At 58.6% G+C, this 57004-nt stretch carries 52 protein-coding genes and 1 pseudogene (1 of these 53 cut by a window edge); 14 read left to right on the forward strand and 39 right to left on the reverse strand.

All coding sequences use genetic code 11. The annotated features are described in order from the left end of the window. Positions 1-32 precede the first annotated feature (32 nt). From nhaB to U862_RS0106055, 3 genes are all read right to left on the reverse strand, one after another. On the reverse strand, positions 33-1535 hold the full coding sequence (nhaB, locus tag U862_RS0106045) for a sodium/proton antiporter NhaB (protein WP_025109542.1): 1503 nt from the start codon (positions 1533-1535) through the stop codon (positions 33-35). Positions 1536-1602: 67 nt separating this feature from the next. Further along, the gene (locus U862_RS0106050) at positions 1603-2892 is read right to left on the reverse strand and encodes a hypothetical protein (protein WP_025109543.1); all 1290 of its coding nucleotides are present in this window, start codon (positions 2890-2892) and stop codon (positions 1603-1605) included. 279 nt (positions 2893-3171) lie between these two features. Next, complete coding sequence (locus U862_RS0106055; protein ID WP_025109544.1) at positions 3172-3438, reverse strand: hypothetical protein; 267 nt, start codon at positions 3436-3438, stop codon at positions 3172-3174. A gap of 344 nt (positions 3439-3782) precedes the next feature. Between U862_RS0106055 and U862_RS0106060 the strand changes: the two genes are divergently transcribed. After that, the gene (locus U862_RS0106060) at positions 3783-5108 is read left to right on the forward strand and encodes a sigma-54 dependent transcriptional regulator (protein ID WP_025109545.1); all 1326 of its coding nucleotides are present in this window, start codon (positions 3783-3785) and stop codon (positions 5106-5108) included. Between the two features lie 102 nt (positions 5109-5210). Here U862_RS0106060 and U862_RS0106065 read toward each other — a convergent pair whose 3' ends face one another. From U862_RS0106065 to U862_RS0106105, 9 genes are all read right to left on the reverse strand, one after another. Continuing rightward, on the reverse strand, positions 5211-6533 hold the full coding sequence (locus U862_RS0106065; RefSeq protein WP_025109546.1) for a hypothetical protein: 1323 nt from the start codon (positions 6531-6533) through the stop codon (positions 5211-5213). A gap of 45 nt (positions 6534-6578) precedes the next feature. Continuing rightward, entirely contained in the window at positions 6579-7325 is a 747-nt protein-coding gene (locus tag U862_RS0106070; protein ID WP_025109547.1) for a hypothetical protein, read from the reverse strand. Between the two features lie 44 nt (positions 7326-7369). Then, positions 7370-8050: a C39 family peptidase gene (locus U862_RS0106075; RefSeq protein WP_025109548.1), complete on the reverse strand. Its 681-nt coding sequence runs from the start codon at positions 8048-8050 to the stop codon at positions 7370-7372. Positions 8051-8113: 63 nt separating this feature from the next. Continuing rightward, entirely contained in the window at positions 8114-9112 is a 999-nt protein-coding gene (locus U862_RS0106080) for a hypothetical protein (protein ID WP_025109549.1), read from the reverse strand. A 71-nt stretch (positions 9113-9183) separates the two neighbouring features. Then, on the reverse strand, positions 9184-9756 hold the full coding sequence (locus tag U862_RS0106085) for a hypothetical protein (RefSeq protein ID WP_025109550.1): 573 nt from the start codon (positions 9754-9756) through the stop codon (positions 9184-9186). Between the two features lies 1 nt (position 9757). Next, positions 9758-10207 carry a hypothetical protein gene (locus U862_RS0106090; protein WP_025109551.1) on the reverse strand — a complete coding sequence of 150 codons (450 nt, stop codon included), beginning with the start codon at positions 10205-10207 and terminating at the stop codon, positions 9758-9760. 335 nt (positions 10208-10542) lie between these two features. Next, positions 10543-11067, reverse strand: coding sequence for an AAA family ATPase (locus U862_RS0106095; protein ID WP_025109552.1), 525 nt, complete (start codon positions 11065-11067; stop codon positions 10543-10545). After that, positions 11064-11627 (reverse strand): nicotinamide riboside transporter PnuC, encoded by a 564-nt coding sequence (pnuC, locus tag U862_RS0106100; protein ID WP_025109553.1) that lies wholly within the window; start codon positions 11625-11627, stop codon positions 11064-11066. Before pnuC ends, U862_RS0106095 begins: the two co-directional genes overlap by 4 nt. 192 nt (positions 11628-11819) lie before the next feature. Next, complete coding sequence (locus U862_RS0106105; protein WP_025109554.1) at positions 11820-13454, reverse strand: methyl-accepting chemotaxis protein; 1635 nt, start codon at positions 13452-13454, stop codon at positions 11820-11822. A gap of 305 nt (positions 13455-13759) precedes the next feature. Between U862_RS0106105 and U862_RS0106110 the strand changes: the two genes are divergently transcribed. Next, positions 13760-14590 (forward strand): undecaprenyl-diphosphate phosphatase, encoded by an 831-nt coding sequence (locus tag U862_RS0106110; protein WP_025109555.1) that lies wholly within the window; start codon positions 13760-13762, stop codon positions 14588-14590. Beyond that, positions 14587-15015 carry a DUF1294 domain-containing protein gene (locus U862_RS0106115; protein WP_025109556.1) on the forward strand — a complete coding sequence of 143 codons (429 nt, stop codon included), beginning with the start codon at positions 14587-14589 and terminating at the stop codon, positions 15013-15015. Before U862_RS0106110 ends, U862_RS0106115 begins: the two co-directional genes overlap by 4 nt. Positions 15016-15129: 114 nt before the next feature. Here U862_RS0106115 and U862_RS0106120 read toward each other — a convergent pair whose 3' ends face one another. Continuing rightward, positions 15130-15489, reverse strand: a complete 360-nt coding sequence (locus U862_RS0106120) for an MmcQ/YjbR family DNA-binding protein (protein ID WP_025109557.1) — start codon at positions 15487-15489, stop codon at positions 15130-15132. Then, complete coding sequence (locus tag U862_RS0106125) at positions 15486-16394, reverse strand: LysR substrate-binding domain-containing protein (RefSeq protein WP_025109558.1); 909 nt, start codon at positions 16392-16394, stop codon at positions 15486-15488. Before U862_RS0106125 ends, U862_RS0106120 begins: the two co-directional genes overlap by 4 nt. 125 nt (positions 16395-16519) lie before the next feature. Here U862_RS0106125 and U862_RS0106130 point away from each other — a divergent pair, with 125 nt between their 5' ends. Both U862_RS0106130 and U862_RS0106135 read left to right on the forward strand, forming a co-directional pair. Continuing rightward, the gene (locus U862_RS0106130) at positions 16520-17131 is read left to right on the forward strand and encodes an FMN-dependent NADH-azoreductase (protein ID WP_025109559.1); all 612 of its coding nucleotides are present in this window, start codon (positions 16520-16522) and stop codon (positions 17129-17131) included. A 236-nt stretch (positions 17132-17367) separates the two neighbouring features. Next, on the forward strand, positions 17368-18405 hold the full coding sequence (locus tag U862_RS0106135; protein WP_025109560.1) for a dienelactone hydrolase: 1038 nt from the start codon (positions 17368-17370) through the stop codon (positions 18403-18405). A 121-nt stretch (positions 18406-18526) separates the two neighbouring features. Here the strand turns inward: U862_RS0106135 and U862_RS0106140 are convergent, their stop codons facing one another. Beyond that, complete coding sequence (locus U862_RS0106140; protein WP_025109561.1) at positions 18527-19720, reverse strand: MFS transporter; 1194 nt, start codon at positions 19718-19720, stop codon at positions 18527-18529. Positions 19721-20041: 321 nt separating this feature from the next. Beyond that, positions 20042-21628: an ABC-F family ATPase gene (locus tag U862_RS0106145; protein ID WP_025109562.1), complete on the reverse strand. Its 1587-nt coding sequence runs from the start codon at positions 21626-21628 to the stop codon at positions 20042-20044. A gap of 391 nt (positions 21629-22019) precedes the next feature. On the opposite strand from U862_RS0106145, the gene lpxO reads away from it, so the two are divergent. Beyond that, positions 22020-22919 (forward strand): lipid A hydroxylase LpxO, encoded by a 900-nt coding sequence (lpxO, locus tag U862_RS0106150; RefSeq protein ID WP_025109563.1) that lies wholly within the window; start codon positions 22020-22022, stop codon positions 22917-22919. A gap of 154 nt (positions 22920-23073) precedes the next feature. On the opposite strand, the gene U862_RS0106155 is transcribed toward lpxO, so the two are convergent. Then, positions 23074-23946, reverse strand: coding sequence for a Ku protein (locus tag U862_RS0106155; protein ID WP_025109564.1), 873 nt, complete (start codon positions 23944-23946; stop codon positions 23074-23076). 189 nt (positions 23947-24135) lie between these two features. Here U862_RS0106155 and U862_RS0106160 point away from each other — a divergent pair, with 189 nt between their 5' ends. Both U862_RS0106160 and U862_RS0106165 read left to right on the forward strand, forming a co-directional pair. Next, positions 24136-24477 (forward strand): hypothetical protein, encoded by a 342-nt coding sequence (locus tag U862_RS0106160; protein ID WP_025109565.1) that lies wholly within the window; start codon positions 24136-24138, stop codon positions 24475-24477. 52 nt (positions 24478-24529) lie between these two features. After that, complete coding sequence (locus tag U862_RS0106165) at positions 24530-25675, forward strand: PQQ-dependent sugar dehydrogenase (RefSeq protein ID WP_025109566.1); 1146 nt, start codon at positions 24530-24532, stop codon at positions 25673-25675. A 140-nt stretch (positions 25676-25815) separates the two neighbouring features. On the opposite strand, the gene rimI is transcribed toward U862_RS0106165, so the two are convergent. Further along, positions 25816-26910: a ribosomal protein S18-alanine N-acetyltransferase gene (gene rimI / locus U862_RS0106170; RefSeq protein WP_025109567.1), complete on the reverse strand. Its 1095-nt coding sequence runs from the start codon at positions 26908-26910 to the stop codon at positions 25816-25818. 92 nt (positions 26911-27002) lie between these two features. Here rimI and U862_RS0106175 point away from each other — a divergent pair, with 92 nt between their 5' ends. Beyond that, positions 27003-28577: a RimK family protein gene (locus U862_RS0106175; protein ID WP_025109568.1), complete on the forward strand. Its 1575-nt coding sequence runs from the start codon at positions 27003-27005 to the stop codon at positions 28575-28577. Positions 28578-28584: 7 nt separating this feature from the next. Then, a complete protein-coding gene (locus tag U862_RS0106180; RefSeq protein ID WP_025109569.1) occupies positions 28585-29508 on the forward strand; it encodes a magnesium transporter CorA family protein in 924 nt (307 codons plus the stop codon). Between the two features lie 128 nt (positions 29509-29636). Here U862_RS0106180 and U862_RS0106185 read toward each other — a convergent pair whose 3' ends face one another. Beyond that, on the reverse strand, positions 29637-29972 hold the full coding sequence (locus tag U862_RS0106185; protein WP_025109570.1) for a DUF2834 domain-containing protein: 336 nt from the start codon (positions 29970-29972) through the stop codon (positions 29637-29639). A gap of 252 nt (positions 29973-30224) precedes the next feature. Between U862_RS0106185 and ilvA the strand changes: the two are divergent. Then, a pseudogene (ilvA, locus tag U862_RS0106190) lies at positions 30225-31214 on the forward strand (threonine ammonia-lyase, biosynthetic); the annotation flags it as partial. Positions 31215-31244: 30 nt separating this feature from the next. Here the strand turns inward: ilvA and U862_RS0106195 are convergent. Both U862_RS0106195 and eco read right to left on the reverse strand, forming a co-directional pair. Then, complete coding sequence (locus U862_RS0106195) at positions 31245-31550, reverse strand: NIPSNAP family protein (protein WP_025109572.1); 306 nt, start codon at positions 31548-31550, stop codon at positions 31245-31247. Positions 31551-31571: 21 nt separating this feature from the next. Then, complete coding sequence (gene eco / locus U862_RS0106200; protein WP_025109573.1) at positions 31572-32057, reverse strand: serine protease inhibitor ecotin; 486 nt, start codon at positions 32055-32057, stop codon at positions 31572-31574. Positions 32058-32427: 370 nt separating this feature from the next. On the opposite strand from eco, the gene U862_RS0106205 reads away from it, so the two are divergent. Continuing rightward, positions 32428-32697 carry a DUF1652 domain-containing protein gene (locus tag U862_RS0106205; protein ID WP_025109574.1) on the forward strand — a complete coding sequence of 90 codons (270 nt, stop codon included), beginning with the start codon at positions 32428-32430 and terminating at the stop codon, positions 32695-32697. Here the strand turns inward: U862_RS0106205 and U862_RS0106210 are convergent. Both U862_RS0106210 and U862_RS0106215 read right to left on the reverse strand, forming a co-directional pair. Then, positions 32694-33092 (reverse strand): hypothetical protein, encoded by a 399-nt coding sequence (locus U862_RS0106210; RefSeq protein WP_025109575.1) that lies wholly within the window; start codon positions 33090-33092, stop codon positions 32694-32696. The genes U862_RS0106205 and U862_RS0106210 overlap by 4 nt on opposite strands. A gap of 89 nt (positions 33093-33181) precedes the next feature. After that, a complete protein-coding gene (locus U862_RS0106215; protein ID WP_025109576.1) occupies positions 33182-33451 on the reverse strand; it encodes a DUF2790 domain-containing protein in 270 nt (89 codons plus the stop codon). Positions 33452-33943: 492 nt separating this feature from the next. Here U862_RS0106215 and U862_RS0106225 point away from each other — a divergent pair, with 492 nt between their 5' ends. Then, a complete protein-coding gene (locus U862_RS0106225) occupies positions 33944-34240 on the forward strand; it encodes a hypothetical protein (RefSeq protein ID WP_025109577.1) in 297 nt (98 codons plus the stop codon). A 98-nt stretch (positions 34241-34338) separates the two neighbouring features. Here the strand turns inward: U862_RS0106225 and U862_RS0106230 are convergent, their stop codons facing one another. The 5 genes from U862_RS0106230 to U862_RS0106250 are packed head-to-tail and all read right to left on the reverse strand — an operon-like array spanning position 34339 to position 42785. Continuing rightward, a complete protein-coding gene (locus U862_RS0106230) occupies positions 34339-35310 on the reverse strand; it encodes a tetratricopeptide repeat protein (RefSeq protein ID WP_256214624.1) in 972 nt (323 codons plus the stop codon). Positions 35311-35315: 5 nt separating this feature from the next. After that, entirely contained in the window at positions 35316-36332 is a 1017-nt protein-coding gene (locus U862_RS0106235) for a tetratricopeptide repeat protein (RefSeq protein ID WP_256214625.1), read from the reverse strand. Next, positions 36332-39859: a LysM domain-containing protein gene (locus tag U862_RS0106240; RefSeq protein WP_025109580.1), complete on the reverse strand. Its 3528-nt coding sequence runs from the start codon at positions 39857-39859 to the stop codon at positions 36332-36334. Before U862_RS0106240 ends, U862_RS0106235 begins: the two co-directional genes overlap by 1 nt. A gap of 29 nt (positions 39860-39888) precedes the next feature. Continuing rightward, the gene (locus U862_RS0106245) at positions 39889-40746 is read right to left on the reverse strand and encodes a DUF4123 domain-containing protein (RefSeq protein ID WP_025109581.1); all 858 of its coding nucleotides are present in this window, start codon (positions 40744-40746) and stop codon (positions 39889-39891) included. Beyond that, entirely contained in the window at positions 40737-42785 is a 2049-nt protein-coding gene (locus U862_RS0106250; protein ID WP_025109582.1) for a type VI secretion system tip protein VgrG, read from the reverse strand. The genes U862_RS0106245 and U862_RS0106250 overlap by 10 nt, the downstream gene beginning before the upstream one ends. Before the next feature lie 375 nt (positions 42786-43160). On the opposite strand from U862_RS0106250, the gene U862_RS0106255 reads away from it, so the two are divergent. Then, entirely contained in the window at positions 43161-44462 is a 1302-nt protein-coding gene (locus U862_RS0106255; protein ID WP_025109583.1) for an OprD family porin, read from the forward strand. 145 nt (positions 44463-44607) lie between these two features. Here the strand turns inward: U862_RS0106255 and U862_RS0106260 are convergent, their stop codons facing one another. From U862_RS0106260 to U862_RS0106310, 11 genes are all read right to left on the reverse strand, one after another. Further along, the gene (locus tag U862_RS0106260; RefSeq protein ID WP_025109584.1) at positions 44608-45228 is read right to left on the reverse strand and encodes a hypothetical protein; all 621 of its coding nucleotides are present in this window, start codon (positions 45226-45228) and stop codon (positions 44608-44610) included. Positions 45229-45271: 43 nt separating this feature from the next. Beyond that, a complete protein-coding gene (locus U862_RS0106265; RefSeq protein ID WP_025109585.1) occupies positions 45272-46210 on the reverse strand; it encodes a carbohydrate kinase in 939 nt (312 codons plus the stop codon). A 13-nt stretch (positions 46211-46223) separates the two neighbouring features. Next, positions 46224-47720 (reverse strand): xylulokinase, encoded by a 1497-nt coding sequence (gene xylB / locus U862_RS0106270; protein ID WP_025109586.1) that lies wholly within the window; start codon positions 47718-47720, stop codon positions 46224-46226. 135 nt (positions 47721-47855) lie between these two features. After that, on the reverse strand, positions 47856-49328 hold the full coding sequence (locus tag U862_RS0106275; RefSeq protein ID WP_025109587.1) for a mannitol dehydrogenase family protein: 1473 nt from the start codon (positions 49326-49328) through the stop codon (positions 47856-47858). Between the two features lie 17 nt (positions 49329-49345). Further along, on the reverse strand, positions 49346-50449 hold the full coding sequence (locus U862_RS0106280) for an ABC transporter ATP-binding protein (RefSeq protein WP_025109588.1): 1104 nt from the start codon (positions 50447-50449) through the stop codon (positions 49346-49348). A gap of 161 nt (positions 50450-50610) precedes the next feature. Beyond that, entirely contained in the window at positions 50611-51441 is an 831-nt protein-coding gene (locus U862_RS0106285; RefSeq protein ID WP_025109589.1) for a carbohydrate ABC transporter permease, read from the reverse strand. Between the two features lie 8 nt (positions 51442-51449). Beyond that, entirely contained in the window at positions 51450-52376 is a 927-nt protein-coding gene (locus tag U862_RS0106290; protein ID WP_025109590.1) for a carbohydrate ABC transporter permease, read from the reverse strand. Positions 52377-52529: 153 nt separating this feature from the next. Further along, positions 52530-53840: a sugar ABC transporter substrate-binding protein gene (locus U862_RS0106295; protein WP_025109591.1), complete on the reverse strand. Its 1311-nt coding sequence runs from the start codon at positions 53838-53840 to the stop codon at positions 52530-52532. A 334-nt stretch (positions 53841-54174) separates the two neighbouring features. Continuing rightward, on the reverse strand, positions 54175-55080 hold the full coding sequence (locus tag U862_RS0106300; protein ID WP_025109592.1) for an AraC family transcriptional regulator: 906 nt from the start codon (positions 55078-55080) through the stop codon (positions 54175-54177). A gap of 67 nt (positions 55081-55147) precedes the next feature. Then, entirely contained in the window at positions 55148-56017 is an 870-nt protein-coding gene (locus U862_RS0106305) for a phospholipase (protein ID WP_025109593.1), read from the reverse strand. 147 nt (positions 56018-56164) lie between these two features. Beyond that, a protein-coding gene (locus tag U862_RS0106310; RefSeq protein ID WP_025109594.1) for a glycosyltransferase crosses the window boundary here: on the reverse strand, positions 56165-57004 show its 3' portion. It continues 453 nt past the right edge of the window; 840 of the gene's 1293 nt are visible here — the last part of the coding sequence; its start codon lies off the right edge, out of view; the stop codon is at positions 56165-56167.

Genomic DNA, 57004 nt, shown 5'->3' on the forward strand with positions numbered 1-57004 from the left:
CAGGCTCACTCCTACAGTTTAAGCGGGTGTTGTCAGAGCCAGTAGCTCACCGCGTACCAGCCCAGCAGCCCCATCACCACGGTGTATGGCAACGCCATCCACACCATCCGGCCGTATGACAGGCGCACCAGCGGCGCAATCGCCGAGGTCAGCAGGAACAGGAACGCCGCCTGACCATTCGGGGTCGCCACGCTTGGCAGGTTGGTGCCGGTGTTGATCGCGATCGCCAGAGTTTCGAAATGCTCGCGGCTCATGTGTCCGGAGAGGAAGGCCTGTTTCACTTCGGTGATGTAGATCGTGGCGACGAACACGTTGTCGCTGATTGCCGAGAGCAGGCCGTTGGCAATGAACAGCATGCCCGGTTGTTGATCCGCTGGCAGCGCGAGCACCCACTGGATCAGCGGGGCAAACAGTTGTTGATCGTGAATCACCGCGACCACGGCAAAAAACACCACCAGCAACGCAGTGAACGGCATGGCGTCGCGAAACGCATTGCCCAGGCGGTGTTCGTCGGTAATGCCGGTGAAGGCAGTGATCAACACGATCACCATCAGGCCGATCAAGCCCACTTCAGCAACGTGAAACGCCAGACAGCCAATCAGAATCAACGCCGCAGCACCTTGCACCAGCAGGGCGGCACGTTGACGCGGTGTGCGTTCGGCATTGTCTTCAGCGGCGAAGTTGGCCAGCACGGCGCGCACGTTGTCCGGCAGCAGAGTGCCGTAGCCAAACCAGCGCAGTTTTTCCAGCAACACGCAGGTCACCAGACCCGCTACCAGCACCGGCAGCGAGACCGGCGCGACTTTCTGGAAGAACTCGCCGAAGTGCCAGCCCATTTCATGGCCGATCAACAGGTTCTGCGGCTCGCCCACCAGGGTGCAAACCCCGCCAAGTGCGGTGCCGACTGCGCCGTGCATCAGCAAGCTGCGCAGGAAAGCACGAAACTGTTCCAGATCATCATGGTGCAGGGCCGGCAGGTGCTGGTCGTCGCTGAACTCGCTGTCCTGACGCGGATCGTTGCCCGAGGCCACCCGGTGGTAGACCGAATAGAAGCCGACGGCCGCGCTGATGATCACCGCCGTCACGGTCAAGGCATCGAGAAACGCCGACAGAAATGCCGACAGAAAGCAGAACATCAGCGCCAGAATCGCCTTGGAGCGCACGCCCAGCAAGAGCCGTGAGAACAGAAACAGCAGCAGGTCCTTCATGAAGTAGATGCCCGCGACCATGAACATCAGCAGCAGGATCACCGGGAAGTTGTGCACCAGCTCATCGTAGAGGGCTTGCGGGGTGGTCATCTTCAGCAGCAGGGCTTCGATCAACAACAAGCCACCGGGCATCAACGGATAGCACTTGAGGGCCATCGCCAAGGTGAAAATGAATTCGATCACCAGCAGCCAGCCGGCGGCGACCGGGCCAACCGTGAACAGCACCACGGCATTGAGGATCAGGAACCCGACGAGGCACGCCTTGTACCAGCGGGGCGAGTGCCCGAGGAAATTGTGCGCGAACGCCTGGGCCAGTGAACCGGACATCGGTTGCTCCTTGTATTAAGAAGCGCGCAAGTTGCCGCAAGTGCCAGGCAAGTTCAAGTCTTGGGTATTACTGATTCAGATAACGCGCGACCATGGCCCGGTAGTTGCCGTCCAGTGAATAGCCGCCGACCAGAATATGTCCGTCCGCCTGCAACGCCAATGAGTTGGCGGTATCCAGGCTACGTCCCAGGCGCGTGCGCAGCCAACCGTGGCCGTTGCCGAACTGTGCGTCGAGTTGCCCGTCGGGCAAATAGCGCGCCACGATGAAATCCGCCTCGATACCGCCAATCGTCGCGCCCACTGCGATAATCCGTCCGTCGGCCATGCACTGTGCAGCGCTCCACTGGCAGCCACTGGGGCCGATTTCCAGCAGATGCGGGTGGCCCGCGTTGTTGCGCAGTTCCGGGCGCCCGTTGGGGTGCAGGCTCAACGCCAGGCAGCGGATCGGATCGCGACTGCTGCCAAAGCAGTGCAGATGCTCCATTGATTCGATGATCTGGCTGACCATCGCGCTTTGCCCGTGAGCCTTGAAGGCGAGGAAACCGTCTACCGCAAAGCGCTCGTCCAGGCGCCCGTCAGGCAGATAGCGCGCAACCAGGCCCTCCTGAGGGAAATCAATGGAGCCGGCGACAACGACGCGCCCATCCTTCTGCAGCAGAAGGCTGCTGAGCCAGGTATTGAGCAACAGATGGCGAATCATCACAAAGCCGCGACCATTGAAGCTTGCGTCGAGCGCGCCGTTGGGCGTAAGGCGGATCAGCATGCCGGCATGGTCGGCCAGTTCGAAGTGGTGATTGGCGATCAGCAGAATGTGCCCGTCGTCCTGAACGGCAATGTCGCAGGCTTCTGCACCGGATATACCGGGCGGTAGCCAGATATCGCGCGAACCGATGGACAAATCGCCCGGCAGGCGCACGACTTGTCGGCCGTTGTCGCCAAACGAAGTGTCAGGTGAACCGTCAGTGTTGAACAGGGCGAGGGCGGGCAAGGTGCGATGAGCATTTTCATAGTGCAAGCCGGCCAGCAGGATTCGCCCGTCCGCCAGTACCTGCACTTTTGCGCCCATGGCTTCGAAACCGGGAGCGAATTCGCCGATCACGCTGCCTTGAACACCGAAGCCCAGGTCGGCAGAACCGTCGGCAAGCATCCGCGCGAGCCCGAAACGGCTGCCATCGGCAGTGCCGACCTTGGCGGCCACCAGCACCCGACCTTGCGGGTCCACGGCCAAACCCTGGGTCATGCTGGATACGCTGTCAGCGAAATACACTTGAGCAATGCCGGAGTGGGCAAAATGTCTGTCGAGTTGCCCGGCGTCATTCAGTGGTGTCGGGAGCGCAAAGGCGTTCTCGGTGGTCATGCATGCCTCTCCTTGCGAGTTGACCAGGCCCGATAGGGCGGGTAACTGCATGAGCGAAACATTCAATCCCTGAATACATCGAAGTACAACTGACATAACTAACAGGTGGAGGGTCGCACTGTGCCAGAACAGTGTCTTTTTGAACCAAATGAAAGCGTGACAAGCAATGGCGCCTGACGCTTTAAAAGAAGTTGTACAAAAGTACCGAAGATAAAAAGTAACGGATAACTAAAGATGCAGAGGGCGGATGACGCCAACGTCATCCGCATTGCCCTCTTGTCAGTCAGGCATCGACCACGATTGCAGCAGGTAACCTTCTTCGCTCAGTTCGGCGCGTGCCTGTTGCAGCAGTTGCTCCAGTTGCGCCGGATCGGAGTAGGCGCTGCTCGGAATCTGCTTGCGGCCGATGTGCGAGTTGGTACGGTCGATGACGGTCAGGTTCAGTTCGCCGTTGCCGTCTTGTGGGGCCCAGGCCACGCACTGGAAGGGTTTAAATGCGTGGTTGGCAATCAAAAGAGCTTCGTTGATACGGAGCGGGGCGGTCATGGGGTCTTCTCTCTGTCGTGCCCAATCAAGTGATGTGCCGTCGGTTGGGCTGACCGTTCGGCTGGTTACTTGTACTGATGCACGCAACCCCGTGGCAGGTCACACATGACACAAAGAAATTTCAACTTTATTGCTTATGCTCAGGCAGCAGCCCGTTTTTGAAAGCTGATTGAAAGATTCAACTCGATAGCTGACTAATAAACTTGCTTCTTATAACTCGTTAGCTTGTACATCTATAAGCAATCGATACAAGGCCCTGTCAATTTCTTGCTAATGTTACAGTCGGGTCTGCCAAATGACTGTTTTTACAATAATTTCCTTAAATTTGGCGCCAAGGAACAGTCATGATCGAAGTGCCAGCGTTACGACGTTTATTGGTAGTCGACCCCTGTGACGACTGTCATCGCCTGTTACCCGGTTTGCGTGCCGTGGGCTGGGATGTCGACAGTTGTACCCTGGAAAACGCCGCCGATCGGACATGCGATGTCGGACTGCTGCGACTGCAGCCTTTTCACCTCGAACGCCCCGAAGCGGTCAAGGAACTGATCAGCCGCAGCGGCACCGAGTGGATCGCGGTGCTGAATCAGGAAGTTCTACGGCTGCAGAACGTCGGCGACTTCGTCTGCGAATGGTTTTTCGATTTCCATACTTTGCCGTTCGATGTCTCACGGGTCCAGGTCACGCTTGGCCGGGCGTTTGGCATGGCGCGCTTGCGCGGGCAGGGGACGATTCACATCGATCAGCCTGAGCATGAGTTGCTCGGCGACAGCAAGCCGATTCGCGAGCTGCGCAAGTTGTTGAGCAAACTGGCGCCGACCGAGTCGCCGGTCCTGATTCGTGGTGAAAGCGGCACCGGTAAAGAACTGGTCGCCCGCACCTTGCATCGCCAGTCCCAGCGCCACAGCAAGCCGTTTGTGGCGATCAATTGCGGGGCGATTCCCGAGCACTTGATCCAGTCCGAACTGTTCGGCCACGAGAAAGGCGCCTTTACCGGTGCGCATCAGCGCAAGGTCGGGCGTATCGAGGCGGCCAATGGTGGCACGCTGTTCCTGGATGAAATCGGCGATCTGCCGCTGGAGTTGCAGGCCAACCTGCTGCGGTTTCTTCAGGAAAAACACATTGAACGCGTCGGCGGCAGTCAGCCGATCCCGGTTGATGTGCGCGTCCTGGCAGCCACCCACGTCGACCTTGAAGCGGCCATCGAGAAAAAGCGTTTTCGCGAAGACCTGTATTACCGGCTCAATGTGCTGCAAGTGGTGACCGCACCGTTGCGCGAACGCCACGGTGATCTGTCGATGCTGGCCAACCATTTTTCCCACTTCTACAGCCACGAGACCGGTCGCCGTCCACGCAGCTTCAGTGAAGACGCGTTGATCGCCATGGGCAAACACGATTGGCCGGGCAACGTTCGCGAGCTGGCCAACCGCGTGCGAAGGGGGCTGGTACTGGCGGAGGGACGGCAGATCGAGGCCCGTGATCTGGGATTGATCAGCCAGCATTCGATGACCACGCCCATGGGCACGCTCGAAGACTACAAGACCCGCGCCGAACGCCAGGCGCTGTGCGACGTGTTGAACCGGCACAGCGACAATCTCAGTGTGGCGGCAAAGGTGCTGGGGGTGTCGCGGCCGACGTTTTATCGCCTGCTGCACAAACATCAGATCCGCTAAAAAGAACGCCGTGGGTGCGGCGCCTGTGCAGTGAAGCGGCAGGCGCTGCGACCACGGCGTTCTTTTTGCATGAAAGCCCCGCATCGGCGGGGCTTTCATGCGTCAGAAGTAGTACGGGAATTTCAAGCTGAAGGAGAAGTCCGGGGCGTCGTCGGTCATGCCGATCGACAGGTTGGGCACGATGGTCAGGTTATCCGTGGCGGCAATGGTCATGCCGACGTTGAAGTAACCGGCGTTGGCGTCACTGGACACCACCGATTGCCAATCCTGGCCATCAGGTTTGAGCTTGCTCTTGCGTTGCACCAGATCGGACACCGAGAACGACATACTCATCTTTTCGTTCAGAGCGAACGCAATACCGGCGCCGATCTGGAAGCTGTCACCGATACGGACCTTGCCCGGGGTGGTCTGGTTGACGGTCGAACTGATGTCGTCAAACGACTCTTCCAGATTGTGGGTGTAGGACAAGCTGCCGAACAGCACAGCCGGGTCGAACGTCTTGACCAGCGAGATGCCGGGGGTAATCGACCAGACGCCGTTACCGGTGGGCAAGGTGTCAGGCACGAACAGGTTGGAGTTGGCGTCGGTCTGACGCAGCTTGATCCCGAACGGGTCCTTGCCGGTGGGCGCCTTGACCCGCAGGGTGACTACGGCATCCGGGGTGTTGACCGACTCGTCGAGGAACTTGTACGCGATGCCGAAGTTGACGTCGCCGATGGTCGGATCACGTGATACGTCCTGTTCCGTGGTCACGTTGGACGCACCGCCATTGCCGCCGCCGGACTGGTAGGTCGAATCGCGGTAAACCACCGGCACGTTGACGTCGAACTGCCAGCGGTTGTCGAAGTTGTAGCGGCCGGTCAGGTCCAGCGTCCAGGTGTCGGCCTTGATCCGGTCGAGGTTGATGTTGCCCAGGAAGATCGAGTCCAGGGCCAGGAAGCCGTTGAGGATCAGTTGGCGTGTGTCGTAACGCGAGTAGGTCACGCCGGTTTCGAAGCTGAATTTACCGCCACCGAAGAAGCCGCTGGCTTCATCATAGAGGTTGGACACACTCTGCGCCGGTTGCGAATCGTCGGCCAGTGATTGCCCGTAGGAAGCACCACTGCCCCCGGCTGCGCCCCCCGACGCTGCTGCCGCGCCAACGCCGGGAGCCCCGGTGGTGGTGGCGACTTTTGGATTGCCTTTCATGTCGGCTGGCGACTTGGCCAGACGCTTGGGTTGCGGGGCCGCCGGTTGGTCTTCGACCTGGCGGACCCGTTGTTCGAGCACCGCCAGGGCTTTTTGTTGTACATCGTAGCGTTGCTTCAGCTCCAGAAGCTCCTGTTTCAGGGCTTCTACGTCGGCGTCCGGTGCCGCTTGCAGCATGGCTGCGGGTAGAAGAGTACTCAAACATACAGCGGCACGCAGTGATACTGATCGATACATGAATAAGCCGTCCCTTTAAGCCCAATGATCGAGACTCAGCGTAGTTCAATATCCGATATTGCGTAGTGCCCTGAGTTGAGTCAGGTTGCAGTCCAGTGCGCCGGGGCTGATGCCGTTATTGTTAAGCACAACATTGAGTTGGGTCATATTGTTGACCACATTGGCGCTGCCCAGCAGGCGAGTGTTCTGCAGCAGGCCGCCCTGGGCGACTTGTTGCAGGGCCGTGCCTTGATTCCCCGAGGCTTGAATAGCCATCTGCACGCCACTGCTGGTGGCCGAAACGGCGACGCTGCCGGCGGCATTGCTGGCTCCGATCGTCTGCCCGGCCATCAGTGCCTGACCTTGTGCAGGTACCAGAGGAGGAGGGGTATTGGCTTCCTGAACATTGATCGCCACATTGTTGTTGGCGGTGTTGCCGTCGCCGGCGGCGCGTACGCTTTGGGTCACGCCCTGGCTGCTGTCGAGCCCCGAACCACCGATGACATTGCCAGTGCCCGGAGTCGGGGTGCTGCCATTGCCCTGTTGCTTGATGGTCGAGACATAGAATTCCGGTTTGATGGTGGCGGCCTGAATCTGCATCGAAGTCGCAGCCCCGATCAGATCACCGCTGGCATTGCGCCAGGTACTGCTCATGACAATGCCGAAGCTGATGATCCGCCCCGGCATGACATAACGACCGCGTAGCTCGGCGAGCTCCTGGTCCTGGATTTCGATAGGTTTGAACCCTGCATTGGCATAGCCTGACGCGCTCGCTGCCAGGCAGGCGGCGGCCAGCCAGTATGAGGTTTTCATCTGCTGCTCCCGGGACATCCAGTCCCATTCTTTATAATCGGCGATTAAAAGAAGTCGCTCTGTATGAAACCGAAGTCCATCAATTCAGCATCTTTGACAGGGTTGAAAGTATCGAGCTTGTTCTTGGCGGTCAGCGGTGCCGGAGGACTGCGTAGTGCATTGGTTTTGTCGTATCCGGGGCCGACGATGGCGAAGACAATGCCGTTCCAGCCTTTGACAAAGTCATCATGGGAGTAGCGTTTGTGGCCTAGAACCGGGTCTCCGATGTAAACCCAATCCTTGTCCGAACGCTGCAGCACCACGAAATGCTTGTAGCCGCGAATTTCCATCAGTACCACCACCGGGATCGTGACTGCGTCGAGCTTCTCCGGCGGAATCTTGTAACCCCTGGCGCGCATGCCGATGCTTTCTATGTAGCGCTTCATGTCCAGCATGGAAAAACCTTGAGTGCGAACAAGGTCCTGGTCAGCGTTGACCAGCATGCCTTTGATGATGTGCTCCTCATCGACGTCGAGCCAATAGGCCTGGCGCAGTACCGTGGCCAGTGCGGCAGCGCCGCAGCTGAAATCGGTTTTCTGTTCGACGATGTCGGCAAACTTGCGTTCACGGATGCTTTGCACGTTCTTGTAGACGAGTACGCCGCCGGGCAGGGCAGCGACGGGCATCTGGGCAGCCTGGGTCAGGCCGGACAGGCAAAGCAGGGCGATAAAGGCAGTCTTACGCATGATCGATACGCCTTTGCGGACTGAGGAAAAGCCCCGTTTCCGGGGCTTTCGTTTCGATCGCGATTACATGCAGGCTTTGCAACCTGCAGCGATGGACAGCGAGTTGCTTTGTTGGTTGCCAACACCGGAGGCGTTGTTGAAGCCACCGTTACCCGACCAGTTGTTGCCTACGTTGGTCATGCTGGCAGTGTTGGTGACAGGGTTTTTCCAGCCGTCTGGAGTCAGCACTTGTTGAGTGGTTACACCAGCCAGACCGAAGGCACCCACAGCTTCGAAGGTAGCTTTCTGATCTTTGCTGCCGCCATTGCCGCCATGGCCTTTGTCGTCATTGCCGTAGCCGCCACCGCTGTGGCTGTCACCTTTGATGGTCGCTTCGCCCACGGCGCCGAATACGCCGACGGCGGCGACAGTGCCAGTGAGGGTGTCTTTCTTGAAGGTCTGAGTGCCGTTGTTGCCGACTTGCAGACCGGTAGTGCTTTGGTTGGCCGCTGCTGCAGCTTGCGCTACACGACCACCGGACACGGCGATTGCCAGGTTGTTTTTCTGTTGGTTGAAGTTGCCGGCAGCGTTGTTCACGCCGATGTTACCCGAGCCACTGTTGCCGACGTTGTTCATAGCGGCGTTGTTAGTGCTGGAGTAGTTGCCAACGGTGTTGTTGCTGTTCACCTGAGTAGCGCTGGAAGCAGACACCGCAGAGCCGAAGATGAAGCTTTCGTCAGCGGTTGCCAGAGCAGCGGCGTTGTCTTGTTGGTTGCCGTCGCCGGCCACGTTGTTTGCACCGATGTTGCCGTTGGCGCCGTTGAGCGAGCCACTGATGCCGGCGTTGTTCTGGGTGCCCTGGTTCAGGACGGTATTACCGCCGTTGTTTTGCACGTCGAGCACTGCGGCACCGGCACCTGCGCCGATTTGCAGCAGCTCTTCCAGGGTTGGACCTTTTGGTGGAGGAGGGTTGTGACCGTGACCACCATTGTTACCATGATCGTTGCCGCCTGCTTGAGCCGCCATTGCCATTACTGCTGCAAGAGCGAAAACCAGTGGTTTGAGAGCCATTGTAGTTTTCATGGTGTTTCTCCGTCGTGCTTATTAGTTGGTTAAGTGTTGGTACTTTCTAATTGCACTGCTTCTTGTTTGGGTCAGTCAGCGACCCGGATGCTCAGGGTGTTAGCCATACGGTTCCCCACCCCGGCACTCTGGTTCACCTGAATCACCCCTCGGCTGCCGGTGAAGGCCTGATCACTTGTCGTGACCTGGCGACTGCCGGGTGAGGTGCCAGTTGCTCCTGAGCTCGGTAAAAGCGCCACGTTCTGTTGCGACAGGGCGCTGTCGTCAACGCTTTGCGGGGCAGCACTGATGCTGACGCGCGTCACGTTGGCCATCTGGTTGTTGGCCCCGGCGCCCTGGTTCACGCCCAGGATTCCGTTGCCATTACTGAAAGAGTTACCGCCAATGGTGGCGCTGGCGTTCATCGACGGATTGGCAGGTGTATCGAGCTTTTGCCTGACGATGGTTGAGGCGCTGGCGTTGGTGCCGATAGCGATTGCCTTGGTATTGGTCTGTTGCATCTGGTCGCCGGCTGCCTGGTTGACGTTGAAGTTGCCGCGGTACTGCACACCGGTGTCCTGAATGTCTGCGTTGTTCACTGAACTGGGATCGGCCATCACACTGGCGCAGCCGAAGAGGGCAAGCAGCAGAAGGGAACGATTCATTTCATTGGCCTCCAGCCATGCGGGTCAGCGGTGCCAGACCGGTGCTCAACGAGCGATTGATCGTGTTGGAGATCGTGCCGCCACCCCCGCCACCGTGACCGGCACTCATGCCTGGCAGGCCGTTAGGGTTGGTCAGAACGTTCATGCCGGGCATGTCCGAGTTCGGTGTGATGATGTTGCTGCGGATCGAGGAGCCGCTGGCTACACTGGCGAAGTCACCGTCATTGAGTTCGGTGCTGTTCATCGCTTGATTGATTCGATCGGAAGGATTGGCATTGACCGTGGTCGGGTAGGGGTCTTTGCCACCGCTGCGTCCGATGGGAATGGGCTGGACGTCGCGGTTGAGAACGATCACGCCATTGCCTTCGGCCTGAACGTTGAAACTGATGAATGTGCTGGCTGCTGATCCGATCAGCAGAAGGCAGGTCAGGCCTTTATTGAAGTTCCCCACGGCGGCAATTCCTTCTTCAGTGGGCTGGCTCTTGTCAGCGTTGGGAAGGAGAGAGCGAAAGCTGTGCCGGTTTTGAGTTGTTGTTGATTTTCAACGGGTTGGCGATGAGCCGTGTGGCGCTGATACACAAGCTGTTTCAGCGCTGAAACAGTCAGGCAGGCAACCACCCGGTCAATGTCGGCGCAAAGCTCTGGAACAAGGGTTTGCCGGGGACTGTTTCACGCGCGTAACAGATATTCTGACAAAACGATGAAGGCCATTGAAATGGCTGCTTTGCGCTGGAGTGGGTGTTTCAGGAATGGACACTTGTGCCCCGAGAGGGGCTGTTCGCCGGGTCAATCAGCCAATAAATCAGCGACCGCCTCGAAAGCCTGCGCGCGGCGCTCATCCCAGTTGCCCTGAATGATCTGCAGCGTTTGCCCATGCTGTTCAAGCCAGTCGCGGGTGGCTTGAAAGAACGCCATGCGCTCGCTGAGTTGCGGTTGGCAACGCTGGCCATCGTCGGTCCAGTCGATCTGCTCCGGCGACAACACCAGGTGCAGGTCGTAATGCCGCGCCAGCAGTTCGGGTTCCAGCCATGCCGGGCAGGCGCCAAACAGAGTCTGGCTCCAGAGGATATTGCTCAGCAGGTGGGTGTCGAGAATCAGTAGTTCGGGGCGCTGCGCCCGGGCCTGATCTTCCCACTGCAACTGCCCACGGGCGATGTCGGGGATGTCGTTGAGGCAGGTATCGCGCGGATTCTGTTCGATGAACCAGCGCACGTATTCATCCACCCGCAAACCACCAAAGTGTGCCTGAAGGCCGGCCGCCAGCCAGCTCTTGCCCGTGGACTCCGGGCCGGTCAGGACCACGACCTTCATGGCTGCAACGCCGGATCGGCGCGCCATTCACGCCAGCCTTGCAGCGCAATCAGGGTGAACAGGGCATACAGCGCGGCGGTGAGGTAAAGCCCCTTATAAAGAAACAGACCGACGAAAATCACGTCCAGCACGAACCACAGCGCCCAGCATTGCAGGCGCTTCTGCGCCATCCACAATTGCGCGACGAGGCTGAACGCCGTCAGTGCGGCATCGAGCCACGGCTGTGCGGCGTCGGTCCAGTGCGCCATGGCCGCGCCGAGCAGCAGACTGCCGAGGGCGCCCGCGCTCAGGCCGAGCAGGATCGAGTGCCGGTCCAGACGCGTGACGTCGCGCCCGTCGTGCATTGTTCCGGCACGGGTCCATTGCCACCAGCCGTAAACTTGCAGTGCGGCGTAGATCACTTGCAGCAACATGTCCGAATACAGCTTCACGTCATAGAAGATCCAGCTGTACAGCAACACCATGACCAGGCCGATCGGCCAGCACCACGGATTCTGTTTGACCGTCAGCCAGACGGCGATCACGCCGAGGGCGGCGGCAAACAGTTCAAGCCCGGACATGTGGCTTCCTTGGAGGGAGTTGAGGAGGGAGCGGATTGTACCCAAAAACCTGTTGGAACGAGCCTGTTACCGATTTTTACGGAACCGATTAACCCAGTGGGAGCGAGCCTGCTCGCGAAAGCGGTGTACAGCCACATTGAGATTGACTGACACGACGCCTTCGCGAGCAGGCTCGCTCCCACAGGTTATGGCTTAGACGCGGAACTGGCGCAACAACTGGTTCAACTGCTCACTCAACTGCCCAAGCTTGACGCTCGCTGCACTCGACTGCTCCGCCGCCAGCGCCGTGCTGTGGGACAGGCCGGCCGCCTGGGTGACGTTCTGGTTGATGTCCTCGACCACATGCGCCTGTTGCAGCGTGGCGCTGGCAATCGAGGCGTTCAGGCCGTTGAGATTGCGCAGCGCCTGGCCGATGGCATTCAGGCTGGCGCCCGCGAGGCCGGCCTGTTCGATGGTCAGTTGCGAAGCCTTGCTGCTGTCGCCGATGACCTTGACCGCCGCTTCGGAGTGATTCTGCAGGCGTTCGATCATGGTCTGGATTTCCGCCGTCGACTTTTGCGTGCGCTGTGCCAACAGGCGAACCTCGTCGGCCACCACCGCAAAACCCCGACCCTGTTCACCGGCGCGCGCCGCTTCGATGGCTGCGTTGAGCGCCAGCAGGTTGGTTTGCTCGGCAATCGAACGAATCACTTCCAGCACACTGCCGATCTGCGTGCTTTCCGCCGCCAGCGTGCGAATCACTTCGACCGCCTGATCAATGGTTCCGGACAACTTGTCGATCTGTTGCAGGCTGCCGTCGATGTTGATCTGGCCCTGTTGCGCCTGAGCTTCGGCATCGCGCATTTCAGCGGCGGCGTGCTCGGCATTCTTCGCTACATCCTGCACGCCGTAGGTCACTTCATTGATCGCGGTCGCCACCAGCTCCATCTGCTGCGATTGCTGCTGGCTGCGTTGCTGGGCCTGGGTGGCATCGTTGCCCAGTTCGCTGGACGACTGGCCCAGTGCGCTGGCCGAGACCTGCAAGTCACCGATGACCCGGCGCAATTTGGCGGTAAAGGCATTGAAGTGATGGGCCAGTTGCGTGACTTCGTCCTGGCCGTGAGTGTCGAGGCTGCGGGTCAGGTCGCTTTCGCCGCTGGCGATGTTGGCCATGGCGTTCACGGTTTCCTGCAGCGGGCGCACGATACTGCGGGCAATCAAAATCACCAGCAGGGCCATGATCACGGCAATCGCCAGACCGATCACCGTCGCCTTGATCACCTGGCCGCGAAACTCGCTCTGCACATCATCGATATAGACGCCGGACCCGAGCACCCAGCCCCACGGTTCGAACAGTTTGACGTAGGAGGTCTTCGCCACCGGCTCGCTGGCGCCGGGCTTGGGCCAACGGTAATCGACCATGCCTGCGCCCTGGCTTTTGGCGATCGCAACCATTTCGTTGAACACCGCGAAACCGTCCGGATCGCGGATCGCCGAGAGGTTCTGGCCCTCAAGCTTGGGATTGGTCGGGTGCATGACCATCACCGGTGTGAGGTCGTTGATCCAGAAGTAGTCGCTCTGGTCGTAGCGCAAGCCACGGATGGCGGTCAGCGCCTGCTTTTGCGCGGCGTCGCGGGTGAGGGTGCCGGTGGTTTCCAGGTCGTGGTAGTAGGTCAGCAGGCCGCTGGCGGTCTGCACCACATGCTGGGTTTTCTGCGCCTTGGCGTGGTACAGGTCATCGTGGATCTGCTTGAGCATCAACACACCCAAGGTCAACAGCATGACCACGGCCACAACCAAGATGAGCCACAAGCGTCGGCTGATCGACACACTGCGCAAGCTGTTCATAACGCTGTCACTCCGATTTCTTTTTCTTGTAATAAATCAACGCCAGCATCCAACCACGTTTCGGTGGTCGGGCATACGCGACCCAAGTCGTATAACGCCGCAGCACTATTAAGGCTTGTCTGTTAGGATTTCGGCCCCGCGCATGAAAACCTGAATCCAAGTTGATATTTCACGGAATTTTGACCGTTTCGTGTGGATCCTGTGCGCGCGGAATCGGTACAGCAACAAACAGCTACGCTGAACGCAGTGAACGTTAGAAAAATATTATCGGGGCATGCCGGCGTGCATCGCTCTTTGGGGGATTGATGGATCTTTGGACCGCCTTGCAGGCACTGATTCTTGGAGTTGTAGAGGGGCTGACGGAGTTTTTGCCCATTTCCAGTACCGGACACCAGATCATTGTTGCCGACCTGCTCGACTTCGGCGGCGAACGGGCCATGGCGTTCAACATCATCATCCAGCTCGGCGCGATCCTGGCGGTGGTCTGGGAATTTCGTCGCAAGATTCTCGACGTGGTGATGGGCTTGCCGACCCAGCCGAGTGCGCGGCGCTTCACTGCCAATCTGCTGATCGCCTTTCTGCCGGCAGTGGTGTTGGGGGTGATATTTGCCGATCTGATCCACCAATACCTGTTCAACCCGATCACCGTTGCGACCGCGCTGGTAATCGGCGGGGTGATCATGTTGTGGGCCGAACGCCGGCAGCATGAGGTACATGCCGAAACCGTGGACGAGATCACCTGGAAGGACGCGCTGAAAGTCGGGTTCGCCCAGTGCCTGGCGATGATTCCTGGCACCTCGCGCTCCGGCTCGACGATCATCGGTGGTCTGCTGTTCGGCCTGTCGCGCAAGACTGCGACCGAGTTCTCGTTCTTCCTGGCCATGCCGACCATGGTCGGTGCGGCGGTGTATTCCGGTTACAAATATCGTCATCTGTTCGTGCCGGCAGACTTCCCGGTGTTCGCCATCGGTTTCATCACCGCGTTCATCTTCGCGATGATCGCCGTGCGCGGTCTGCTCAAGTTCATTGCCAGCCACAGCTACGCAGCGTTCGCCTGGTACCGGATTGTCTTCGGACTGGTGATTCTGGCGACCTGGCAGTTCGGCTGGGTGGACTGGTCGGCGGCCAAGGCATGAGTGATTCACGCGCGCGTCGCCCGGACGGACGCCCGTCCGGTGGCGGCATTCAGCATTTGAAACTGAAACTGGCGGTGTTGCTGATCGTCTGCGCATTGCCGGCATTCGGCTCGCTGTCGATGTGGCTGCGCGGGATCTCGCTGGTGCCACTGACCGCCTACGGTGTGGTCAGCGTCTTGACGTTCTTCATGTACTGGACGGACAAACGCAAGGCGCGCGCCGATGCCTGGCGCACCCCGGAGAACATCCTGCACGCACTGGAACTGGCGGGCGGCTGGCCCGGCGCGTTGATCGCCCAACAGGTGTTCCGGCACAAGACGCGCAAGGTGTCATTTCAGATTCTGTTCTGGGCGATCGTGGCATTGCACCAGGTGTTCTGGATCGATCAGCTGTTTATCGGCTCGAACCTGCTTTCACTGTTCTAAAGCACCACAAATCCCCTGCAGGAGTGAGCCTGCTCGCGATAGCGGTGTATCAGTCGACATCTCTTTGACAGATACGACGCCATCGCGAGCAGGCTCACTCCTACAGAGATGGTGTCAAAGCAGTAATCCAACCTGGGTTTTCTTCGGCAGCTTGCTCGCCACCAACTGATGCGATCGCGTCAGCAATCCTTGCAGCTCCTCGGCGCTCAGCGGGTAGGGCGGATGCATGATGATCCACTGCGCCCGCGCCAGATAAGGCGCCGGATGAATGCCCGGGCGGTCGCAATGGCCGAGAAACAGATCCTTGTCGACCTTGAATGCCAACGAATCCCCGCGCAGCCCCTGCAAGGCGAACATCTTGTTGCCGGCGATCGAAAACACCCGCACGCCCCCCCATTTGTAATCCTCCTGCGCGCCCGGCAAGGCCAGGCAGAAGGCGGCGACATCCGCTTCGTTCATTTTTCCCTTGGTCATAACAGTCGCTCCCCACACGCATTGAACGATTCGACCAGATGGTCGATCCACGCCCGCACCGCCGGCATCACCCCGCGCCGATGCGGATACACCGCCTGCAACCAGCCGCCAGGCAACGACCACTCGGGCAGCAATTGCACCAGCGCGCCACTTTCGAGATCGGCTTCGCAATACATCATCGGCAGCAGGGTAAAGCCCTGGCCGGCCAGCACACAGGCCTTGCGTACGATGAAGTCATCGATGCCCAGCCGCGCTTCCATGTTCAGTTCGACACTGTTGCCCTGTTGATCGAGCAAGCGTACGTGCACCATACGGTCGGCTTCCAGCGCGCCGAGCACCGGCAGGTTCTTCAGGTCCTGCGGGTGGCTGATTGTTTTGCCTTCGACAAATGTCGGGCTGGCCACCACGACCATTTGCGCCTGGCGCAGACGGCGGGTTACCAGCAACGGATCTTCATCGCCGAGTTCCCGCACGCGCAGTGCCACGTCGAACCCTTCAGCGACCAGATCCACCCGGCGATTGAGCAGCACCACCTCCAGTTGCACCTGAGGGAATTTGCCGAGGAATTCGCTGATCACCCATGGCAACATTTCTCGCGCCAGGCCGGTCGGGCACGACACACGCAAGCGGCCGCGCGGCTCGCTCGACATGCTCGCGACCGCTTCGTCGGCCATTTCCGCTTCGAGCAACATCGCCTGACAGTGGCGCAGGTAACGCTCACCGACAGCGGTCAGGTTCAGTTGACGGGTGGTGCGTTGCAGCAGGCGGGCGCCCAGACGCTCTTCGAGTTCGGCAATGCGCCGTGACAAGCGTGATTTGGGAATGCCCAGCAAACGCCCGGCCGCCGCGAAGCCACCGGCCTCGACCACCTTGGCGAAATAGTAGAGATCGTTAAGATCCTGCATGAAAAGTCCACCGTTCTATCAGTGGGACGAACTATCGCATTGTCGGCGGCTAATCAGCTATTGGTTTCTTCCGTAGGATTGTCTCCATTCCGTCGCCGCCGGCGATTCTTTCCAGGAGATTCCACATGAAACTGCTGCACATCGATTCGAGCATTCTGGGCGACAACTCGGCTTCCCGTCAGTTGAGCAGTCAAGTCGTCAAAGCCTGGCAAGCCGCCGAGCCTGCCGCCGTCGTGACCTATCGCGACCTGGCCGCCGACGCCATCAGCCACTTCTCGTCGACCACCCTGGTCGCCGCCGGCACCACTGCTGAACTGCGCAACGCCGCACAACAGCATGAAGCTGAACTGAGCGCTTCGACCCTGGCTGAATTCATCGCTGCTGATGCCGTCGTTATCGCCGCACCGATGTACAACTTCACCGTACCGACCCAGCTCAAAGCCTGGATCGACCGCGTGGCCGTTGCCGGCCAGACTTTCCGCTACACCGAAGCCGGGCCTGAAGGTCTGTGCGGTGGCAAGAAAGTGGTCATCGTCTCTACCTCCGGCGGCATCCACGCCGGTCAGGCGAGCGGCATCGCTCACGAAGAGTACCTGAAGCTGGTTCTGGGCTTCCTCGGCATCACCGACATCGAAATCGTGCGTGCCGAAGGCCTGGCTTACGGTGATGAAGTGCGCAACAACGCGATGAGCGCTGCTCAGGCGAAGATCAGCGAGCAACTGTTCGCTGCTGCGTAAGCATTGCGTAAAGACCAGCTGCCGTTCAGGTAGCCTCTCAAAAAACTCTGTATTCTGGTTCTGCAAGGGCCAGATGCGGAGTTTTTTGTTTCTGGCTGTTGCATAATCTGGCCCGGGTTATGCAGTCAAACGATCAACGTCTGAGTGCAACGCCGCGCCGGATCACCGAACCACGGGGTTTCGGGCGTCGAAACACGAAGGATCTTTCGATTGAGTAACACAGGGTGGGCCATCCGATGATGCGTCTTTGTGCAACGTTACTGATTTGCCTGCTCGGCAGCCTCGGTTCAGTGCATGCCGCGCCCGGGCGTCACCCTGTCTGGAGCGTCGGATATCACGAGATGACGTTCCTCGATCCTCTGGATCTGCAGCCGATGCGCGCCATCGCCTTTTATCCCTCCAGCGACCGCGAACACACCAGCCTGCTTGAGGGCTACACCGTCGAGGCCGGCGCCGACACCAAGGTCGCCATTGGCCGCTTCCCGATGCTGATGTTGTCCCACGGCAACACCGGCACCCCCATCGCGCTGCATGACCTCGCCACTTCGCTGGCACGCAAGGGCTTTGTGGTGGTGGCGGTGATTCATCCCGGCGACAACTCCAAGGATCACAGCCGGCTCGGCACCCTGAGCAATCTGTATGGACGGCCGATCCAGATTTCCGAAGCGATCACCGCCACCCTCGGCGACCCGATGCTGTCGCCGTTCGTCAACGCCGATCAGGTCGGAGTGATCGGTTATTCGGCCGGCGGTGAGACCGCGTTGATCCTTTCCGGCGCGCAGCCGGACCTGGATCGTCTGCGCCGTTACTGCCAGGAACGCCCGGACGACCGCGATGCCTGCAACACCCAGGGCGAGCTGATCGTCGATCGGGATGACTTGCAGCCCGTAGCCGATCCGCGCGTGCATGCGTTGTTGCTGATGGCACCGCTGAGCCTGAAGTTCGGTCGTCACACCCTGGCGGATGTGCATGTGCCGGTGCTGCTGTACAGCGGCGATGGCGACAAACTGGTGGCCTTCGACAAGAATGCTGCGGCGCTGGCGCGCAAGCTGCCGACTGCGCCGGACTTCAAATTGCTTGCCGGGGCAGGGCACTTCGTGTTCATGGCACCGTGCAACGAAGAGCAGATCCGCGCCATGCCGGCGCTGTGTACCGACGCCGACGGTGTGGATCGCGAAGACATCCATCGCAACCTGATTTCCGAAGCCGGACAGTTCTTTTCGCGTACGCTTGGCAAACCGAGCCGGGCGGGGATGCAGACCGCCGATCAGTGAACGACTCAATTCCCCCCTGTGGGAGCGGGCTTGCTCGCGAAAGCGCCGTGTCAGTCAGTGCATCAGGTGACTGATACACCGCTTTCGCGAGCAAGCCCGCTCCCAAAAGGGACAATGTATTTCAGTCTTGAAAACTTGCCCGGCGCTTGAGCAACAAGGTCAATCCCAGCCCGATCACCGACAACAGCGCCGCGCTGAAGAAAATCCACGAATACCCCAGGTTCAACGCCACCGCGCCCATCAGCGGCCCGGCAATCGCGAGCGCCAGATCGAAGAACACCGCATACGCCCCCAGCCCCGAACCCCGGCTGGAATTGGGTACCTGCTTGATCGCCTCAACCCCCAGCGCCGGATACACCAGCGACAGGCCGAAACCGGCCAATCCCGCACCGAGCAACGCGAACGCGGTGGACGGCGCCAGCCACAACAGCACCAGGCCGACGGTTTCAATGGTCATGCAGGCGATGGCTGAGTTGAACCCGCCAAAGCGGCTGATGGCTGAAATGAACAGCAACCGCGAGAGGATGAAGCACACGCCAAACACCGTCAGGCAGTACGCGGCGCCGCTCCAGCCCCGATTGAGGTAATAGAGGGTGATGAAGGTGGTCAGCGTGCCGTAGCCGATGGATGCCAGGCTCAGAATGGCGCCAAACGGTGCAATGCGCCCGAACACCGCCCAAAAAGGCAGCCGCTCGCCGCGGACCACCGGCACCGAGGGTTTATTGCGGATCAGCACCAGAGCGCCCGCCGCCAATACCGACAGAGCGACGCCGAGACTGGCAAAACCGTAATCGGCAACCATCATCACACCCAATGGCGCGCCGATCGCAATCGCGCCATAGGAAGCAATACCGTTCCAGCCGATCGACCTCGCCGTGTGTTCGGCGCCAAGTTGGCCCATGCACCAACTGATGGTGCCGACCCCGATCAAGCCCTGCGCGACTCCGAGCAACAGCCGACCGGCGATCAGAATCAGCAGACTCGGCAACGGGAAGTCCTGCAGCAGCGTCGACAGCAGCGTCAGCAGCCCACTGAGCACGATCCCCGACAACCCGTAAACAATCGCGCGTTTGGTGCCGATGGTGTCCGACATGCGCCCGGCCATTGGTCGGCTGAGCAGGGTGGCCAGGTACTGTGAGCCGATCACCAGTCCCGCAATGATCGCGCTGAACCCCAGTTGTTCGTGCACATAGCCGGGCAACACGGCAATCGGCAGGCCGATGCACAAGAAGGCAACAAAGGTATAGAAAACGATGGAAACGATCTGCAGGGTGATCGCCATGGAGCTTTGCGGGGGCTGTTGCTGCGCAGACATGAGGGCTCGTTCGCGGGCGGCGGTAGGAGAGCCGGCATCATGGCTTGGCGCTGGAATAAAAGGAAGCAGGCTAACTATTTTTCCTGGCGCTGGCGGTGTATTCGAGGGCCTCTTCGCGAGCAAGCCCGCTCCCACATTTGGAATGCGGCCCCCTGTGGGAGCAAGCTCGCTCCCACATTTGGAATGCGGTCCCCTGTGGGAGCGGGCTTGCTCGCGAAGGCAGTCGCACCGACAAATCGTTCGCCCCTGAAATGCAAAAAGCCCCGTCACACAGACAGGGCTTTTCAATGCCAGCTTGCAGCTAAAGGTGTGTAGCGACCTTTAGAAAACAACACCCTGACTACGCAGGTAGTCATCGTAGGTGCCGCTGAAGTCAGTCACACCATCCGGGCTCAGCTCGATGATGCGCGTGGCCAGGGACGATACGAACTCACGGTCGTGGCTGACGAAAATCAGCGTGCCCGGGTAGTTTTCCAGCGCCAGGTTCAGCGCCTCGATCGATTCCATGTCCAAGTGGTTGGTCGGTTCGTCCATGATCAACACGTTCGGCTTCTGCAGGATCAGCTTGCCGAACAGCATGCGACCTTGCTCACCACCGGAAATCACTTTGACCGACTTGAGGATCTCGTCGTTGGAGAACAGCATGCGGCCCAAAGTACCGCGAATCATCTGCTCACCCTGCGTCCACTGACCCATCCAGTCGAACAGCGTCACGTCGTCTTCGAAGTCGTGAGCGTGATCCTGAGCGTAGTAGCCCAGTTCGGCGGCGTCGGTCCACTTGACGCTACCGGCATCCGGCGTCAGTTCGTTGACCAGCGTGCGCAGCAGGGTGGTCTTGCCGATACCGTTCGGGCCGATGATCGCCACGCGCTCGCCAGCTTCAACCTGGAAGCTGAAGTCTTTGAACAGTGGCTTGCCGTCGAAACCTTTGGCCATCTTTTCGACCATGACGGCCTGACGGTGCAGCTTTTTGTTCTGCTCGAAACGGATGAACGGGCTGACACGGCTGGAAGGCTTGACCTCGGCCAGCTGGATCTTGTCGATCGCCTTGGCACGGGAAGTGGCCTGCTTGGCTTTCGAGGCGTTGGCCGAGAAGCGGCTGACGAACGATTGCAGCTCGGAAATCTGCGCTTTCTTCTTGGCGTTGTCCGACAGCAGTTGCTCGCGGGACTGGGTCGCCACGGTCATGTACTCGTCGTAGTTGCCCGGGAACAGACGCAGCTCGCCGTAATCCAGGTCAGCCATGTGTGTGCACACGCTGTTCAGGAAGTGACGGTCGTGAGAGATGATGATCATCAGGCTGTTACGCTGGGTCAGGACGTTTTCCAGCCAGCGAATAGTGTTGATGTCCAGGTGGTTGGTCGGTTCGTCGAGCAGCAGCACTTCCGGATCGGAGAACAGTGCCTGAGCCAGCAATACGCGCAGCTTCCAGCCTGGCGAAACTTCGCTCATCGGGCCGAAATGTTGCTCGATGCCGATACCCAGGCCTAGCAGCAGCTCACCGGCGCGGGATTCGGCGGTGTAGCCGTCCATCTCGGCGAACTCGGTTTCCAGCTCGGCCACGGCCATGCCGTCTTCTTCCGACATTTCCGCCAGCGAGTAGATGCGGTCGCGTTCTGCCTTGACCTTCCACAGCTCTTCGTGACCCATGATCACGGTGTCGATCACGGTGAATTCTTCGTAGGCGAACTGGTCCTGACGCAGCTTGCCCAGGCGCACGTTCGGCTCGAGCATGACCTGACCGCCGGACGGATCGAGATCGCCGCCGAGGATTTTCATGAAGGTCGACTTGCCGCAACCGTTGGCGCCGATCAGACCGTAGCGGTTGCCCGCGCCGAATTTGACCGAAACGTTTTCGAACAGCGGCTTGGCGCCGAACTGCATCGTGATGTTAGCTGTAGAAATCAAGAGTTTTTCCTGCGAAGCATTCTGAGTAGCGAGGGTGCGGCCGGAGCGCTTGGCCCGAGTCAAAGTGCGCTGAGGCGGGGAGAGTCCCGGCATCAACCAAGGGGGGCGCGTAAAGTTTGGCGGCGATTGTACTGGTCTGGCGCTTTAAACGATAGGGCGATGACGCCGCGACTGCCGTTTGGCAGATTCAGCGGACAGTTTTTCACAGATGAGGTTCACCATTGGTTACAAAGTATGGCTAAAATGCCATCCGATAACCCAAGAGCCGCTAACGGCATGGGCTCAAGGAAGTGCCACCGGGACAGTATTTGTATTCATGCCACTGCATCAGACCCTGGGCCTCCGGCCGGCAGGCGCGCAGTTTGTTCACTTTTGACGTGTGACGATTTCCGTGAAACTCATCATTGCCGCTATTTATGTCATTTCGATTGCATACGTTCACCTTCGTGGTCGTGTGCGTCACAAATTGGGCCGTCAACTGAGCGATCACTCGACGTTTCTGGCTCCGATCAACTGCTTCCTCTACCTGTTTTCGAAGAAGCCGAACAAGCCGTACCTCGATCCATCGGAGTTTCCGGACCTGAGCCCGTTGCAGGCGCACTGGGAAGAAATTCGCCAGGAGGGTCAGGATCTGCTGCGCGCCGGTGAGATCAAGCGCTCGAATCAGTACGATGACGTCGGTTTCAACTCGTTCTTCAAAAGTGGCTGGAAACGTTTCTACCTCAAGTGGTACGGCGAGAGCCATCCGTCGGCGATGAAGCTGTGCCCGCGGACCACCGAGCTGGTGCAGAGCATCGGGTCGATCAAGGCTGCAATGTTCGCCGAGCTGCCACCGGGTTCGAAACTGGTGCGTCACCGCGACCCGTATGCCGGCTCCTATCGCTACCACTTGGGGCTGGACACGCCGAACGACGCCGGTTGCTACATCAATGTCGACGGCGAGAGCTATCACTGGCGCGACGGCGAAGCGGTGATGTTCGATGAGACCTACATCCACTACGCCGAAAACACCACCGACAAGAACCGCATCATCCTGTTCTGCGACATCGAGCGCCCGATGAAATACCGCTGGGCGGCGGCGTTCAACGCTTGGTTCAGCCGCACCGTGATGTCGGCGGCCGGTGCGCCAAACGATGCGGGCGACCGTACCGGCGGGATCAATCGGCTGTTCACCAGGATCTACAAAGTCCGCCTGCGTGGCAAAGAGCTGAAAAAACGTAATCGCGCCCGCTATTACATGGAAAAGTGGGCGATCTTCGGCGGTTTGCTGGCGATCTTCATTCTGATCTGACCGCATCGCCAACAGGCTAGCTTCCAGAGAGGATGATTAATCCTGAGGGTTACATTCCCTTAGAAAGAAATGCATTCCAAATGTGCGAGCGAGCCTGCTCGCGAAGAGTCTCTCAAAGCCAACCTGTCCACTTCCTGACAGGAACCGCATCTGATTATTCCCCAGAAGCTTTTTTGGTCTTTCTCGCCGGTGCAGCCTTGCTGGCCGGCTTGGCTTTCGCCCCGGTCTTGGCCGGCGCTTTGCCGCCCAGACTGCGTTTGAGCAACTCGGTCAAATCGATGACATCCGCCGTTTTGCGCTCTTCCTCGCCACCCACCGTCTCGACATCTTCGATCTTGCCTTCATGGGCCTTTTTCTCGACCAGGGCCATGATCTTGTCTTCGAATTCGTCCTTGTAGTCCTCGGGACTCCAGTCTCCGCTCATGTCCTGCACCAGGCGCTTGGCCATATCCAGCTCGCCCTTGGCCAGTTGCGGCTTGGTCACCTCGCTGCCCAGTTCCAGTTCATCCAGACCGCGCACTTCCTGCGGCCAGCGCAGTTTGACCAGCACCAGCGCCGATTCCAGCGGCATCAGTGCAGCCAGATATTGCCGGGTGTGCAGAACGACACGGGCAAGGGCGACCTTGTTGGTTTTACTCAGGGTTTCACGCAGCAGCGCGTAGACCTTGCCGCCGCGTTTGTCCGGGGCGAGGTAGTAGGGCGTGTCGATGTTCTGTAGCGGGATCTGCTCGGCATCGACGAACGAAAAGATGTCGATGGTCTGGGTCGATACCGGATGTGCCGAACGGATTTCTTCCTCGCTGAGCACCACGTAGCGACCTTTTTCATAGGCCACGCCTTTGACGATGTGCTCCTTGGTGACTTCCTTGCCGGTCACCTTGTTGACCCGTTTATAGCCCACAGGATCCATGCTGCGGCTGTCCAGCCAGTCGAAGTCGACACCGTGCGAGGACGTTGCCGACACCAGCGCGACGGGGATGTGCACCAGTCCGAAGCTGATCGCGCCTTTCCAGATTGCCCGAGCCATGGTCAGTTCTCCGAGTGATGATCAGGTGACCTGCGGCGCGCGGCGAAAGTTTCCAGTGATTGCGTGGACCCCAAGGGTTCTGGTCAAGCCGTGTTACATGTTGTTTAAAGGCCATGGGTTAACAAATCCGAACCGGCGGCGTAGCGTGGACTCGAAGGCTCTATCCCCTGTGCATCGTGAGGCTGACCCATGAACCGAATTCCGCTAGGCATCATCGTTCTGCTTTTTGGGGCAGGTCTGGCGCATGCTGATGTCGGGGCACCGTCCGCGCCGCTGTTGCTGGCGCAAAGTCCCACGGGCACCAACAACAATCCCTACAACAGCCCGATCCGCCGGGCCAATCCCAACAGCATGCAGGGCACACAGCCCAGTGCGCCGGTGATTCGCGGGCCAGGCACGGTGCCGGTGCCGAGCACGCCAACGGTCGGCAACGGCGGCATCGGCAATGGCCAGCAGCAACGTTCAGTACCGAGTACGCCGCCGAAATTCATTCCCAATCCACCTCCACGAGACGGAGACAGCAACCGTTGAACGCCAGGCCTGAGCGCCTGCAAGCCTTTCAGACGAACAAAAGGAATCGTGCATGTTGCGTAAAACCCTTCTAGCCACGCTGTGCGCCGGCGCGCTGGTCAGCGCTCCGGTGTTCGCCATTGCCCCCAAAGAGCTGCAAAGCGAACAGGGCACCCTTGAGGTCACGACCATTACCCAGGGCCTCGAACATCCCTGGGCACTGGCGTTTCTGCCAGATCGCCAAGGCATGCTGGTAACCGAGCGTCCGGGCGCCCTACGGGTGATTGGTGCCGACGGCAAACGTTCGGAGCCTATCATCGGCGTGCCCAAGGTCTGGGCCAAGGGGCAGGGTGGTTTACTCGATGTGGTGTTGTCGCCGGACTTCAAGCAGGATCGGCTGGTCTACCTGTCGTACGCCGAGGGCGGTGGCGCCGGGGACAAGGCCGGAACGGCGGTGGGCCGTGGACGGCTCTCGGATGACCTGCGCACCTTGAACGACTTCAAGGTGATCTTCCGTCAGGAGCCGAAACTGTCGACCGGCAATCACTTTGGTTCACGGCTGGTGTTCGACCGCGACGGTTACCTGTTCATCACCCTGGGCGAAAACAACGACCGGCCTACCGCGCAGGATCTCGACAAACTGCAGGGCAAGGTGGTGCGGATCTTCCCCGATGGCAAGGTGCCGGATGACAACCCGTTCGTGGGGCAGTCCGGCGTGCGTCCGGAAATCTGGTCATACGGTCATCGCAACCCGCAAGGCGCGGCGCTCAATCCATGGAATGGAACACTCTGGGAGAACGAACACGGTCCCCGTGGTGGCGATGAGGTGAACATCATCGAACGCGGCAAGAACTACGGCTGGCCGCTGGCGACCCACGGCATCAACTACTCCCTGCAACCGATTCCGGAAGCCAAGGGCAAGAGTGTCGAGGGTGCCGTTGATCCGCACCATGTCTGGGAGAAGTCACCCGGCGTTACCGGCATGGCGTTCTACGATGCCGATCGCTTCAAGCCTTGGCAGCAGAATCTGTTTATCGGCGCGCTGGTCAGTCAGGAATTGATCCGGTTGCAGTTTGAAGGAGACAAGGTGGTGCACGAGGAACGCTTGCTGGGCGATCTGAAGCAGCGAGTTCGTGATGTGCGGCAGGGGCCGGATGGCTATCTGTATGTGCTGACGGATGAGGACAATGGCTCGTTGTACAAGGTCGGCCTGAAGTAACCCTCGTCCTGGCAGGCGGATAATCCTGTGGTGAGGGGGCTTGCCCCCGTTCGCCTGCGAGGCAGGCCTGGTTAAAACAGGGGCCGCTCCGCGACCCAGCGGGGCAGGCCCCCTCGCCACGGGTTTCTGAGCGCGAAGACTTATCGAGGTGACAAGACCACCGCCGCGCGCAATTTCCCTCGCCCAAACCGGCTCATCTTCTCAAACTCCCCATGGCTGACCGGCACGTGCTGGCAATCCATGGGCTGACGATGCTGGCTGTGATCGACGTCGGGGTCATGCAGGTACACAAAATCTTCGTCGCAATCGGTAACCACCACCCAGTGCGGTGACTTGGAGCGGGTCAGGCGATAGCTGCTGATCAGCACCAGAGGCTGACCGCCAGCCCCCAGCAGGCGCGGCAGATCGAGATGGGTGCCAATCATCCGTTCAATGTCGGTCTCCTGCAGTTGCACGCTGAACTCCTCATGCACCAGGCGCATGACGTCTTTTTTATGCTCATCGCGCACGCCGTCGAGAAACAACGGCCCGGCCATACTCAATTGCAAACGTACGCGAAAGCCCCGGCGCCATGCCGCCAGCGCCAGACCCTGCGGGCTGCAGCCGCCGTGACCCGAGGTCATGAACACGGTGGTCGCTTCTCGCCAGAGTTGCAGTTCTTCACGCCGCTCCAGCAAACGCCCGGGTTGCAGCGCGCCCATGGCCATCAACAGGCATGCCGGGCCACAGGTGAACTCGGTGGTTTGCGGGTAGTAGGGCACCTTGATGCCGAGTGAGTCACGGTGCTGCACGATGCGCTTTTCCAGACGCAGCGCGTCGGCATGGTCTTCGTAGTAATCGTGAATCAGCGCAAAGCGCCGATAGCCGTTGCGCTCGTACAGGGCAATCGCGGCGGGGTTGTCGATGCGCACTTCCAGGCGCAAGTACGCACAATCGTGCTCCACCGCGCAGGCCTCGATACGTTGCAGCAACTGTTTGCCCAAACCGATGCCCCGCGCTTCGCCGGCAATGGCGATGGAGTACAGCCGCGCCAGCGACGTGCCGCGATGAAACAGCACCAGCGCGTAGCCGAGCAATTGCCCCTCATGTTCGGCCACCAGCAACTGCGCATGGGCGCGGGTGATCATCCACTGGAAGCTGCGGCTGGTCAGCCGATCGGTGGTGAAACATTGCATTTCCAGAGCCAGCAGCGCCGGCAGATCTTCAACTACCGCCAAACGAAAAACAGCCTTCATATGACCACCGTAAAAGTTGCGTAACGAAACGGGACTTTCGAAAAACTTCGTGCTTAATAGAAATGGTCTTGTTCTCCAACGGATCAATCTCTATGTCAGCGGTACAGGGTCATTGGCGCGAAGTATCCGAGCAAAGTTTGCCGGCGGCAACTTTTTTAAATCCAGCCATCAGAACTTCCAGTCAAGTGTTGATCATCGTCGAACGCAAGGAAGACTGGGCCTCATACTTTCCTAGCGAGGACATCGTCACCGCGCAGGAATACCTTGAGCAAACCCGTGACAGTGAGCCGGGCAAGCGCGTGCAGGTGATCAATCTGTGCCGCAGTTACAAGTACCTGGGGCACGGTTACTATTGCTCGTTGCTGGCGGAAGCCCGTGGGCACAAGGTGATTCCCTCAGTACGCACCATCAGCGAACTGACCAGAAAATCACTGTACGGACTGGCGTTGGATGACCTGGATAAAACCCTGGAAAAAGCCCTCAGTCATCATCTGTACAGTGATACCGAAGGTTTCACCCTGACACTTTATTTCGGCAAGACGCATATCGAACCGCTGCAGGATCTGGCCCGTCAGTTGTTTGAAGTGTTCCCGTGTCCGATTCTGTTAGTTGAGTTTCGTCGAACTAACGGTTGGCACATCGAAGGCATAAAATCTGGCGCCTTGCACAAGTTGCGTGACGATCAGGAAGATCAGTTCGCCAATGCACTGGACGGTTTCAGCCGTAAAGTCTGGCGGGTGCCGCGCTCGCCACAGGTAGCGCGTTATGACCTGGCGATCCTGCACGATCCGCAGGAAGCGCTGCCGCCGTCAAACCCCAAGGCACTGGAGAATTTCGTGCGAGTCGGCAAGCGCATGGGCATCGACGTCGAGCTGATCGAGCGCAAGGACTATGCGCGGCTCGCCGAGTACGACGGCCTGCTGATTCGCGAGACCACCAGCGTCGACAACCACACCTACCGCTTCGCCAAGAAGGCTGAAAGCGAAGGGCTGGTGGTGATGGACGATCCGACGTCGATTCTGCGCTGTACCAACAAGGTTTATCTGACTGACCTGCTCAACAGCCATCAACTGGGCATGCCTGCCACCGAAATCCTCTACAAGGAACGACCGGAAGATTTCGAACGGGTCGGCGAGCGCCTCGGCTTTCCGCTGGTGCTGAAGATTCCCGACGGCTGTTTTTCCCGTGGGGTGATCAAGGTTGAAAGCCAGCAGGCGCTGCTTGAGGCCACCGCTGAACTGTTTGAACACTCGGTGTTGCTGCTGGCCCAGGAGTTTTTCTACACCGAGTACGACTGGCGCGTCGGCGTGCTTAACCGCAAGCCGATCTTTGCCTGCCAATACTTCATGTCCAAGGGCCACTGGCAAATCTACAACCACAAGGCGAAGGGCCAGGACATCAACGGCGAGTGCCGCACTATGGCCGTTCACGAAGCGCCGCGCGCGGTGGTGGAGTTGGCGGTGAAGACCGCGAACCTGATTGGCGACGGCCTCTACGGCGTGGATCTCAAACAGGCTGGCGACAAGGTGGTGGTGATCGAGGTCAACGACAACCCGAACCTCGACGCCGGCATCGAAGACGCTTATTTGCAGGACGATCTGTATTCACTGGTACTGGAAGAGTTTGTGCGACGGCTGGAGCTCAAACGTCGCGGCCAGGCCTGGTGAAGCGCCGATGATCAGCAGTTTTGCATTGAGTCATGGCGCGTTGCAGCGGGTCGAGCGGCTGGACGCCGAGGTGATGCTGTTCAGTCAGCCCGATGCTGCCGAGCGCGACTTGCTCCACAGTCACTACAAGGTCGATGAACACGCGCTGGCCTCGGCGCTGGACCCGGATGAAGTCTCGCGAATCGAGTTTCACCCCGATCACTTGTTCCTGATCTGGAAACGCCCGGAAAACTATTCCGGCGGTGGCAGCCTGGCATTTGAAGTGTCGTCCTGCGGCTTGCTGTTCTCACCTGGGCAACTGCTGGTAATCGCCACCGACGACACGCCGCTGCACGGCATCGGCACGCGCCAGCCGCTCAACGCGCCGCTGGATGTGTTGCTCGATTTGCTGTTCAACAACATTCACCACTACCTCGGCCATCTGAAGGTAATCAAACTGGTGGCCCGTGAACTTCAACAGAAGTTCAACGCCTCGATGCAGAACCAGCATCTGGTGCAGATGTTCAATCTCAGCGAAAGCCTGATCTATTACATCAACGCCCTGCACAGCAACGGCGCGGTGCTGACGCGGCTGCGTAATCATGCCGACAAACAGCATTTCGGTAGCGAGGCGATCGGGCTGATCGACGACCTGATCATCGAAAACAACCAGTGCTACAAGCAGGCAGAGATCTACTCCACGGTGTTTTCCGGGCTGATCGATGCGCGTGGCAACCTGATGAACAACAGCATGAACAACCTGCTGCGCAAACTGACGTTGATCAATGTGGTGTTTCTACCGTTGAACCTGATTGCGAGCATTGGCGGGATGTCGGAGTTCAGCATGATGACGGCAGGCACGCCGTGGTGGATTTCGTACCCGGTGTTTCTGCTGGTGATGTTGTTGGGGGCAGGGGGGATGTTGTTTGGGCTGCGGCGGTTGGCCAAGTGATTGATCGGTGCCTGAGCTGACGCCTTCGCGAGCAAGCCCGCTCCCACATTGGATCTGAGTCTGACGCATAACCCCTGTGGGAGCGGGCTTGCTCGCGAAAGCTATTTCAGCAGCACTGGAGCTCGGGATCAGCTCGCTGGATCCGCCACAACCACCTTCCTGCGCTCCCGAACCCCACGCACCACCAGATACAACAACGGCCCAACCGACACAAACACCGCCGTCAGCAGCAAATACGGCACCACCGACCACACAGACATCCCCCGCGCCCGCGCATCCTTGACCATCCACACCCCGGCCAGCGTCGCCAGCAAATACAGATCAATCACCACCTGCGCGGTATCCGGACGCGACATCAGACTGATGCCGAAGTCGATCAACGACTGTTCAGCCTGGAGCATCACCGACACGGTGTAGCCAGTAAACGCAATCAACGCAGTGAGGGGCAGGGCGACAGACATCATGCATTCCTTCCTTGGGGTGATGAGCAGAATCGCCAGCCTATAGCGCCGGCGCCAAATAAGCCATTGACGCGCGCACCGCCGTCGGGCTAATTTCAGGCCCATGACTTCCACCGTATTGCGCTGCCAGCCAAGCATTATTACCGCCATTCCTCATTTGGCGGGCTAGCTCACGACTGCAGCACCCAACCCGCCCTAGAGGCGGGTTTTTACTTTCTGTCTCCGGGGTTCTGATCAAAACGTCAGGAGACGACCATGCCGCACAGCCCCGACCAGCAAGCCCTGCTTGAGCAGTATGTGAAAAAAATCTTGGCCGCGCCGGTCTACGACATTGCCGTGCGCACGCCGTTACAGGCGGCGCCCGCACTGTCCGAGGCGCTGGGCAATCGGATCCTGCTCAAGCGCGAAGACCTGCAACCGACGTTTTCCTTCAAGATCCGTGGTGCCTACAACAGACTGGTCCAGTTGAGCGATGCGCAGAAAGCACGCGGGGTGATCACCGCCTCGGCGGGCAATCATGCGCAGGGCGTGGCGCTGGCGGCGCGGGAATTGGGGATCGCGGCGACCATCGTCATGCCCTCGACCACACCCGAACTCAAGGTGCTTGGGGTGCGAAGTCGTGGTGCCGATGCGCTGCTGCACGGCGAGAGTTTTCCGTTTGCCCTGGCCCATGCGCTGCAACTGGCCGAGCAGACCGGGCGCACCTTTGTCTCGCCGTTCGACGACCCGGACGTGATCGCCGGCCAGGGCACGGTGGCCATGGAAATCCTGCGTCAGCATCAGGGGCCGCTGGACGCGATCTTCGTTCCGGTCGGTGGCGGCGGCCTGATCGCCGGCATCGCGGCGTACGTCAAATACCTGCGGCCGGAGGTGCGCATCATTGGTGTCGAGTCGGAGCACTCGGCCTGCCTGAAGGCGGCGCTGCAAGCGGATGAACGGGTGGTGTTGCCCAGTGTCGGGACCTTCGCCGATGGTGTGGCGGTGGCGCAGATCGGTGCTTATGGTTTTGAAGTTTGCCGGTTTTGCGTGGACGAGGTGGTGACCGTCAGCAACGACGACCTCTGCGCGGCGATCAAGAACATCTACGATGATACCCGCTCGATCACCGAGCCTTCCGGCGCACTGGCGGTGGCCGGAATCAAACAGTACGTGGCCCGCAGTGGTGTTCGCGAACAGACTTTCGTCGCGATCGACTCCGGCGCCAACATCAACTTCGACAGCCTGCGCCACGTCGCCGAGCGCGCCGCGGTGTGCGGCGCCCCGGCGTGATAGCGGCTACGGCAGCAGTGGGCGCAGGAAACTGCGCTCGTAGCTGATGATGAACTTCTTCTGCACCAGTGATTCCACCAGCGCCGTACTTTCCGGGTCGGTCAGCGCGATGTGCCGGTAGCTTTCGTAATCGGCCAGCGATGGAAAGCTGAACAGGCAATAAGCGATGTTGCTCGCGCCCTCGGAGGGCAGGAAATAGCCGTGATGAGTGCCGCCCAACCGCTCGACGATGCCCAGCCAGGCCTTGGCGTAGGCCTCGAATTCGGTCAGTTGGTATGGATCGATCACGTATCGCACATGGCAGGTAATCACGTTTGAAGCTCCTTGTTCAGGTCATTGCGCGATGGCAGTGCCGACCTTGTCCGACGCCGACCAGATGCGGTAGCGCACCTCGACATCCTTCGGGGCGTAAATCACCAGTGGCAGCTTGCTGTTGTAACGCAGCATGAAGCCGTCACCGACCACCGGGACAAAGGCGCGCTTCTTCTGGCTGCCGGGCAGGCAGGCCATCAGAGTGCTCATCGGGCCGATGACTTTCTCCAGGCGGTAGAACGGGTAACCCCAGCCTTCGAGGTTTTTTTCGTCCAGAGCACCGCCCAGACGCTGGCGATTGCAGTCGACTTCCAGGGTCTTGCCGGCGAGCACTTCGACCTGGAGGTTTTCTTCCTGATCCTGCTTGGGCAAGTAGATAACCTGACGGGTAAAGCCGTTTTCCGCCTTGGGATACGGCGCGACGTCTTCGAGCTTGGCCGCGTGGGCGAGGGTGGACAGGCCGGCTACGAACAGACCGATTGTCGCGCTAGCGCGTAAAGAACCCATGGAAGCCTCCTGGCGGGTGTAGGGTGGATGACGGGCATTCTCACTGTCATCAGCGGTGAATGCAAACCGGCGTCGACTTGCAAATTGCAGTGCCGAAGTGGGCCTGTCTTGCATTTTGCAACTGGCTAACTAATGGCCACGGCGCCAAGTGCTTGATTTATAGAGGGTCAAAATGACCCGATGAAAGGCATGCTTTATGCGTCTATTTGGTGCGGCGCACCGGGTTCGGGCGCCTACACTCCAAGAGGCATTTCGCAGTACAACCGTTTGCCGCACCAGGGAATCAGCGGGGACACACCCGTGCAGGCGCAGCAAAAGCGGTCAACGTGAAGAGTTGATTGGCAGTTTCATCAATAAGGAGAGGTTCACCATGTTTCTGTCTGCCTTGGAACTACGCAATATCATTGAAAGCAGTTTTTTGCCTAAACGCTGCCAGTGCACGCTGTCGCCAGACTTGTCGATGACCGTTAAGGTATTCGGCGATCACCAGACTGACCAGGTTGATCTACATGTCAGCGGTATCGACGCCAGCCATTTGAATGGCTGTCGCGAAATCAATGAGTTGATCGCCGGGTTGCGCTCGGATCTGACCAAACAGACCACGAGCACGCATTACAGCCCTCGATCCAGAGCGGTTTAACTCACCGTTTCACCCAGTTCGACCGTCACGCGCCGGGCCTGCACAAAGCCAAGGCCCAGCGCGAACTCGACCAGCACCGCGAGCAGAATCCCGGGGCCGGCATGGCCGTTTAGCCATTCGCCGAAACCCAGCACCGCCAAACCAAAACAACCGACGATAAACCCGTTGCTCAGGGCGTTGCGCCCCAGCGACGGCGGCGCGTTGCGCACCAGATAGAACATCACCCCCAACGCTGCAAACAGCACCGCACTGCGCCGCGCAACAAACCCGGCAGCGCTCGAATACTCAATGCTCCAGATCGCCAGCAACACCTCCGGGAAAAAGCCCCAGGCCAGCGCCAGTACAAAACACAACGAAGAAGTGATGATCGACAACGTGCGAAACGACAACTGCATGGCGAGTCCCTGCGGCAGTGAGGAGAGGCCCGAGCATAACCCGCGAACCCTCCAGCGCCTACCGCAAAGCGGCAAATCAGAGCCTTCTGTCAGTTCTGGTCGCTACAGGCATCAGACATTTTCCGGTAGGTGATTTCCTCGGGCTTACCGGCATTGTCGATGTATTTCATGTCAGCGGTGATGACCTTGCACTGGGAAGTCTGCGGCTCGGTCATCGAGATCACTTTGCTGACGTGCAGCGGCATGCCGTATTCGTAAGGCACAACCTTGGTGTTGGCGGACGTGTCATTGGCCTGGGCCAGCCCGGCAAACGCGGTGCAGGCGAGGGCTGTGGTGAGCAGGAACGGACGAATGTTCATAATGGACTCCGGTGCGACGGAAATTGAGTTCGGCGGATTGCCAGCCAAACGTGCCGCACTCGGCGTCAGCCTGTGGCTGAGGGTGTGCGGTTCAGTAGAGTTTTTGACCGCGGCGTTAAGCGATGGTTAACCGGGCTGAACGCCGGCTGTCTGGGCGGGGATTGTTTCGTGGGGGAGTCTCGGCGGATTCCTACAAGGGTGGATGCCTTGTCTGCTTTCGGGGGCTGGAGTGGGGCGGTTATGGTTTGGCGTCGCTGCAAAATCAGCGACTTAGGTTTGGTCACCTAAAATAACAGCCCTCACAAGTGTGCCATTATTCGCTCCGTGGACATCTATGTCCTCGAAGTGCATTGCAGTGGCGGCTGTGTGCAGGGTCGCCTTCGGGCGTGCTGAGTTGGGTTGTTCTCGGTTGACCAAACCTGCGCACAGTCCGCCTCCCCATCGTTTGGTCACGGTGTCGGCGGTTACTTACAACCTAATCGAGTAACTCCAATGCCAATCCTGAAATTAAGCTCCGCCCGCTACCTCCCGCTCAACAGCGGCGTCACCGACAGCGCACCGCTGGTCATCGACACCCAAGCCAACCCGAAAGACCTCTTCGAAGCCGCCGTGCAACGCATCCGCGCCGCTGCCGACCTGCTCGAAACCCTGCACTGCCTGTGCTTCAAACACGCCGACGTCCAGGACATTCCCCACATCACACATGCGCTGTACCTGCTGACGCAGGATGGCAGCGATTTGCTTCAGGTTGCGCAGCAGAAAATGCTGAACTGGCAGGCGCCGGTTTGATGCTGTAAGTAAAAAGCGGAAGGAGTGAGGCATCAATGCACTTCACTCTTTCCGCTTTTTCTATACGCGACTTCCGAATTCCGTGGGAAAACTTCGAACTAGTTTCCAAGCTTGTCAGGGAAAAAGGAGAGAGGTGGGTGAGAGTCCTTCCACTCTTTTGCCACAGTTTTCGACTTTTCAATTTGGTCCGGCGTCATTTTTTCGGCGATTTTTTCGATTTTTTGTTTCGCGTATTCTCTGACTCCGCCATTGCCATCTAACTCTTTCAGAAGGGAGAATAGCGCATAGCCTTTTACGATATCTAGTGGATAACCAACCTTGTCTGGAGTGTGCGAAATATAAGCCCCATAATTGCTCACCGCCTCTTGGTCGCCAGTTTCAGCTGCGACTTCAAGCCAATGGCGAACACTTTCCATGTTTCCTTCTTCGTATAGAATTTCAAGATAATCGTTCATTGCTTTTGGATAACCACCTTCAGAAGAAAGCTTTAACCAGTTTCGAACGGATGCTTCCCGTTTTCCTGGAATAAAAAAGTACCCTCTCCCTTGTCGTTCACCCATGGCCATCCAATATTGCGCGAGAGGATAACCAGCACGCGCGGACTTTTCTAACCATTCGCGATCCAGTGTCACTTCGTACATTAAATACAAAGACTCGGGATCACCTTCATTGGCTTTTGGAAATGTTAAGTCTTTGGCTTTTTCAACCCATTCAGCCGGACTTTTCTCGCTTGAGGGGCAATTTTTCATTTGTTGACAGAGGTCGTGGCTACTTCGCCCCAGCTGGATCATCGCGTAAATGTTGCCGTTATTTGCAACTGCTTCATACCAGTGTTGCGCTTCGGAAGTCATATAGCGATTGTGCTTCCTTAGAGCCTCACCCAAGTAATACTGTGACTCCACGTTTCTCGATTGTGCTTCCTTTTCCAGCTCGGAGATGGCTGAGATAATTTTAAGCTGGTTATACAAGCTCACGCCTAAAGTTGGCCCGCTTGCTTGTGGGGTTGCCAAGCTGGTCGCAGCATAGGCGGCAATGGTTAATGCCAAAACAAGGTGGCGTATCAGCAGCACTGGTGTTAGTTACCTAGTTTGTCAGGAAAGAAAGAGAGTGGCGGGTGGGTGGCTTTCCACTCCTTTGCCACGGCTTTTGACTGTTCAATCTGCTCGGCAGTCATCTTGCTTCCAATCTCTTCGAGTGTATCCTGCACGAAGTCCTGAATGGCACCGCCCCCATCCAACTCTTTCAGTAGACTGATTAGGGCATAACCCTTGACTTGATCCAATGGGTAACCAACTTGGTCAGGCGCATGGGCAATGTAAGAGGCATAGCTACTGATTGCTTTTTGATCTCCCGTTTCAGCTGCGGCTTGAAGCCAATGTCGAACCCCCTCAAGATCACCTTTTTTATAAAGAATCTCAATGTAGTCCATCATCGCTTTAGAATTTCCACCTTCTGAAGACATTTTCAACCAACGGCTAACGGCCTGCTCGCGGCTTCCCGGTATAAGGAATAAACCCTCACCCTGTCGATCACCGATGGCCATCCAGTATTGTGCAGGCGCGTAGCCTGCATTTGCAGATTTTTCTAACCAGTCACGATCGAATGTTATTTCGTACATCAGATATAAGGATTCTGGATCTCCTTCATTTGCTTCCTTTATAATCTTGTCTTTGGCCTCTTTTAACCACTCTGCGCTTGAATGCTTGCTAGGGGCGCAATTATTCATTTTTTTACAGAGGTCGTTATCCTGTCGGCCTAGCTGAATCATTGCAAATACGGACCCATTATTTGCGGCTTCTTCATACCAACCTTGAGCTTCATTGGTCATAAAGCGATTCCGCTTTCGTAGAGCTTCGCCTAAATAGTATTGGGAATCTACATTTCCAGCTTTGGCCTCTTTTTCTAGTTGCGGAATAGCGGCGTCGATTTTCAGTTGATTGTATAAAATTATCCCGAGGCTCTGGTTGGAGCCCTGTTGGATATTTGAGTTTAAGTTGTTCGTTTCGGTGCTTTGAGCTTGTAGGGGCGCAAAAAGCAGTATTATTAGCAATAGGATTGGATTGGAAATCTTCATTTTTTTTGCAATGCTCATTAGTAGCTTCTAAGGAACGGTGACGCGCCGCTACTGGAGTAGCTAGGACGAGGGATGAAATTTCTTTGGCAATACTCCGAAAGGTTTGCGCCGAGAAGTTTCACGTGTTTTTTGTAACGGTCTCTCGCGCTATTGCTTTGTTTGTCTAGTAAATTCTGAGCGCCCTCTGCCATAAAGCTATCCAGAGCAAATCGATTCTTGCAGTAGTCTTGCTCTGAGTCTGTGGTCTTTATCCCAAACTCATTCATAGACATACATGCTATCTCAAACTGACTTTGTGCTTTGTCAATCGTGTTGCTCTTTTCTGCATTTTTAACTATCCAACCTAGAATTCGCTCAATTGCTTTCTGCTGAAGCGCATGAGCTTCCGATTGCGAATATGTTCGTTTTGACCCTTCGCTATTTACAGTAAATGCTTCAGGTGGGCTAATTAGCGTTCTAAGTAGTGGGCCCAATGCACTAGGGATTGCGTTAATACACCAATCTTCTAGCTCGCTCTGGTTGCCGTACTCAACAACCGCATCCGCGATCGCCCCCCCCTTGCCGCTCCGAGTCAACGCTTGATACAGACTCATCACAACATCCCAACGCATCATGTACGCCATCGCCACATTCAACCCAGCAGCGCCCAATGCGTTGAGCGCTGAAGCATATTCGCTCGCTTCAGGGTCCATCCATTCGACTTTACGGCCTTTGGTTTTATGCAGTTCTTTGCGATACAAGTTGATGATGTCAACCACCGCCTCATAACCAATCTCGAACTTAAAGCTGCCGTTAGCACCTGGGCCCAGCACTACCGCAGCCTTCAGATTGAGAATAAAGCGGCCCTTATCCACAGAAATTTGTGCCGTTCCCTGGAATCCTGCGCCCAGCGCAACCCCCACAGACCCACTCAACTTGGCAAGGGTTAGCCATGGATTCGCTTTTTTCGCGTCTTTATCGTTGCCGATACCCATCGTTGGAGCGGTGCGCAGTGCGACCAGTTCTTTAGGTGGTGCCCAGTTCAGTGCGCCGCTGAGTTCAATGGCGGCTTGCAAGCCTCCGAAAACATTGAAATTCGCTTTCGCTCCGTTTTCGATCTGGACATTCGCGGCACGCCCGGTCAGCACTTGGTCTGTGCTTTTGGTGCTGGCAACGGTGCCGGATTTGGACTTGTGTTCAAGATCGGGAGTAGGGCTGTTGTCGCCGCTGTCGGCTTTGGCTTTCTTGGCCGCGTCGTGATCTGCACGTTCTTCTTTGGCTGAGGCGTCTTCTCGCTGTGCGCGTTTGACCGGGCTGAGGGAGGCGCCGTATTTGACGTTGCCGAGGATGGGGCTCAACTCCACGCTGCCGGCTAGCAGCAACGATGCTCCGGCGTAGCCCCATGCCTTCACACCAAAGTGGAAGGAGAAGCGGCCGAAATTCATTTTTTGCGGGCTGCCGTCCAGCAAGTAATCAAGCGTAATGTCTTGAGCACTGGCTTTGGCAGGCATGTCGACTTTCAACAACTGAACTTCGCCACGGGCCAGGTCCAGGCTCAATCCCATCTCGCCAGATATCTGGAAGCCCTCGGCGGCAGACATTTTCGGGCCTTCGAGCTTCACTTCACCGTGAATGCTTGGCTGTGGCGGCGTCAGGCAGCGAACCAATTGCGCCTGGGGACTGGCATCAAAAAGCCTAACTTTGCCGCGCACACTTTTCTTGAACACCAGTTGCTGAAGGTGATTGCCCCAGTTGGTCAGCGCCGCGTCGTCCTCCAGCTCAGTGACCTCATAGCCTTGCTTTTTCAAGTAAGCATAAAAGTCTTTGGCTTTGAACCAGCCTTTTCCATCAAAACAGTCGCCGACTTGATCGCTGAACTTAATGGCGCCCTGATCTAGAAGCCATTGGCGGAACGAATTGATTTCACTGTTTTTATCGGAGCCTTCAGTTGCGTCCGCGGGCAAACTTTGAGTGACCTTTTTTACTGAGCCGGCCGCTTTTTTTGAATCCTCTTTCATGATCTTTTTTGCGTCTTTCAGGTTCGCCATGCTGAACCAGCTCAAGGGCGTGCCTTTGGCGTCAGAAAGACTGACTTCACGCAGCGGAAAGCCCGGTTTCACCATGCGGTCCACCGGTTTTGGCTGGAACTCTTCCGGTTCCCAAACCAGAAAACGCCCTGGTTTGCTAGTGCTGACATTACTTTGGGCTGTGGCCTGAAGGTCGTCTTTTATTTTTTGCAGGCGATCCCATTCGGTACGTTCCGCATCAACCAGGCCTGCTGGCGCTTGGGCATTCTGGCCTGTTGCCTCGATCCAGCGCTTGTATTTCTCCTGAAGCTGAGCTGTAACTTCCGCCTGCTTTTTCTCGGTATCCAAGTACAGTTTGAACTTCTCGATACCCGATGGAAGGCCGTCACTAATCAAAGCGAATTCTGGAAGTGCGATGCCGTACTCAGACGCTTTGATAATGGATTCAGTGTAGGCATGGTAATCAAGCGCATCGGCGTTTTTGTAGAGCGTATAAACATAGCCGACGAGATCGGCGGTGCAGTCATTCATGCCGCTGCAGATGTTTTCGTAACTTTTCTTCTTTTCCGCCAAGGCTTTGGCAACGTCTTCCAGCGGAACCTGCTTGAAGTCTTTGTTGCCTAGGAGTTTTTTGCGAGCCTCCAGATAAGCTTGCACGCGTGCGCGTGCTTCGATCGCCTCTTTGGAGTAGAGCGAGCCGCTTTCGTAGGTGTAGCCTTCTAGCTTCGCAGCCGCTACCGCTTCTTTTTTCAGCGCATGCCACTCAGCTCTTCGCTTGTAAAAATCGGCATAGGCGTTGTGGACGTCTTGCTGAGTAGCTAGATCTGCCGTTAGACGGTCCATACGCGATTGCGCGGTGTCCTCTAGCGGGGACTGCGCAGGAGCCGTTGCCGGTTTGTTTCCGTTAGCTTCGTTTTGCCTCTTTTTGGCGGTGGCGGGATCGATTTCGATCTCATCCCCCATCGCTTCAAATTCTTCCATGCGCGTACGCTTCGCACCCGTGAGGAAGTTGCTCAACTTGGGTTCAAGGAAGTATTCCAGCAAACCCGATTCCTGCAGCCCGTTCAGACGTGCATCACGTGGTTTGCTGGGGGCAATCATTTTATCCAGCGCGAACATCGATTCTTTGATGGCAGACTTTGCCCGCTCAGGGAGCAGCCAGAACTCCTGCTCCTCGGTGGCATAAATCGCGCTGGCAAACTTTTTAGAACACGGAGGTGCGTGGGGTTTGAAGGTCTTTGAGCTCTGATCCGGAGTGTCCTTGACCGGATCCAGTTCAACCAGATCCTCAGCGGAACACTGAGTGGCGGCTTCCGGGGTCGCCTGCGCAGGCGCTTGAGGCGCTACGGGTGATTGAGCGGCAGGCGCAGCGGTCGCTTGCGTGCTTTTAGGTACGCTCAGGTTCCATCCGACTTTGACGTTGTTCGGATTGGTAATGAAGGGGTTGAGTTGGCGAATTTGCGCCACGGTGCTGTTGTAGCGCGAGGCTATCTGGCTCAGGGTTTCGCCGGGCATGACGGCGTGATTCGTGATTTCCATGGTGATTCCGTTCTGTTGTCGCGTCGCCGTTAACGTTGGGCGACGGCGGCTGATTCCAGGAGCCGATCTACTTTGATAAACGACTCGTCCTTTGATTGCAGGATCGCCATGATCTCCGGCTGTGTTTCAAACAGTGGGCCGTTCACGGCATGACCAAGCTTGAGCAGGTGATCACCTTCATAGATGTTGCTCTTGAGCAGAAGGTCGAGGTTGTCGGCGATATCGTTCAGACGATCATCATTCGGCTCTTCAAAAGCTGTGTATTCCTCATCCACCCAATACACCCAGCCGAGGCGTGCTTGAACTTGCGCGGCTGCCTCCGGAAGGTTGAAGAGTACTTTGTCACCAGGCCATGTCGATTCTTTGTTGGCTATCCAGGCCAACCATGGACCACGTTGCTCGCCGAAGTTCTTTGGCGCGGGGGAGTAAACGGCGCTCCAGCAGCCCAGTAACTGATCAAAGGTTTTATCAGCGGTGTAGGCCAATGCTGCCCACAGGCTTGGTTTGTGGTAACTCAACAAACTCTGCCCCCCAGAACCGTCGTTAGCTCTGAGGAGCCAGCGTGCGTGAGCCAAGGCTTTTTCCGGGTCATGTGTTGAGATTGCAATTCCCGAAAAGTGTTCCTCACAAAGTTTTGTCGCTTCTGCGGCCAGTTTGCTAGCTCTGGGGGCGAGCAACCACAACGGCCCCTCAGGAATCTCTGCGAAGTCAGTACCGAAGAACAGCCCTTGGGAAACAATGGGTTCACCGACTCGATAGAGCCGGCTCAAGGCTTGCGGCTGGAGGCCCTGATCGATGATGAAGCACAGCGATTCGCTTGCAGCCGGCAGATCCGAGAAGTTGTAGCGAGGCTCTGCCAAGAGAGCGCTCAGCGCTTTTACATGCATGTGCAATCCTTACGGCTGCAAGCGCCGTTACTCTGTTTGCCGCACAACGGTGTGATGCCTGATTCATTGAGACGAGCGGGGAGCGGTGCTTTACCCGCCTTATCCGCATCCGCCACTTTCATCGGCCCCGGCAGCAATGGCGCTGCCGGCGTACCTACGCCCGGTGCGCCGCCAGTGTTGATCTTCACCTCGGCGCCGCTGATGGTCACGCCACCGGCGTCGACCTTGACGAAGCTGCCGCCGGCTTTGGCGGTCAGTTCCATTGCGCCTTCGACCACGACCTTCTGGCCGGCGTAGTAATGGATTTCGCTGCCGGCTTCGACGAATTGCGCTGTGCCCACCTTGAGGTGCTGGGTGACAGCAACGGTCAGGTGATCATCCGCCCGCATTTCACTGACACGATTCAAATGGGTGATGCGGTGCTCTTCGACTTTGAATTCGCTGTAGGCATTGGCCTCAACCGTGTCATGCCGCTCATTGCCCACGCGGATCTTCTGGTCGTGCTCGATGTTCTCGTCCCAGTCGCGCTGAGCGTGGATGTAGATCTGCTCGACGCCCTTTTTGTCTTCGATGCGGAACTCGTTGTAGCCCTTGCCGCCCGGTGAGCTCAGGGTCTTGAAGGTGCTGCGGGTCTTGTTGGCCGGCAGGTCGTAGGGGACGACGTTTTCCTTGTGGTACAGGCAGCCGGTGACGAGTGGCTGGTCGGGATCGCCTTCGAGGAAGGTGACGAGGACTTCCATGCCGATGCGCGGGATGGCGATGCCGCCGTAGGCGGCGCCGGCCCAGCCGCTGGCGACGCGCAGCCAGCAGGTGGTTTTGTCGTCGGCCTGACCGTCGCGGTCCCAGTGGAACTGGACCTTGATGCGGCCGTACTGGTCGCAGTGGATTTCTTCACCTTTAGGGCCGGTGACGACGGCGGTCTGGCTGCCGAGGACTTTGGGTTTCGGGTGTTCAAGGGCAGGGCGGTAGTGCGCGTCCCATGGGGTGGCGAGGAAGCTGTTGCGGTAGCCCTGGTGGAAATCGCTTTTGTTGTCGGTGACGTCGCTGGTGACGTTTTCGCCGAGTACCTGCGGTTGTTTGCCTTCGTGGAAGACTTCCAGCAGCAGCCACAAGTCGTTCCATTCGCCGCGCGGGTGTTCGGCCAGGGTCAGGAAGTGCCCGCTGGTCAGGGTTGGTTCGTCACCTTTGGCTTCGGCGAGTTTGTAGTCGCTGCGATGGCGTTCGAGGGCGCGGGTCGAGAGGAATTTACCGCGCTCGCGGGTGGTGAAGCGGCCGGGGTAATCGTAGTCTTCGAGGTCCGGGGCGAACTCGGACTTGACCGCGCCTTCGGGCAGGATCTTCGGTTTTTCGAAATCGTAATCACGGCGGCTGACGCGGGTGGTGCGGGTTTCCAGGCGCAGGTTGAAGCGTTTGATCACCGGTTTGTCGGCGCTCATGCCGGAGTCTTGCTGGTAGCTCACGGCCTTGAGTTTGCGGAACACCGTCTGATCGTCGCCGAACACCAGTTTGTGGCCGCTGCTGCTGTGCTGGAAATGGAAGTGGATGCCTTCCTCTTCGCACAGGCGCTGGATGAAGTGCAGGTCGGACTCGTCGTACTGCACGCAGTAATCGCGTTGCGGGTACTCGGCGCCAAGCTGGAAGCTGTAGGCGTCGGCCAGAATGCCGCGATCCTCCAGCACTTGGGCGATGATCTTCGGTACGGTGAGATTCTGGAAAATCTGCTGGTCATGGTTGTGCTGCAGATAAGCCAGCTGCGGTACCAGGCTGATGCTGTAACGGGTCAGGGTCTTGCCGGAATCGCCTTGCTCGATGCGGTACACCAGGCCGTGGATCTTGCCTTCGCCGGTGGCGCCGAAAGTCAGTACGCCGGGCTTGTGCAGCAGCTCTTCGAGTTTGAGGTCGGGGCGGGCGCTGACCAGTTCGAGGTCGAAACGGAAAGGCTCGTTGAGGGCTTCGCGACCGGTGAAGCTCAGCACTTGCAGGTCGGCGGAGGCGCCTTCGAGCGTAAGGGTAATGTGGGTAGCGTTGGCGTCCAGCATGCCTTGAATTCCGTCCGTTGAATAAGCAGGTGACGGATGATGGAGGATTAAACCGCCTCGTTCAAGGCGCAAATGCCGTAGGTACGGGCTCCGCGGCGCATGGGGGAAACCCTTAGGCAGGTGGTTTGGCCTAATGAAACCGGGGGCTTCGCAGTCGTGAGCCACTGGTCGACGCTCGGCTTGAGCCCATCTCGGGCTGAAGAATAGCCGGTCAGTTTCAGACTAAAGTCGCCTTCAACCCGTCAAAGCCATCTGCCATCATTGCCCCTCACCCCTGCGTGTCCACTTCTTCCCGGCTCTTTATTGACCCGGGACGGGAGCTATTTTTCTGGCTAACTGCGCCCCGGCGCAAACGCTGTACTGTTGGAGTTTTTCATGCGTCCCCCATTTCCCCTCATCACCCCGCGCCAGTCGTTTGGCTTCGGAGCCGTTGTGCTGTGCGCAGGTTTTGCCGCGCAGGCTCAGGCCAGTGGTTTTCTCGAAGACACCACGGCGAAAATCGAATCGCGCACGGTGTATTTCAACCGCGATTTCCGTGATGGGCACACCGCCAGCGACCAGGGCGCTTCCAAGCGTGAAGAGTCGGCGCAGGGTTTCATTCTCAATCTGCAATCGGGCTACACCGAAGGCACGGTCGGCTTCGGTCTCGATGCGCTGGGCATGCTCGGTTTTCAACTCGATTCCAGCCCCGATCGCAGCAACAGTGGCTTGCTGCCGTCCAGCGGCGAGAACCCGCGCGGCTCCAAGGGCCAGTACGCGAAAATGGGCCTGACCGCCAAGGTCAAGGTCTCGGACACGGTGTTGAAGTACGGTGCGCTGCTGCCGGATCTGCCGCTGCTCAAGTACAACGACGGTCGTCTGCTGCCGACCATGTTCAACGGCGCCATGCTGACCTCCAAAGAGGTCAAGGACCTGACCTTCATGGCGGCGCGCCTGGACAAGTACACCGCGCGCGATTCCACTGATTCGCAAGACATTCGCGTGCACTGCAAGAACAAGCGCTACGCCTGCAACACCACTGCCGACCATTTCGACATGTACGGCTTCGACTACAAGATCAACGATCGCCTGACCGCGCAGTATCACTACGCGGAACTGGAAGACATCTACCGCCAGCACTTCATTGGTTTGCTCGGCAATCAGCCGTTGGGCGACGGTGTGCTGAAGGCCGATCTGCGCGTGATCAAGAGTGCCGACAGCGGCGCCGAGCGAGCCGGTTCGATCGACAACCGTGCGTTGAGCGGCATGCTTTCGTACGGCATCAGCGGCCACACCTTCAGCGCCGGCTGGCAGCGCATGAACGGCGACAATTCGATGCCGTACCTCGATGGCAGCAATCCGTATCTGGTCAACTACGTGCAGGTCAACGACTTCGCGGCGGCGCAGGAGCGCTCCTGGCAACTGCGTTACGACTATGACTTCAAGGCCATCGGCATCAATGGCCTGAGTTTCCTGACCCGCTATGTGAACGGTGACCATATCAAGGTCCCGGGCAGCGATCAGGCAGGCAAAGAGTGGGAACGCGACAGCGAGCTGAAGTACGTGATCCAGACGGGCACGTTCAAGGATGTCAGCCTGCGCCTGCGCAATGCGACTTACCGCACCAACTATGAGAAGTTTGCGCGGGATGTGGATGAGACCCGGTTGATTGTGAGTTACAACTTTTCGCTGTTGTAACCCATAGAACTGTGGCGCCTGATCGATTGCTTTCGCGAGCAGGCTCGCTCCCACGGGGGGACCTTCAGTGGACACAGGCTATGTGTTCGACGCAGATCTCAATGTGGGAGCGAGCCTGCTCGCGAAGGCGTCTTTGCAGTCAGCGCTACAACCAATGCCAGAACCGGCTCCAGAAACCGCGATTCAGGTCTTCCTTGCACCCGGCATACTGCCGCGCATACACGTCGGACCGCGCCTGCACCTTGCGTGCAGTAGGCATCAGCCAGGCCTTGCCGGCGTAGGTCTTGTTGCGGAAACCGCCCCAGCCTTCGTGGTAGTTGAGGTACTGGTTATAGGCGTCGTATTTATACACGCCGTTGATCGAGGTGGTCTTGTCCATGTACCAGCCAACGAAGTCGATAGCGTCGTCGAAGTCTTCGCGGTCGGCACCGTGTCGGCCGGTGCTTTTCTGGTAATCGGACCAGACTTCATCCTTGGCCTGCGCGTATCCCGATGCCGTTGTAACCCGACCCCACGGGATCACCCACAACAGGTATTTGCGTGGCGTCTTGGCGTCGTAACGATAGCCGGACTCTTGATACATGATCGCGAAGGGTACCTGGATCGGGACGCCCCAGCGCTTCTGCGTGACTTGTGCCGCGTCGTACCAATCGCTTTTCTCGCGGAAGATTTCGCAGATGTCTTCAGGCGAGCGGGGCGGCGAGGTGCCGCAGCCGCTGAGTAATCCCGCCAGTATCAAAAGTCCCGCCGTGCGCCCCGAAATCAAACTGTCATCCCCATGCGTGCAAAAAGGGCGACAGTCTACGCGCTCAGTTCAACTGGTGACGATAGGGCAAATCCGGACCGGTCTTGCTGCACGTAAGGGCGGCCGCCTGTACGGCAAACCTGAGCATCGCGTCGATCTGCTCGCGGCTGAGTTGTTGCACACCCTCAACCGAGTCCAGCCCTTGCTCGGTCAGCCAAGTGATCAATGCCGCCTGGAAGGTATCGCCAGCACCGACGGTATCGGCGATCTTCACTGAACACGCTGGCACCGACCACGAACCATGCGCGCGGCTGAACGCGGTCGCGCCTTCACCGCCACGGGTCAGGAACACCACCTGGCAGCGATGCTGCAGCCAGCCTTCGATGACCCGCTGTGGGTCTTGCTCGGGGTACAGCAGGCTCAGGTCTTCATCGCTGACCTTGATCATGTCGGCCAGTTGCACCAGGGCCGCCACGCGCTCGCGCCACAGGTCGATGTTCGGCTCGGGGTTGAGGCGCACGTTAGGGTCGAGGGTGATCAGGCGCTTGCCGCTTTCGCGCTGCACCAGAGTCAACAGGGTGTCGGCAATCGGCTGCACCACCAGCGAGAACGAGCCGATGTGCAGACCGCGCACTTGCGCGCCCAGCTGTGGCAGATGCGCAACACTCAACTGGCGATCAGCGCAGCCTTCACCGCGAAAGCTGTAGTGCGGCGAGCCATTGGCGCCGACCGCGACCATCGCCAGGGTGGTGGGCGCGGCGAAGTCCACCAGGTAGTCCGGGCGCACACCTTCTTCGCGCAGCACTTGCTGCAAACGCCGGCCCAGGTAATCTGTGGACAGCCCGGCAAACAGCGCCGAATCCACACCCAAGCGGCGCAAACCGACGGCGACGTTGAACGGCGAGCCGCCGGCAATCGCCTTGAAATTCACTTTTGAGGCCAGACCGCTGGCATCGTCTTCGCTGAAGAAATCGAACAGGGCTTCGCCACACACCAAATACATAATTGTTTGCTCTTTATAGGGTTGCGACATGCTGTTGATAGCGTTCATAGGCCTGCTGGAACGCCGCGACATTGGCGGCAACCGGCAGGGTTTCGCTGCTCAGATCAAGCTTCACGCAGCGCTCGCACAGGGTCGAAAGGGTGTCTTCGTGGCCGTTCGACCATGACTTGCACCATGCTGCCTGAATCGCGGCGCCAAGGGCTGCAGCTTCGCTTTGTTCGGTGCAGATCACCGGGGTGTTCATGATGTCGGCGACGATCTGCCGCCACACCACGCTGTTGGAGCCGCCGCCGATCAGGCAAATGCTGCGGCTTTGTAAACCATTGTGGCGCAACAGATCCAGTCCATAACGCAAACCGAACGTGGTGCCTTCGACCACGGCGCGACACACGTTGGCCTGGGTCAGGTTGCTCAGGGTCAGGCCGTGCAGGCTGCCGGTGGCATGGGGCAGGGCGGGGACTCGCTCGCCATTGAAGAACGGCAGCATGCTGACGCCTTCGGCGCCGATGGGCGCTTGGGCGACGAGGTCGTTGAACTGTTCGAGATCAAGGTCGAACAGTTCGCGGATCGCACCGGTGGCGTTGGTCAGGTTCATGGTGCAGATCAGCGGCAGCCAGCCTCCGCTGGAGGAGCAGAACGTCGCGACCGAGGCGTCCGGGCTGACCTTCGGTGTCTCGGCGTAGGCATACACCGTGCCGGAGGAGCCGAGGCTCATGGTGATCGCTCCCGGCTGGATGTTGCCGGTGCCGATTGCGCCCATCATGTTGTCGCCACCGCCGCTGGCGACCAATGCATTCGGGTTGAGGCCGAGCTGTTCGGCAATCGCCGGTAGCAGGGTGCCGACCGCCTGATGCGCATCGATCAGCTCCGGCAACGCCGCTTGCAGGCGCCCCGTGGCGTCGATGTCGCGCAATAGTTGCAAGTCCCACTGACGGCTGCGCACGTTGAAATAACCGGTGCCAGAGGCGTCGCCGTACTCGCTGCAGGCGCGGCCGGTGAGCCAGAAGTTCAGATAGTCGTGGGGCAGCAGGATGCGTGCGATTCGCGAGAACAGCGCCGGGTGCTGTTCCTTGGTCCACAGCAGTTTGGACACGGTGTAGCCCGGCGCGATGACCACGCCGAGGCGCTCCAACGAACCTTTTTCGCCGCCCAGGTGTTTGAGCAATCGGTCGTTCTCGTCAGCGGTTTCGGTGTCGCACCACAGCTTGGCCGGGCGCAGCACCTGGCCCTGTTCGTCGAGCAGGACCAGACCGTGTTGCTGGCCTGAGACGCCGATGCCGAGGATCGTCTGACCGTCGACATGGGCCGCGAGCAAGGCGCGGCGAGTGGCGAGCGCAAAGGCGTCCAGCCACTGTTGAGTGTCTTGTTCGCGGCGGCCGTTGGCGCTGCTGATCATCGTGTGCGCAGCGGCGCCCTGGCCGAGCACCTCGCCGCTGATGGCATCGAGGATGATCGCTTTGGTGCCCTGGGTGCCGCAGTCGATGCCGAGGAAGAGTTGTCGGGTTGTCACAGTGAGGTCCTCAGGGTGTCAGGTTTGCCTGGGTGAGGCTGCCATTCGCGAGCAAGCCCGCTCCCACATTGTGAAATTCGTTCTCCTGTGGGAGCGAGCTTGCTCGCGAAGGCGTCAGTCGTCTCAGCGCTGGACTCAGGCCAACACCCGCTCCAACGTGCGCGTCACACCCACCTCGCGCAAACTGTCGCAGCACCACTCGAACGCCGCAACAAACGCCGCCGACCGTGGAATCGCCGTGCCGAAAATCTCTTCCACCGCCAACAAGCGCTGAGTCATCAACGCATCGTCCACCACCAGCCCTTGGCAAAATTCCGCCCTTGGATCGGGAATCGCATAGGTGTCGCCGTTCTCGTCCACGCCTTTGAGGTACAACGCCCAGGCCGCCACCACCAGCGCCGCGCGTTTGGTCTCACGGCCGTCGGCAATCAAGCGATTGATCGTCGGAATAGTGAACTTGGGAAACTTCGACGAGCCGTCCGAGCACACCCGTTCCAGTTGATCGGCAATCGCCTGATTGGAGAAACGCGCCACCAACGTGTCTTTGTAGTCGGTCAGGTCGATGCCTGGCACCGGCGCCAGTTGCGGGGTGACGTCGAGGTCCATGTAGGCGCGCATGTAGCGCACGAACAGCGGGTCGTTCATGGTTTCGTGGACGAAACGATAGCCCTTCAGAAAGCCCAGGTAGGTCAGCGCCAGGTGGCTGCCGTTGAGCAATTTGATCTTCATTTCTTCGTACGGCGAAACGTCATCGGTGAACTGCACGCCGACCTGTTCCCAGGCCGGGCGACCGTTGACGAATTTGTCTTCCAGCACCCACTGCACAAACGGCTCGCAGACCACCGGCCAGGCGTCGTCCACCGCGTGTTTGTCGGCCAGTTGCAGGCGATGCGCGGTGCTGGTCATCGGCGTGATGCGGTCGACCATGGCGTTGGGGAAGCTGACGTTCTGCTCGATCCAGTCACGCAGACCCGCGTTTCGCAGAGTGGCGAAGGCCAGCAGCGCCTTGCGGGTCACTGCGCCGTTGTGCGGCAGGTTATCGCAGGACATGATCGTGAACGCCGGAGTGCCTGCGCCACGGCGCTTTTCCAGCGCTGCGCAGAGAAAGCCGAACACGGTTGTCGGTGTGTCCGGGTGCCTGAGGTCGTGCTGGATTTGCGGCAGGTGCGCCATGAACTCGCCGTTGCTGTCGTCGATGCAGTAACCGCCCTCGGTGATGGTCAGCGAGACGATGCGGATCTGCGGATCGGCGAGTTTGTCGATCAACGCCTGTGCGCCGTCTTCGGCCAGGAGCATGTTGCGAATCGCGCCGATCACGCGGACTTCGGTGTCATCGCTGTCGCCGAGTTCGAACAGGGTGAACAGGTAGTCCTGCTCCTTGAGGTCGTCGCGGGCGCGACGGTCTTCAGCGCGCAGGCCAACCCCGCAAATCGCCCAGTCCAGTGCCTGGCCGGTATTCATCAGCGCATCGGTGTAATACGCCTGATGCGCGCGGTGGAAGCCGCCAACGCCAATGTGCGCGATGCCCTGGCGGGTGTCGCTGAGGCCGTAGGCCGGCAGTTGCACTTCAGGGGCAAGGCGGTGCAGGTTGTGTCTGTTCAGTTTCATCGGGCAAGTCTCGCAATTCAGGCCGCGGCGCGCAGCGGGCGGGTCAGCGCCACGCCGTCAGCGTCGAACAGGTGGCAATGGCTGGCGTCCAGGTGCAGGTTCAGTTGTTCGCCGTAGCGGCTCGCCAGATCCCCGCGCACGCGCATGGTCAAGGCTTCGCCGGCGTTGGTGGTGACGTGGCAGAAGGTGTCGCTGCCCAGCCGTTCGCTGACGTCGGCGGTGACTTGCAGGGTGCAGTCGCCCGGTTGAGCCAGTTCCAGATGTTCCGGGCGAATGCCCAGGGTCACGGCGCTGCCAACGCTAAGGTTTGCCGCGTTGAACGGCAGGGTGATGCGCGTTCCGGCATCCAGCGAGACTTCGCAGCTCTGGCCATCGACACGGGCGATCTGGCCCTTGAGGAAACCCATTTTCGGTGTGCCGAGGAACCCGGCGACGAACAGGTTGGCCGGGTTGTGATAGAGGTCCAGCGGCGAGCCGACCTGTTCGATCTTGCCGCCATTGAGCACCACGACCTTGTCGGCCATGGTCATCGCTTCGACCTGGTCGTGGGTCACGTAGATCATGGTCGCCTGCAGGTCCTTGTGCAGGCGCAGCAGCTCCAGACGCATCTGTACCCGTAACGCGGCGTCGAGGTTGGACAGCGGTTCGTCGAACAGGAAGATCTTCGGGTTGCGCACGATCGCCCGGCCGATGGCGACACGCTGGCGCTGCCCACCGGACAATTGCTTTGGTTTGCGCTCCAGCATCGGCCCGAGTTCGAGAATGCGCGCCGCTTCGCCGACTTTCTTCTCGACTTCGGCTTTCGGCACGCCCGCCAGATCAAGAGCGAACGACATGTTTTTCTTCACGGTCATGTGCGGGTACAGCGCGTAGGTCTGGAACACCATCGCCAGATCGCGCTTGGCCGGGCTGACCTCGGTAATGTCGCGGCCATCGAGTTCGATGGTGCCGCCGCTGACTTCTTCCAGGCCGGCAATCAAGCGCAGCAGGGTAGATTTGCCACAGCCCGATGGACCGACGAAGACCACGAATTCCTTGTCGTTCACCTCAAGGTCGATGCCCTTGATGATGGAGAAACCTTCGAAGCCTTTTTGCAGATTCTTGATTTTCAGGTTGGCCATGAGGGGCCTCCGCTTAAGTTATTTCAATTGCGCCGGGCAGGTTTTTGGTGGGAGCGGGCTTGCTCGCGAAGGGGCCGTGTCAGTCACCAGTATTGTTGGATGACACTCCGTTTTCGCGAGCAAGCCCGCTCCCACAGGGGAGGGTGTTGAATGGGCGATTTTCATTTCACGGCGCCGAAGGAGAGGCCGCGCACCAGCTGTTTCTGGCTGATCCAGCCAAAGATCAGGATGGGCGCGCAGGCCAGGGTCGAGACCGCCGACAACTTGGCCCAGAACAAGCCTTCGGGGCTTGAGTAGGAGGCGATCAGTGCGGTCAGTGGCGCCGCCTTCGAGGAGGTCAGGTTCAGCGACCAGAACGCCTCGTTCCAGCACAGGATCAGCGACAGCAGTACGGTCGAGGCCAAGCCACCCTTGGCGATTGGCAACAGCACGCGAACCATTTCCTGCCACAGGGTGGCGCCGTCCAGGCGTGCGGCTTCGAGGATGTCCTTGGGGATGTCCTTGAAGTAGGTGTAAACCATCCAGACCACGATCGGCAGGTTGATCAGGGTGTAGATCACGATCAGCGCGATGCGTGTATCGAGCAGGCCAAAGCTTTTCGCCAGCAGATAGATCGGCATCAGCACGCCCACCGGCGGCAGCATCTTGGTCGAGAGCATCCACAGCAGCGTACCTTTGGTGCGCTGGGTTTCGTAGAACGCCATCGAGTAGGCGGCGGGCACCGCGATCAGCAGGCACAGCGCCGTAGCGCTGAACGAAATCACCACCGAGTTCCAGGCAAAACTGAAGTAGTCGCTGCGCTCGTTGATGTGCAGGTAATTCTCCAGCGTTGGCGTGAAGATGAACTGCGGCGGCGTGGCGAACGCATCGATTTCGGTCTTGAAACTGGTCATCACCATCCAGAAGATCGGGAAGAAAATGATGATCGCGATAGCCCAGGCCAGGGTGCCGAGCAGCAGGCTTTGCAGCCGGCGGGATTGTTGAAGAGTCATGGCGGGCCTCAGGCTTTGTCAGTCAGGTTTTTGCCGATCATCCGCACCAGAATGATCGCGGCGATGTTGGCGATGACCACGGCTATCAGGCCACCGGCCGAGGCCATGCCGACGTCGAACTGCACCAGCGCCTGGTTGTAGATCAGGTAGGCGAGGTTGGTCGAGGCGTAACCGGGGCCGCCGTTGGTGGTGGTGAAAATCTCGGCGAACACCGACAGCAGGAAGATCGTTTCGATCATCACCACCACGGCAATTGGCCGCGCCAGGTGCGGCAGGGTCAGGTGCCAGAAGATCGCGACGGGGCCGGCGCCGTCCAGGCGGGCGGCTTCTTTCTGTTCCTGATCGAGGGACTGCATGGCGGTCATCAGGATCAGGATCGCGAAGGGCAGCCATTGCCACGAGACAATGATGATGATCGACAGCAGCGGGTAATGCGCGAGCCAGTCCACCGGCTCGGCGCCGAACAGCCGCCAGACGTAGGCGAGGATTCCCGAGACCGGATGGAAAATCAGGTTCTTCCAGATCAACGCTCCCACCGTGGGCATGATGAAGAACGGCGAGATCAGCATCACCCGCACGATGCCGCGGCCGAGAAACTCACTGGCCTCAAGCAACGCACTGATCAGCACGCCGAACACCACGCTGATCAGCAGTACGCTGCCGACCAGCAGCAAGGTGTTGGTGGCGCCGGGCAGGAAGCCGGAGTCGGTGAGGAAGTAGGTGAAATTCTCCAGCCCGACGAATTCGTTCACCCCCGGATCGAGCAGGTTGTAGCGAATCATCGAGAAGTAGATGGTCATGCCCAGCGGTACGATCATCCACAGCAGCAACAGGGCCACCGAAGGGCTGACCAGAAACCAGCCCGGGTTGGCCACACGGCTTTTGCGCTGGGGCCGGGACAGGTCGATGTGGGCTTTGGCAGTTGAAGTATTCATGGCAATCACAACCGAGTCATGCGGACCTATGGAGATCCCCTGTGGGCGCGGGCTTGCTCGCGAAAGTGGTGGATCAGTGTCATGTGTATTGGCTGACACGACGCCTTCGCGAGCAAGCCCGCTCCCACAGAAGTCAGGAGCGAGCTTTGCGGGTTACTTGGGATAACCGGCGCGTTTCATCTCGCGTTCGGTGGTTTGCTGTGCGGCAGCCAGGGCTTGATCGACTGTGGTCTGGCCGATCAGCGCCGCCGAGAACAGCTTGCCGACCTGGGTACCCACGCCCTGGAACTCGGGAATGGTCACCAGTTGAATGCCGATGTAAGGCACCGGTTTCAGCGTCGGCTTGCTCGGGTCGGCCGCTTTCAGCGATTCCAGCGTGACCTTGGCGAACGGCGCGGCCGTCATGTAGGCATCGCTGTAGGTCGAGGAGCGAGTGCCTGGTGGCACGTTGGCGATGCCGTCAGTCTTGGCCACCAGTGCGCCGTATTCTCTGGACGTGGCCCAGGCGCTGAATTCTTTCGCGGCGTCTTTGGCTTTGGAGCTGGTCGGAATCGCCAAAGCCCACGAATACAGCCACGCTGAACCTTTATCGGTGACCTGATGGGGTGCAAAAGTGAAGCCGACATGATCGGCGACCTTGCTCTGGGTCTTGTCGGTCACGAACGAACCGGCGACGCTGGCGTCGACCCAGATTGCACACTTGCCGCTGTTGAACAGGGCGAGGTTTTCATTGAAACCGTTGCTCGATGCGCCCGGCGGGCCGGATTTCTTCATGGTGTCGACGTAGAAGTTCAGCGCGTTTTTCCATTCGGGTCCGTTGAATTCCGGCTGCCATTTCTCATCGAACCAGCGCGCGCCATAGGCGTTGGCGACGGTGGTGATCAGCGCCATGTTTTCGCCCCAACCGGCCTTGCCGCGCAGGCAGATGCCGTACTGCTCTTTATCCTTGTCAGTGAGCTTCTCGGCGAACCCGGCGATCTGCTCCCACGTCGGGCGCTCGGGCATGGTCAGCCCGGCATCCTTGAACAGGTCGGTGCGGTAGTAGGTGATCGAGCTTTCGGCGTAGAACGGCAACGCATACAGCGAGCCCTTGACCGAGAGGCCTTCGCGCACCGACGGGAAGACATCATCAAGCGCGTAGCTGGCCGGCAGATCCTTCATCGGTTCCAGCCAGCCCTTGGCACCCCAGAGTGCCGCTTCGTACATGCCGATGGTCAACACGTCGAATTGACCGCCCTGGGTGGCGATATCGGTGGTCAGGCGCTGACGCAGGACGTTTTCTTCCAGCACCACCCAATTGAGCTTGATGTCCGGATGCTCGGTCTCGAAGGTTTTCGAGAGCTTTTGCATGCGGATCATGTCGCTGTTGTTGACGGTGGCGATGGTCAGGGTCTGGGCGCCAAGGCTGACGCTGCTGAGGGTCATGCAGGTGAGGGCAAGCAGAGCTTTTGCAGTGGGTTGCATCGTGCACTCCTTTTCTGCACCCGGCGGGTGGCAGAAGGACAGTTATTGTTTTTGTGTCTTCCGAATGCAGGAAGAATGTGTGCTGATTACAGCCCTCAATCGACAGACTGACAAATCATCCGTCGCACTCAAATCAATACTTTTTTGCACTGGGGATTGCTGGGGTTAACGCAGGGAAGGGCTTTTCAGCGGGGAAAGGTTGGCGAATGTGTACAGGTTTCATCCAAGACTGTAGGAGTGAGCCTGCTCGCGAAGGCGGAGGATCAGTTGGCAAATATGTCGCTGACACACCGTATTCGCGAGCAGGCTCACTCCTACAGGGAGGGGGCTGTTGTCAGTTGTGGTTCTGTTCGGTCAGGCGTTGTACGGCGAGGCGCCGATAGTGTGACGGCGTCATGCCCTTGAGCTGCTGAAAACGTCGATTGAAATTGGAAATGTTGTTGAACCCCGACTCGAAGCACACGTCGGTCACCGGTTTGTCGCCATCGGCCAACAGTTCACAGGATTTGCTGATGCGCAGGCGATTGACGAACTCGATGAAGTTACGTCCAGTGGCCTGCTTGAACACGCGACTGAAATAGGTCGGCTTCATCCCCAGATGCTCGGCGACTTCTTCCAGCGTCAACTCGCGGGCGTAGTGAGTGAAGATGAAGTCGACGGCGCGGTTGGTGCGGTCAATGTTGTGTTCGTCGGCCAGTTGCGTATTGGTAGCGCCGGACAGCAGTTGATAGTCGTCAGTCGCCGCCAGCAGTTCCATCAGGATGAAAAAGTGCCCCAGGCGGGTGATGCCGCGGGTGTCGGCAATTTGCTGCATCAGGGCCGTGGCCTGACGGATTGTGTCTTTGTCACGAAACTCGATCCCGTACTGCGCGCGCTCCAACAGTGGCGTCAGGCTCTTGAGTTCGGCAAACACCTGATGACCGCTGTCGAACAACTCGTCGGTGAAGTTCACCAGCATGTCGCGCTTTTCCACCACCTCGTCTTCGGCCACCTGGCTGATCCAGTTGTGCGGCAGATTGGGGCCGGTAAGAAACAGCGTTTGCGGATAGAAGTTGCCGATGTAATCGCCGATGAACACTTTGCCGGAGCTGGCGACAATCAGGTGCAACTCGTATTCCTTATGGAAATGCCAGCGCACCAGCGGGCATGGGAAACCGTGCTGACGGTAGATGATGGACAACCCGTTATGGTCGTCCATCAGCTCGTAGGAGGGGTCCGTGATTCTGGTTGCCCGAGTCATGTCCGCTGCGTTCTGTTGTTATGTCGGGTGTTCATCATGCACGCCCGCCACCGACAGTTCCAGCGCCTCAGCCGCGGGCTTTCCTCAGCCCTTTGGCGTGGTTGATCTGCTGGCAATAGTCGGGCAGCCGAGTGGCACCGACAAAGTCGGCATTGATAATGCTGCACTTCGGTGCCCATCCCGATTCCGGGCCAAACCATTGATTGAGTTCGTTGGTGATGCGCTTGACGCCGGCCAGCTCGCCGTAGCTGGTCGCCGATAATGACCAGAGGCTGCCGGTTGCCCGAGGTTTGGCCAGGGTTCGCGTGATGTGTTGTTGCAGTTGCTCGGGAGAAGTGATGTCTGTGCCGCTCCATTCGTGGCGGATCTTCGGCCAGTACAGCGGCGAATTGAACTTGGGATGCCCATCACTTGCCAGCACCACTCGCTGTAACGGACTGGCTCTTTTAAGTTGCTCAAGGGTCAGGTGACGGTTGTGTTCGGGGATTAGCCGCGGCGCCAGTTCAGTCATGATGACTTCATGGAAACCCTTGTAGTCAAAGGGTTGATCGTCGACACCCTTGAGTTCATGAATGTCGAGGATGATGAACTCGTCTCGATGTTCATTGAGGAATACGTCCAGGCTTCTGAACAACTCACTGAGGGCGCGCCCGCGGAACAGTTTAAGACCATGGAAGGTATGGAATTTTTTTATCCCCAGCCAATGTTCATCCGAGTGCAGGCGCAAGTCGAAAGCGCGGATGCCTTCGCTGAGTTGCTGAATGAAAGGACCCTCCTGACAAACAAACCAGTGAGTGGCGGGCTGGAGGTAGGCGGGATAGGAAAAATCGTGATCCAGCCCGGAGTTATGGGCTCCGGGCCAGACCACTTCGCCGATTGTCAGTTGGCTGATAGCCGGCGAAGTTGTCATCCAGTTTTTGTAAGGGTAGTTATTCATGGCGCATTCCGTTGCAGATAAGTTGAGTTGTCACTGATCAGTTAAATAATGAGATCAGATCGAAAACATTCTTGGCTGCAGTCGGATCAAGTACAAGGCAATACTGTTTTCAACGTATTGGCAATGTACGATTGCAATTATAAATAATTAGTTTGTCTGGTTTTTCGCTTCGATCCATTGCGACATGTACTGCGTGCTTTTATGCAAGTGATGGCGCAACATGCCGCCGGTAAAGTTGTTGCGTCGCAACGCTGACAAGTTGTCGCGGCAATCCTGTAAACGTTCGATCAATGCCGGCCCATGGACGCGTTGCCGGTATCGCTCGTTTAACAAAGTGACGCCGGCCTGTTGCGCACCCGTCCAGCGCAACTTGTCTTCGTGCAGTTTGACTGCCGCATCGGCCAGCGCCTGCGCGGACAGTGCCACGTCACCGGGCCATGGTAGCGCTCCGCTCATGCCTTCTGCGCCGATGGGCGTGGTGACGTTGGGGGTACCACAGAGCATGGCGTCGACGATTTTGCCCTTGATCCCCGCGCCGAAACGCAAGGGCGCCAGGCAAACCCGAGCCTGCGACATCACTTGCAGCGCATCTTCAGCCCAGTTCATCACGTGAAAGCCCTGCGCCGCATTGTGCAAGGCGGTGGCCTTGGGGGGCGTGTAGGCGCCGTAGACATGCAGTTGGGCACCGGGCAATTGCTGACGGATAAGCGGCCAGACAGCAGTCTTCATCCACAGCACCGCGTCCCAGTTCGGCGCGTGGCGGAAATTGCCGATGCTCAGAAAGTGCGCCCGGTCCTCGAATGGCACAAAGGTGCCACGCGGCGGTTCGAGCATCAGCGGGCACCAGTGCAGCAGATCGCGGGGCATCCGGAACTGCTCGATCAATAGCTGGATTTCCACTTCGGAAATCATCAGGTTGAGGTCGCAACGATATAGCGCAGCGATTTCCCGCTTGGCCAGGTCGGTGTCGGCCATCAACGCGAACTC

It is taken from the genome of Pseudomonas sp. H1h (genome assembly GCF_000633255.1).
Taxonomy (GTDB): domain Bacteria; phylum Pseudomonadota; class Gammaproteobacteria; order Pseudomonadales; family Pseudomonadaceae; genus Aquipseudomonas.

What these genes read in the sequence shown, in the direction of transcription:
- U862_RS0106275 (WP_025109587.1), bottom strand. Translation starts at nt 49,328, where the DNA reads ATGAAACTGAACAGACACAACCTGCACCGCCTTGCCCCTGAAGTGCAA.
- U862_RS0106215 (WP_025109576.1), bottom strand. Translation starts at nt 33,451, where the DNA reads ATGAACATTCGTCCGTTCCTGCTCACCACAGCCCTCGCCTGCACCGCG.
- U862_RS0106240 (WP_025109580.1), bottom strand. Translation starts at nt 39,859, where the DNA reads ATGGAAATCACGAATCACGCCGTCATGCCCGGCGAAACCCTGAGCCAG.
- U862_RS0106160 (WP_025109565.1), top strand. Translation starts at nt 24,136, where the DNA reads ATGAACCGAATTCCGCTAGGCATCATCGTTCTGCTTTTTGGGGCAGGT.
- U862_RS0106055 (WP_025109544.1), bottom strand. Translation starts at nt 3,438, where the DNA reads ATGACCGCCCCGCTCCGTATCAACGAAGCTCTTTTGATTGCCAACCAC.
- U862_RS0106085 (WP_025109550.1), bottom strand. Translation starts at nt 9,756, where the DNA reads ATGAATCGTTCCCTTCTGCTGCTTGCCCTCTTCGGCTGCGCCAGTGTG.
- rimI (WP_025109567.1), bottom strand. Translation starts at nt 26,910, where the DNA reads ATGAAGGCTGTTTTTCGTTTGGCGGTAGTTGAAGATCTGCCGGCGCTG.
- U862_RS0106225 (WP_025109577.1), top strand. Translation starts at nt 33,944, where the DNA reads ATGCCAATCCTGAAATTAAGCTCCGCCCGCTACCTCCCGCTCAACAGC.
- U862_RS0106290 (WP_025109590.1), bottom strand. Translation starts at nt 52,376, where the DNA reads ATGAATACTTCAACTGCCAAAGCCCACATCGACCTGTCCCGGCCCCAG.
- U862_RS0106135 (WP_025109560.1), top strand. Translation starts at nt 17,368, where the DNA reads ATGATGCGTCTTTGTGCAACGTTACTGATTTGCCTGCTCGGCAGCCTC.
- U862_RS0106115 (WP_025109556.1), top strand. Translation starts at nt 14,587, where the DNA reads ATGAGTGATTCACGCGCGCGTCGCCCGGACGGACGCCCGTCCGGTGGC.
- U862_RS0106105 (WP_025109554.1), bottom strand. Translation starts at nt 13,454, where the DNA reads ATGAACAGCTTGCGCAGTGTGTCGATCAGCCGACGCTTGTGGCTCATC.
- U862_RS0106120 (WP_025109557.1), bottom strand. Translation starts at nt 15,489, where the DNA reads ATGACCAAGGGAAAAATGAACGAAGCGGATGTCGCCGCCTTCTGCCTG.
- U862_RS0106265 (WP_025109585.1), bottom strand. Translation starts at nt 46,210, where the DNA reads ATGTATTTGGTGTGTGGCGAAGCCCTGTTCGATTTCTTCAGCGAAGAC.
- U862_RS0106070 (WP_025109547.1), bottom strand. Translation starts at nt 7,325, where the DNA reads ATGAAAACCTCATACTGGCTGGCCGCCGCCTGCCTGGCAGCGAGCGCG.
- pnuC (WP_025109553.1), bottom strand. Translation starts at nt 11,627, where the DNA reads ATGTCCGGGCTTGAACTGTTTGCCGCCGCCCTCGGCGTGATCGCCGTC.
- U862_RS0106205 (WP_025109574.1), top strand. Translation starts at nt 32,428, where the DNA reads ATGTTTCTGTCTGCCTTGGAACTACGCAATATCATTGAAAGCAGTTTT.
- U862_RS0106155 (WP_025109564.1), bottom strand. Translation starts at nt 23,946, where the DNA reads ATGGCTCGGGCAATCTGGAAAGGCGCGATCAGCTTCGGACTGGTGCAC.
- U862_RS0106250 (WP_025109582.1), bottom strand. Translation starts at nt 42,785, where the DNA reads ATGCTGGACGCCAACGCTACCCACATTACCCTTACGCTCGAAGGCGCC.
- U862_RS0106075 (WP_025109548.1), bottom strand. Translation starts at nt 8,050, where the DNA reads ATGCGTAAGACTGCCTTTATCGCCCTGCTTTGCCTGTCCGGCCTGACC.
- U862_RS0106080 (WP_025109549.1), bottom strand. Translation starts at nt 9,112, where the DNA reads ATGAAAACTACAATGGCTCTCAAACCACTGGTTTTCGCTCTTGCAGCA.
- U862_RS0106130 (WP_025109559.1), top strand. Translation starts at nt 16,520, where the DNA reads ATGAAACTGCTGCACATCGATTCGAGCATTCTGGGCGACAACTCGGCT.
- U862_RS0106125 (WP_025109558.1), bottom strand. Translation starts at nt 16,394, where the DNA reads ATGCAGGATCTTAACGATCTCTACTATTTCGCCAAGGTGGTCGAGGCC.
- U862_RS0106180 (WP_025109569.1), top strand. Translation starts at nt 28,585, where the DNA reads ATGATCAGCAGTTTTGCATTGAGTCATGGCGCGTTGCAGCGGGTCGAG.
- U862_RS0106185 (WP_025109570.1), bottom strand. Translation starts at nt 29,972, where the DNA reads ATGATGTCTGTCGCCCTGCCCCTCACTGCGTTGATTGCGTTTACTGGC.
- U862_RS0106175 (WP_025109568.1), top strand. Translation starts at nt 27,003, where the DNA reads ATGTCAGCGGTACAGGGTCATTGGCGCGAAGTATCCGAGCAAAGTTTG.
- U862_RS0106140 (WP_025109561.1), bottom strand. Translation starts at nt 19,720, where the DNA reads ATGTCTGCGCAGCAACAGCCCCCGCAAAGCTCCATGGCGATCACCCTG.
- U862_RS0106095 (WP_025109552.1), bottom strand. Translation starts at nt 11,067, where the DNA reads ATGAAGGTCGTGGTCCTGACCGGCCCGGAGTCCACGGGCAAGAGCTGG.
- U862_RS0106165 (WP_025109566.1), top strand. Translation starts at nt 24,530, where the DNA reads ATGTTGCGTAAAACCCTTCTAGCCACGCTGTGCGCCGGCGCGCTGGTC.
- nhaB (WP_025109542.1), bottom strand. Translation starts at nt 1,535, where the DNA reads ATGTCCGGTTCACTGGCCCAGGCGTTCGCGCACAATTTCCTCGGGCAC.
- U862_RS0106065 (WP_025109546.1), bottom strand. Translation starts at nt 6,533, where the DNA reads ATGTATCGATCAGTATCACTGCGTGCCGCTGTATGTTTGAGTACTCTT.
- U862_RS0106235 (WP_256214625.1), bottom strand. Translation starts at nt 36,332, where the DNA reads ATGAGCATTGCAAAAAAAATGAAGATTTCCAATCCAATCCTATTGCTA.
- U862_RS0106295 (WP_025109591.1), bottom strand. Translation starts at nt 53,840, where the DNA reads ATGCAACCCACTGCAAAAGCTCTGCTTGCCCTCACCTGCATGACCCTC.
- eco (WP_025109573.1), bottom strand. Translation starts at nt 32,057, where the DNA reads ATGGGTTCTTTACGCGCTAGCGCGACAATCGGTCTGTTCGTAGCCGGC.
- U862_RS0106300 (WP_025109592.1), bottom strand. Translation starts at nt 55,080, where the DNA reads ATGACTCGGGCAACCAGAATCACGGACCCCTCCTACGAGCTGATGGAC.
- U862_RS0106255 (WP_025109583.1), top strand. Translation starts at nt 43,161, where the DNA reads ATGCGTCCCCCATTTCCCCTCATCACCCCGCGCCAGTCGTTTGGCTTC.
- U862_RS0106110 (WP_025109555.1), top strand. Translation starts at nt 13,760, where the DNA reads ATGGATCTTTGGACCGCCTTGCAGGCACTGATTCTTGGAGTTGTAGAG.
- U862_RS0106050 (WP_025109543.1), bottom strand. Translation starts at nt 2,892, where the DNA reads ATGACCACCGAGAACGCCTTTGCGCTCCCGACACCACTGAATGACGCC.
- U862_RS0106280 (WP_025109588.1), bottom strand. Translation starts at nt 50,449, where the DNA reads ATGGCCAACCTGAAAATCAAGAATCTGCAAAAAGGCTTCGAAGGTTTC.
- U862_RS0106285 (WP_025109589.1), bottom strand. Translation starts at nt 51,441, where the DNA reads ATGACTCTTCAACAATCCCGCCGGCTGCAAAGCCTGCTGCTCGGCACC.
- U862_RS0106060 (WP_025109545.1), top strand. Translation starts at nt 3,783, where the DNA reads ATGATCGAAGTGCCAGCGTTACGACGTTTATTGGTAGTCGACCCCTGT.
- U862_RS0106210 (WP_025109575.1), bottom strand. Translation starts at nt 33,092, where the DNA reads ATGCAGTTGTCGTTTCGCACGTTGTCGATCATCACTTCTTCGTTGTGT.
- U862_RS0106305 (WP_025109593.1), bottom strand. Translation starts at nt 56,017, where the DNA reads ATGAATAACTACCCTTACAAAAACTGGATGACAACTTCGCCGGCTATC.
- U862_RS0106245 (WP_025109581.1), bottom strand. Translation starts at nt 40,746, where the DNA reads ATGCATGTAAAAGCGCTGAGCGCTCTCTTGGCAGAGCCTCGCTACAAC.